This is a genomic window from Actinomadura sp. 1N219 (assembly GCF_044326405.1).
In the GTDB taxonomy this organism is placed as follows: domain Bacteria; phylum Actinomycetota; class Actinomycetes; order Streptosporangiales; family Streptosporangiaceae; genus Spirillospora.
In genome coordinates, this window is the sequence record NZ_JBIRAY010000001.1 from 1702516 (window position 1) to 1760186 (window position 57671).

Here is a 57671-nt window from a genome sequence, read left to right on the forward strand (position 1 = left end):
CATCTTCCGCGCGGAGTTCCTGACCGCGTTCCTGAGCGGCGAGCACGCCGACCTGTTCCGGCATCCGTTCACGGTCACGGCGCTCGACCGGGCCGCGCTGCGGACGGTGATCCGGGAGCCGGCCGAGCGGGTCGGCGTCACGTTCGAGCCGCCTGAGCTGGTCGCGCAGATGGCCGACGACACCGGCGACGGGACGGCCCTGCCGCTGCTCGCCTACCTGCTGCACGAGCTGTACCTGCACGTCGGCCGGAACGGCACGATCACCCTGGAGGACTACCGCAGGACCGGCGGCGTCGACGGGGCCCTGACCCGGCGCGCCGACCGGCTGATGGCGGAGCTGGAGGCGATGGAACCGGCGCCGCCCGTCCTGCAGACCCTGCTGAAGTTCGTCAAGTTCACCGACGGGCGGCCCACGCGGCGGCGCGTGCCGGGCAGCGAGCTGGACGAGCCGGGACGCCTGGTCGTGGACGCGTTCGTCCGGGAGCGCCTGTGCACCAGCGGCCGGGACGGCGAGGACGCGGTGTTCGAGGTGTCGCACGAGGCGCTGTTCTCGGCGTGGGCTCCGCTGCGGCAGACGATCGCGCTGCACGCCGAGGTGCTGCGCCGCATCGCCGACCTGGAGCAGTGGGCCGCGGAGTGGGACCGCTACGACCGCCAGGAGGCGTACCTGCTGCGCGGCGACCGGCTGGCCGGGGCCCGCAAGTGGATCGCCGAGGCGGACGGCCTGGCGACGATCGAGCCGCTCGCCGCCGAGTTCGTCGAGATCTCGCACCGCTCGGACGGCGTCGCGATGCGGCGGCTCGCCGACTCGATCGCCCGGCAGGCGCTCACCGCCTTCCAGACCGACCCGGAGCACAGCCTGCTGCTCGCCCTGGCCGCGCACGAGGAGTGCGCGCCGACCCCGCTGGCGCGGCGGGCGCTGTCGGCCGGGTTCGCGGTCTCCCGGATGCGCGGCGTCCTGCGCGGCCACGACGACAGGGTCTGGTCGGCGGCCTGGTCGCCCGACGGTTCCCTGCTGGCTACCGCGTCGTCGGACCGGACCGTCCGGGTCTGGGACGCCGCGTCCGGCGCGGAGGTCGCCGTCCTGCGGGGCCACGAGGGCACGGTCGCGTCGGCGGCGTGGTCGCCGGACGGCGCGCGGCTGGCGTCCGCGTCCTATGACGGCACGGTGCGGATCTGGGACGTCGCGTCCCGCACCCGCGCGGCCGTGCTGCGCGGGCACGGCGACATGGTGTGGGCGGCGGCCTGGTCGCCGGACGGCTCCCGCGTCGCGTCCGCGTCCCGCGACGGCGACATCAGGATCTGGGACGCGGCGGACGGGACGACCGTGTCGACGCTGAGCGGCCACGAGGGATGGGTCAGGGACGTGGCGTGGTCGCCCGACGGCGCCCGGCTCGCCAGCGCCTCCGACGATCGGACGATCCGGATCTGGGACGCGGCGGCCGGCGGCGAACTGGCGGTCTGGCGCGGGCATGAGGACACCGTCCGGATGGTCGCGTGGTCGCCGGACGGCGCCCGCGTGGCGAGCTGCTCCTACGACCGGACGGCGCGCGTGTGGGACGCCGCGGCGGGCACGTCGCACACGACGCTGCGCGGGCACGCCGACCTGGTGTGGTCCGTCGCCTGGTCGCCGGACGGCGATCGCCTGGTCACCGCGTCCCACGACCGGACGATCCGGCTCTGGTCGGGCCGGGACTGCGTCGAGCTGGCGGTGCTCCGCGGGCACGGCGAGAACGTCCGCGGGGTGGCGTTCTCGCCGGACGGCACGCGGCTGGCCAGCGCCGCCGACGACCGGACCGTCCGGTTCTGGGACACCGACCGCGCCGCCGAGATCACCGTGCTGCGCGGGCACGCCGGCGCGGTCGCGGCGGTCGGCTGGTCCGCCGGCGACCGGCTCGCCTCCGCGTCCTACGACGGCACGGCGCGGATCTGGGTCGACGGCGGGTCGCTGGTGCTGCGCGGGCACGCCGACGAGGTCTGGGACGTGGCCTGGTCGCCGGACGGGGAGCATGTGGCCACCGCGTCCCGGGACCGCACCGCGCGGATCTGGCGCGCCGCGGACGGCGCCGAGGAGGCCGTGCTGGACGATCACGGCGACTGGGTGCGGGCCGTCGCGTGGTCGCCCGGCGGCGACCGGCTCGCGACCGCGTCCGACGACCGCACCGTCCGGATCCACGAGTGGCGCGGCGACGCCGAGCCGCTCGTCCTGCGCGGGCACGAGGACACCGTGCGGGCCGTCGCGTGGTCGCCGGACGGGGAACGGGTCGCGGCCGCGTCCCACGACGGGACGGTCCGGATCTGGGAGAGCCGCACCGGTCTGCAGGTCATGCTGCTGACCGTGCCGCAGAGCGCGGTGCGGGCGATGGCGTGGTCGCCGGACGGCGGGCACATCGCGGCCCTGTCCAGGGACCGGGACGTGCAGATCTGGGACGTCGCGCAGGGAGTCGAGGCAGCGCTGCTGTCCGGGCATGAGGGCTGGGTGTGGTCGATGGCGTGGTCGCCGGACGGCCGCACCCTGGCGACGGCGTCCACGGACCGGACCGTGCGCCTCTGGGACCCCCTGGCCGGACGGGAGCTGTGCGTCGCGGGCGTCCACGCCGACGAGGTGTGGGACGTGACCTGGTCGCCGGACGGGACACGGGTCGCGACCGCGTCGTCCGACCGGACGGTGCGGGTGTGGGAGGCCGTGACGGACGGGGAGGCGCTCGTCGCGCGGGCGCGCAGCCGCGTGTTCCGGCGGCTCACGCAGGACGAGCGCCACACCCTGATGATCCCCGCCCCCCGGACCGCGCCGGAGGGCGACCGCTCACCGGCCTGAGCGGGCGTTGTTCACCGGCCCGAGCGGGCGTTGTTCAGCCGCCTGAGCGGGCGTTGTTCAGCGGCCCGAGCGGGCGTTGTAAGCGGCCCGAGCCGGCGTCGGTCAGCGGCCCGAGCGGGCGTACAGGCGGAACGCGGAGGTGCCGAGGCCGGCGGGTTCGGGGACGCCCGGCGGCTGCGCCCGCTCGTCGTAGCGGTCGCATTCCCGGTGCCATTTGAGGATTCCGGCCATCCAGTCGCGGAGTTCGCCGAGATAGGCGTCGAGCGCGGCGCGGGCGGTGTCGTCGAGGTCCATTTCGTCGGCCAGGGCCGGGAGCTCGTGCTCGGCGAGGTATTCGAACTGGCGGCGGCGGGAACCGATGAGGTCGTTCACGATGGGCAGCGCCTCGTCGCGCCCGCAGCCGAAGAAGTTCTGCACGGCGAGGACGCCGTTGTTGAGCTCGCCCTCGTACTCGATCTCCTTCTGGTAGGAGAAGCAGTCGTTCATGAGGCAGGCGACGTCCATCACGGAGGCGTCGATCTCGCGGAGGGTGCGGGTCTTGAAGACCTCGGCGGGGATCTCGTGGGCGTGCTCGATCCGGGAGAGGCTCATCGTCATTTCGGAGCCGAAGGTGTGGCGGCGCATCTCGATGTAGTCGACGGGGTCGGGGATGCGCGACTGGACGTGGTTGTTCAGTTCCCAGACCCAGCTTTCGACCATGTGCTCGACGGCGGCGCGGAATTCGCGGCGTCCGGCCTCGTTCATGGGCGTGGCGGTCCGTCGCCACAGGTCGGCCAGCCCGGCTTCGAAGGGGTTCTCGGGTTCGGGGGTGTCGCCGCAGTCGAGCGGCATGAACGCGGGGACGCGCGCGTTGAAGTGCTTCGCCCCGGCCATGTCGCGGTCGCGGTTGAAGACGGCGGGGAAGTAGTCGTCGCCGTAGGTGCCGCAGGCCAGCCACTGGGTCGCGAGGTCGAGGGCCTCCGGGCCCGCGTCCGGGTCGAGGGACGCGGCGCAGATCTCCAGCGCCATTCCGGTGAGCAGTTCCTCGTTCCAGATCGGGTCGGGAAGGCGCGGTTGCGGGTCGAACATTCCCAGGTCGCGGCACCAGGCGATGGTGTTCGCCCCGGCGCTCGCGCGGTGCGGGTTGACGCGCGCCTGATAGGGGATGTCGAAGTCGGGCAGCGGCGTCGGCCCCACCTTCTGGTACGGGACGTGCGGAATGCTGATCCGCGCCGACCGGAGCAGGGCGGGAATGCGGGCCGCGGACATGCCCAGCGACTTCTTGTTCATGTAGCGGCCGGAGCGCGTGTGCCATTCGTGGCAGCCGGACTGCCAATCCTGGAGCGCCTTCACGTACACCGAGACGTTCGCCCGCTCGACCGGGTCGAGGGCGTAGTCCTCGAAGAGCTGCGGCAATTCGGTGAGGGTCGTGTTCTCGAACTGGCGGAGCCGGGACGTCAGCAGGTCGTTGACGGTGTCGGCGGCGACCTGCGGGGCGACGCCCAGGAACCGCTCCATCACCAGGACGGAATTGTTGATCTCGCCTTCGGACTCGGTTTCGCGCTGGTAGGAGAAGATGTCGTTCCGCAGATGGACGGCGTCCGAGAACGTGTCCTTGAGGACGCGCAGCGGCCGCGTCCGCACCACGCGCCAGGGGACCTCGACGCCCGCCGCGTGCTCCGCCAGGTCGGCCGACCACGGCGCGCCGCCGACCTTGCGGCGCATCTCGACGTACTCGACCGGGTTCGGGACGCGTCCGGTGCTGATGTTGGACAGCTCCCACAGCGATTCGCGGAGCAGGTTCAGGGTGCTCTCGGAGAACCGGCGGCGCCACGCGTCCGACTTCGCCGGGACGGTCCGCGCCCACAGGTCGGCGAGCCCGCGCTCGACGGCGTTCGTCGGCTCCGGCGGGTCGAGCGACATGAACAGGGGAAGCCGGTCGAGGTACGCCTTCGCGCCCGGCTGGTCCTGCGTCTTCTTGAAGACCTCAAGGAAATGGTCGTCGAAGTAGAACACCCAGACGTACCAGTCGGTGATGAGGTCGAGTTCGGGGCCGTCGCAGTCGGGGTGGGTGTAGGCGCACAGCAGCGGGTAGTCGGCGGATCGGAGTTTGGCCTCGTCCCAGATGTCGGGGGTGCCGGGGTCGCGGTGGTCGTCCAGCATCCGCATCTCGCGCGCCCACGCCATCGTGTGCGTCCGCGCGCCCTCCAGGTGCGGGTTGAGCCGGGCCGGGTACGGGACGTAGAAGTCGGGCAGCTCGAACGGTTGCATCGGCCGGCCTCTCTCTCGCGGCGTCCGGGACGGGCCCAGAAGGACCCGGTCGGCAACCTACAGCACCCGCAAAGTTACCGACGGTGACATATTGCTCTCCCGGTTCTCCCGCACGCTCACGGGTAAGGCGGGGTCATGACGGAGTCGTACGAGCCCGCGGAGGTCGGCGACGACTCGCTGGAGCAGAACCTCTTGCTCGTCCGGCGGGTGGTCGACGCCGCGCAGGAGGAGATGCTGGAGAAGGCGAGGCAGCGCGTGCCCGCGCTGCGGCTCGGCGCCGTCGCGGGGGCTTTCGGTGTGCTGGCGACTGCCGCCACCTACCGGATGAACGTGCTGCTGCTGGAGAGGAAGCTGCCGCCGGAGCTGGCGTCGTTCGTCGCGGCGGCCGTGTACGGGGGCGGGGCGGGTGCGGCGGCTATGGCGGCGTCCCGCAGGTGGAAGGGCCTGCCGTCCCCGCTGCCGACCGAGACGGCCCGGCAGGTCGTGGAGATCATCACCGACTCCGACCGTCAGGCCGCGCCTGACCGGCAGGCGTGATCGACAGCCCATGACGGACGTCAGCGGACGCGGCGGCGTGCGCATCAGCGAACTCGGTGACGTGCGGGCCGCGCGCCCCGAGGCGATCGCGGAGGCCGCGGCGGCGCGCGGGCGCCGGACGGGGCCGCCCGGCGCGTCCGGCCGGCTGATGATCATCGCGGCGGACCAGCCGGCGCGGGGCGCGCTCGGCGTCGGCGGCGACCTGACGGCGGCGGCCGACCGGCGCGAGCTGCTCGACCGGCTCTGCGCCGCGCTCGACCGCCCCGGCGTGGACGGCGTCGTCGGCACCCCCGACGTCCTCGAAGACCTCCTGCTGCTCGGCGCCCTGGACGGACGGCTCGCGATCGGGTCGATGAACCGGGGCGGCCTCGCCGGGACGGCGTTCGAGATCGACGACCGGTTCACCGCCTACGACGCCGAGGCGATCGCCGCGTCCCGGCTGGACGGCGGCAAGCTGCGGTTCCGCATCGACGACTCCGACCCGGCGACCGTCCGGACGCTGGAGGCGTGCGCGGGCGCGGTTTCGGCGCTCGCGCGGCGCGGGCTGATGGCGCTGGTGGAGCCGCTCGTCGCGCACCGCGTGGAGGGGCGCGTCCGGGACCTGGTGACGCCGGAGGCGATGATCCGGGCGGTGTCGGTCGCGGCGGGGCTCGGCGTCACGTCGGCGTACACGTGGCTGAAGGCGCCGGTCGTCCCGGAGATGGAGCGGGTGGTGGCGGCGACGACGCTGCCGGTCCTGGCGCTGGGCGCCGATGCCGGCGGCGATCCCCGTGAGGCGCTGGACGGCTGGCGGCGCGCGCTGCGGATCCCGGGCGTCAGGGGCCTCGTCGCCGGGCGGTCCCTGCTGTACCCGCCGGACGGCGACGTCAAAGCCGCCGTGGACGCCGCCGCCGCACTCCTGTGAACAGCCGTCGATCGAGGGTAGGCCCGGAATCATGGACAGCGAATCCACCCCGGTACACGCCGACATCACCCTTGTCGTGAACGGACGTGAGCACCGGCTAAGCGTCGATACCCGCGCGTCCCTCCTGGACGTGCTGCGCGAGAACCTCGGGTTGACGGGCTCGAAGAAGGGCTGCGACCACGGGCAGTGCGGCGCGTGCACCATCCTCATAGGCGGACGCCGCGCGAACGGGTGCCTCGCGCTAGCCGTCGCGCACGACGGAGCGGACATCGTCACGGTCGAAGGGCTCGCACAGGACGGGCAGCTCAGTCCCGTCCAGGAGGCGTTCATCGAGCAGGACGCGTTCCAGTGCGGGTACTGCACTCCCGGTCAGCTCTGCTCTGCGACAGGGATGCTGGACGAGGCCGGGCAAGGCTGGCCCAGTGCCGTTACCAGTGACCTTGGTTCCGACCCCGTCCTGGACGACGACGAGATACGCGAGCGGATGAGCGGCAACCTGTGCCGGTGCGGCGCCTACGTCGGCATCGTCGCGGCGCTGAGGGACGTGGCGCGCCGCAAGAAGGCGGCGAAGGAGGCGGCGGAGGCATGAGGCCCTTCACCTACGAGCGCGCTACCAGCGCCGAAGACGCCCTAACGCGACACGACGGCGAGACCCACTACCTCGGCGGCGGAACCAACCTCGTGGACCTGATGCGGCTCGGCGTGGAAACACCGGCCAGGCTCGTGGACGTCGCGCACCTCCCGTACGACGAGATCCAGCTGACTCCGGACGGCGGGCTCCTCATCGGTGCGGCCGTGAGCAACAGCGCGCTGGCCGCAGACCGGACGGTGCGTGCAGGGCATCCCATGCTGGCGCAGGCCGTCCTGGCGGGGGCGTCCGGGCAGATACGCAACCTGGCGACCGTCGGCGGCAACCTTCTGCAACGCACACGCTGCTCCTACTTCCAGGACGCCGCCAAGCCGTGCAACAAGCGGAACCCTGGCAGCGGGTGCCCGGCACGCGAGGGCGAGCACCACAACCTGGCGATCCTGGGTCATTCGGAGGCGTGCGTGGCGACGCACCCGTCCGACATGGCGGTGGCGCTGTCGGCGCTGGACGCGTCAGTGCACGTCCTAGGGCGCGCCGGGGAGAGGACCATCCCGATTGACGAGTTCCACCGGTTGCCCGACAACGAGCCGGAGCGTGACACCGTCCTGGAACCGGGCGACCTTGTCACGGCGGTCGAGGTTCCACCGCTCGGCATGCCGTCCCGCTACCGCAAGGTCAGGGAACGGGCGTCGTTCGCGTTCGCGCTGGTGTCGATAGCGGCGGCCCTGGAAGTGGACAGGGACGTGGACAGGGACGTGGACAGGGACGTGGACAGGGACGTGGACGGCGGCTCCGTGCGGGACGTCCGGCTGGCGCTGGGCGGTGTGGCGCACAAGCCGTGGCGGGCCTGGTTCGCCGAAGAGGCGCTGCGCGGGCGGCCCGCGACGCGGGAGTCGTTCCTGCGCGCCGCCGAGGCCGAACTGGACGCAGCCGAACCGCTGCGCGACAACGCCTACAAGGTGCCGCTCGCGCGCAACCTGATCGTCCGGACGCTGACCGAGCTGGCCGGAGGGGCCGGAGAGGACGAGCTGGGACGGGGGAGGACGTCATGACCGAACGGCTGGAGAGCCGTGAGAAGGTCACGGGAGCGGCGCGTTACGCGTTCGAGTACCCGGCCGAGAACGTCGCGTACGCGGCGGCCGTCCAGGCGAGCGTCGGACGCGGTGAGATCATCGCCGTCGACACCGAGGCGGCGATGGCGCTTCCCGGTGTGCTCGCCGTCCTGTCGTGCGAGAACGCGCCGAAGCTCAGCGATCCGCCGGACGGCGAACTGGCCTTGTTCCAGTCCCGGACGGTCTCCTACCGCGGCCAGTTCGTCGCGGCCGTGGTCGGCGAGACGCTCGAAACCGCTCGGGAAGCGGCCCGTCTCGTCCGTGTCGAGTACGCGTCGGAGGCGCCGGACGTGCGGCTGCGCACCGACCATCCCGGCCTCTACCAGCCCGGCAAGGTGAATCCGGTCTTTCCCGCTGACACCGAGCAGGGCGAGCCAGAGGAAGTGTTCAACAATTCAGCAGTTCGCGTGGACGTCACCTACACGACGCCCGCCGAGCACAACAATCCGATGGAGCCGCACGCCACTCTCGCCCTCTGGGACGAGCACGGACACCTCACGCTCTACGACTCCACCCAGGGTGCGTCGACCGTCCAAAGCATGCTCGCTAAGACATTCGGTCTGGAGCCGTCGCATGTGCGGGTCATGGCCCCGCACGTCGGCGGTGGGTTCGGCTCCAAGGGAATCCCTAAGCCGAACGTCGTCCTGGCTGCGATGGCCGCAGGCGCCGTGGGACGTCCCGTCAAGTTCGCCGTCCCGCGCCAGCAGATGTACGCGACGACCGGCTACCGGACGCCGACGATCCAGCGTTTCAGGCTCGGCGCGGACACCGACGGACGCCTGAACGCGATCCTCCACGAAGTGGTGGAGCAGACGTCCACCGTCAAGGAGTTCGCCGAGCAGACCGCTACGCCGACCCGCGTCATGTACCAGGCGCCCCACCGGAAGACGTCGCACCGTCTGGTCGCCCTGGACGTCCCCACACCGTCCTGGATGCGCGCCCCAGGCGAGACGCCCGGCATGTACGCGCTCGAATCCGTCATGGACGAGTTGGCCGTCGCCACCGGCATCGACCCGATAGAGCTGCGCATCCGCAACGACACCGACCGGGAGCCGGAGAGCGGCCTGCCGTTCAGCTCCCGCAACCTCGTCGCGTGCCTGAAGGAGGGCGCCGACCGCTTCGGCTGGGCCGGACGCGACCCCGCGACAGGCGTCCGCTGGGAGGGCCGCAAGCTCATCGGCACGGGCGTCGCCGCGTCCACCTATCCCGCCTACATGAGCCCCAACCGCGCGACCGCCCGCGCCGAGCCGGACGGGACGTTCACCGTCCGGATCGCCGCCGCCGACATCGGCACAGGCGCTCGCACTGCCCTCACCCTGATCGCGGCCGAGACGCTGAAGGCGAACCTCGGCGACGTGACGGTCGAGCTGGGCGACAGCGCGTTCCCCAGGGCGTCCGTCGCGGGCGGCTCGTCCGGGACGGCGGGCTGGGGGACGGCCGTCGTCCGCGCCTGCGAAGCCCTGCGCGGGAAACTGAACGGCGCCGTCCCGCCGGAGGGACTGGAGGCCGAAGCCGACACCACGGCGGAGCTCAAGGCGCGCGAGGAGTACGCCCGGCACGCGTTCGGCGCGCAGTTCGCCGAGGTGGAGGTGGACGCCGACACCGGCGAGGTCCGCGTCCGCCGGATGCTCGGCGTCTTCGCCGCCGGGCGGATCATCAACCCGACGACGGCCCGCTCCCAGTTCATCGGCGGCATGACGATGGGCGTCGGGATGGCGCTGCTGGAGGAGAGCGTCATGGACGAGGAGTTCGGCGACTTCCTCAACCGGGACCTCGCGCAGTACCACGTCCCGGCGTGCGCCGACGTCCGCGACATCGACGCGGCGTGGGTGGAGGAGTCCGACCCGCACCTGAACCCGATGGGCTCCAAGGGCATCGGCGAGATCGGCATCGTCGGCGCGGCCGCGGCGATCGGCAACGCCGTCCACCACGCGACCGGGATCCGCGTCCGCCGCCTGCCCATCACCCCGGCCAGGCTCCTCCAGGACCTCTGACCCCCGTGTACCGGCAGGTCCTCGATCCCGTCGCCGGCTCGCTCGGCTGGAGCTCACTCGTCGCCGCGCTGCCGCTGGCGGTGCTGTTCGTCCTGCTCGGGGGCGTCCGCATGCGCGCCTGGACGGCCTCCCTCATCGCGCTTGCCGTCTCCCTTGCCGTCGCGATCTGGGCGTACGGCATGCCCGCCGATCAGGCGTTCCTGGCCGGGACGGAAGGCGCGGCCTTCGGCTTCTTCCCGATCCTGTGGATCGTCATCAACGCCCTGTGGCTCTACAACATCACCGTCACCACCGGCCATTTCGACGTGCTACGCCGCACGTTCGCGCAGGTCAGCGACGATCAGAGGCTGCAGGCCGTGCTGATCGCGTTCTCGTTCGGCGCGCTGCTGGAAGCGCTCGCCGGGTTCGGGACGCCGGTCGCGGTCACGTCCGTGATGCTGATCGCGCTCGGCTTCCAGCCGCTGAAGGCCGCCGTCCTCGCGCTCACCGCCAACACCGCGCCGGTCGCGTTCGGCGCGATGGCGACGCCGATCCTCACGCTCGGCAAGGTCACCGGCGAGTCCAGCGACACGCTCGGCGCGATGGTGGGGCGGCAGACCCCGATCCTCGCGGTGTTCGTCCCGCTCGTCCTCGTCGCCATCGTGGACGGGCGGCGCGGCCTCCGCGAGACGTGGCCGGTCGCGCTGCTGTGCGGCGCCTCGTTCGGGGCCGCGCAGTACGTGACCGCGAACTTCGTCTCGGTGCCGCTCGCGGACGTGGTCGCGTCGCTGGTGTCGGCCGCCGCGGTCGTCCTCGCCGTCCGGCTGCGCCCGGAAGCGCCTCCCGTCCCCGCCCCGGTCGCGGGCGGCGCCGCCGACGAGCCCACCCCCGAGTTCGCCGCCCGCGTCGAGGGCGGCCGTGTCGAGAGCGGCAGCGTCGAGGGCGGTCGTGTCGAGGGGGACCGGCGGGTCGCCCCGGTCACGGACTCGCGCGCCGAGATCGTCCGGGCCTACGCCCCGTACGCGATCATCATCGCGGTCTTCGTCGGCTGCCAGCTCGGCCCGGTCAAGGACGTCCTCGACAAGGCCACGGCGACGTTCTCCTGGCCCGGCCTGGACCTCGCCGGCCCGGACGGCGAAGCGCTGTCCCTGCCCACGTTCACCCTCAACTACCTGACCACGCCGGGCACGCAGATGCTGGTCGCCGGGCTGCTCACGATGGCCGCGCTCCGCGCCGGCCCCGGCCGGGCCGTGCGCGCGTACTGGACGACCCTCGTCCAGCTCCGGTGGGCGATCATCACGGTGATGGCGGTGCTGGGGCTGGCGTTCGTGATGAACGCGTCCGGCCAGACGGTCACGCTCGGCACGTGGATGGCCGGGGCGGGCGGGGCGTTCGCGCTGCTGTCCCCGATCCTCGGCTGGCTCGGCACCGCCGTCACCGGCTCGGACACGTCGTCGAACTCGCTGTTCGGCGCGCTGCAGGTGACCGCGGCCGGGAAGGCCGACCTGTCGCCGGTGCTGATGGCGGCGACGAACAGCTCCGGCGGCGTCCTCGGGAAGATGGTGTCCCCGCAGAACCTCGCGATCGCGGCGGCCGCCGTCGGCCTGGACGGGCGCGAGGGCGACGTCTTCCGCCGCGTCATCCTGTGGAGCCTCCTATTCCTCACCGGGATGTGCGTTCTGTCCGGGTTGCAATCGACCGGCGTCCTCGGCTGGATGGTGCCGTGACGGACGTCCCGCCAAGGAAATCGTTCCCGATCGTTGTTTTCCCGCCCTGTTGGGGCCAGAAGGCGCCGACAGATGAGAGCCTGGGATATACGGGACCGCACACGAAGCGGCGCCCCCGGTCCTAAGGCGAGGAGCGGATGACGGTCTGGCGGATCACCGACGGTGAGGACGGCGTCGAGTCGGGCGAGCGGGCGTCCCCCGGCTCCGGTTCCGAGCCCGGCTCCGGGACCGGCCCCGGAGGCGGTTCCAGAGGCGGCTCGCGGGGCGACCCCCGGGGCGGCTCCGGGAGCGGCGACGGCATCGTCGAGCTCGACACCGCGCTGCTGCACATCACCGCCTCGACGGCGGCGGCGCGGCTCGTGCTGAGCGGCGAGATCGACGTGTCGAACGCCGGGGACCTGACGCGCGCGCTCGAGGCCGCGGGCGGCCGCTCGCCCGGTGACGTCCACGTCGACCTGACCGATGTCGACTTCGTCGACGTCGCGGGGCTGCGCGCCTTCAACCTCGCCGCGCGCGACCTGGACGAGAACGGGCGGATGCTCGTCCTGCACGCGGTCTCCCCGCATATCGACAAGCTGTTCCAGACGATCGGGTGGAGCACGACCCCCGGCCTGCAGATCCACTGCCGCCCCCGCGCCTGAGCACTTCGGGAACTCGCGGTCGTTAATCAACGCGCCATGTCCGCCCCCGCGCGCGGCAAACGACCCCGGCAATACCCGAGATGTCAGTGAGTATCCGTTCTGGGGCAGTTTGACCCTCAAAACCACGGTTAGGGGCCCTTTATAGCTCTCTCCTATTCCAGAGGGGGATCTCATGGCAAGGCGTAGAGAGCGTGCGGAAGCGCCCATGGCCGACGAGCGCGCCGAAGCGGCGGCGCCGGCACAGGGCGCCGCGGCGGCGGCCCCGGGCAGGGGCGCCGACATCCCCGGCGAGCACGCGCTGTGGGAGGACCGGACCCGCATTTCCCTCCAGCCCGTCGCGGCCCCGTCCATCCTCGGGCTGTTCGCGTTCGCCGGCGCGGCCGGGATGTTCGGGGCCTGGCAGGTCGGCTGGTACGGCGACGCCGGCACCCCGCTGGTGATGTGGCCGCTCCTGCTGACGTTCGGCGGCATCGCCCAGCTCCTGGCGGGCATGTGGGCCTACCGGGCGCGCGACGGCCTGGCCACCGCGATGCACGGCATGTGGGGCGCGTTCTGGATCGGCTTCGGCCTGCTGTTCATGCTGGTCGGCATGGGCGCGTACCCGGTGGAGCAGGCGCCGGTCCTGGGCGCCGCCAGCGAGGGCTTCGCGTTCTGGTGGATCATCCTGGCGGTGGTCACCGCGCTGGGCGCGCTCGCCGCGCTCGGCGCGAACCTCGTCATGGCGCTGCTGCTGGCGGTCGCCGCCGCGGGCGCCGGGTTCACCGCGGCCGGCTTCTGGACGCCGTCCGGCTGGGCGCTGGACGTCGGCGGCTGGCTGCTGGTCGCGGCCGCGGTCATCGCCCTGTACGCGGCGGCCGCGATGATGTTCGAGAACACCTTCGGCCGGACGATCCTGCCCACCTTCAAGATGCGCGCCCGGAGCGCCAACGTGGCCGGACGCCGCGGGACCCGGCCGCTGGAGTACCGGCACGGCGAGCCCGGAGTGAAGATCGGCCAGTGAGCGCGCGAGTTCGCTGATCTCCGGCGTTTCGCCTTGACATTCCCGTTGCCTTATCCTGGGCCGATCCAGAACGACCCGGCTCGGAGGGGAGCGGGAATGTCAACGGCCGTCCGGCGGACGTGGCGGCGCCTCGTCCAGACCTACCACCTGCTCTGCGCGCGCGACGACGCCGCGGCGCACGGCTACAGCGTGCCCAGCGGCGTGTGGGCCTGCGTGCGCTGCCACCAGCCCCACCTCGAACTCTCGGCCCTCCACCACCACCTCCGCACCGAACACCTCTGAGGCGTCTGCCGCGTTCCAGACGTACGCGTTCCAGACGTGATTGCCACGTTCCAGACGTATAGGGGCGCATCGTAGGCTCGGGAGCCGACGGAGGGCTGACATGAACGAGCCGATGCGCACCAACACCGCCGCCTACGAGCAGACGATCCGGTCCACGCTCGCGCTCGCCGCGACGCTCGCCGACGCCGACTGGCGGCTGCCGACCGAATGCCCCGGCTGGACGGTCAAGGACCAGGTCTCCCATCTCGTCGGCGTCGAGCTCGGCCTGCTGGGCGAGCCGGAGCCCGAGATCGAGGTCCCCGAGTTCGAGCACGTCCGCAACGACTTCGGCCGGTGGCTGGAGGCCGCGATCCACGTGCGCCGCCCGGTGCCGGGCCCGGTCGTCGCCGCGCAGCTCGCGGACGCGCTGGAGCGCCGCCTGGCCCAGCTCCCCGGCCTCGACCCCGACCGCGTCGTGATGTGCCCGGACGGACGCGAAGGCTCCTACAGCCGCCTGATGAAGTTCCGCGCGATGGACTGCTGGACGCACGAGCAGGACATCCGCCGCGCGGTCGGCCGTCCCGGCAACCTCGACGCGCCGGCCGCGCGCTGCTTCTGGGAGCTGCTGAGCGTCGCCCTGCGCCGCATCGTCGCCCGGCCGGGGAAGGCGGAGCCGGGCCAGTCCGTCGCGTTCGCGATCTCCGGCCCGCCCGACTTCCGCGTGGCCGTCCGCGTGGACGGGGACCGGCGCGGCCAGTGGGCCGAGCCGGACGACCCGACCGCCGAGCTCGCCATGGACCTGGAGACCTACGTGCGCCTCACCGCCGGACGCTGCACCCCCGACGACGCCGCCGTTCAGATCGACGGGGACAAGGAGCTGGCCGGGAGGGTCCTCGCCAACATGGCGATCATGCCCTAGCCCGCGCGCGGCGGACGATGCCGCACGGCCCCCGGGAAGTGGGCGGCCAGGAGCTCGGGGGACTCGTCGCGGCCGTCCAGGACGCGGCTCGTCCGGTTCGTGACGCTCCACCCGGACGGGGTGCGCCGGAGCCGCCAGCGGTTCGCCGTGGCGCGCCGCAGCGCGAACCCGTCCGGACCGTTGATGATCATGAGGGTGTAGCCGAGCGCGGTGGCCTCGTCGCCGGAGGCGGCGACGGTGACGTGCGGCGGCCCGACGAAATGCGCGCAGCCGCCGCCGATCCAGCCCTGATGCCCGGCGGAGCGGACCATCGCGTCGATCTCCGCCCGTCCGGACATCAGGATCTCGTCGACGTCGTAGACGCCGTCCTCGTCCCAGAGCGCGGCGACGTCGCCGGCGCAGCCGCTGTCGACCAGCGGCCCGTACGACAGGATCAGCCGGGTGATCGCCCGCTCGTCCTCCAGGAGGCGCAGCCGCTCCTCCAGCGCGTTCACGCGGGTTTCGAGATCGGTCACCGCTTCTCCTCAAAGGTCAGCTCGTAAGGCCCGGCGAGTTCGCGGAGGGCGGCGAGTTGCTCGCGGTAGTGCGCGGGCGACGAGGACACGAGCCGCACGCCCGCGATCGTCGCGCCCGCTTCGCGCAGCCGGGCCAGGGCGGCCCCGGCGGCGTCCGGGTCGCCGCCCGGGTCCAGCGGGCGGGACGGCCCCAGCACCACGTCGAACCCGGCCGGAAGGTCGCAGGACGCGAGCATCTCGGCGAGCGTCCCGAGCGGCAGGCCGAACGGGACCCAGCCGTCGGCGGTCAGCGCGCGGCGCAGCGAGCGGCCCGTCCGGCCGCCGATCCACAGCGGGACCCGCGCCTGGACGGCATGCGGCTCCACCACCAGCCCGGAGAAGTCGTAGTGCGCGCCGTGGTACTCGGGCATCCGCCGCGACAGGGACGCGCGGAGCGCCGCGACGGCGTCGTCGGCCCGCTCGCCACGCCCGCCGAACGGGGCGCCGAGCAGGTCGAACTCCTCCTCCAGGCTGCCGACGCCGAGCCCGAGCGTGAGCCGCCCGCCGCTGACGCGGTCGAGCGTCCCGTACCGCTTGGCGATCGCGAGCGGATGGTGGTAGCCGAGCACCAGGACCTGGGTGGCGAGCCGGATGCGGGACGTCCGCGCGGCGAGGTAGCCGAACGTGGCGAGCGGGTCCCAGTACACGCCGCCGCGCTGCTCGGCCGCCCCGGCGGGGACGGCGACGTGCTCGCTGCAGGTGAGGTGGTGGTAGCCGAGCCGGTCGGCGGTCTCGGCGATCCGGGCGACGTCCTCGATCTCCGCGTCCCGCTCCCACGCGGCGGCGCCGGGCGGCGGCTGCGCCACCACCGGCGTGACGATGCCGACACGCATCGATGCTCCCCTCGTCGTAGAAAAACGTTCTATCACGCCTTCGGAGGCTGTCCAGGGGCCGGGCGATGCCGCGCAGACTCGGCTGACCTTGCCTTACTCGCCCCCTTCCCAAGGGACCAAGCGGTTGCTAGATTCCAGATAACAAGAATTCATTTCAGTCGGGCTCCGGGAGGTGCGATGACCGAGGTCATGACGGTGGAGGCGGCGGATCCGGCGGCGTCGGCGCGGCGGGAGTCGCCGCCGTCCATGATCGAGCGGATGACCCTGATCCTGGACGCCTTCAACGGCCCGTCCGCCCGGCTGACCCTGGAGGACGTGGCGCGCCGCACCGGGCTGCCGCGCTCCACCGCGCACCGGATCCTGGACCAGCTCGTCCGGCAGCGCTGGCTCGCGCACCACTCGTTCGGCTACGGCCTCGGCCGGCGCGCCCTCGGCCTCGGCGGCCGGGACGGCGGCCACGGCAAGATCCGCGAGGCCGCCGCGCCGCTGCTGCACGAGCTGCAGGTCACCACCGGGCTCGTCGCGCACCTCGCCGTCCTGGACGGCCCCGAGATCTACTACCTGGACAAGCTCGGCGGGCGGCTCGCCGCGTCCGTGCCGTCCCGGGTCGGCGGGCGCGCCCCCGCGCACTGCACCGCGCTCGGCAAGGCGATGCTGGCGTGGCTGGAGCCCGAGCAGGTGGACGCGCTGCTCGGCCACGAGATCACCCGGTTCACCAACCGGACCATCGGCGAGCTCGGCACCCTCCACCAGGAGCTGCACCGCGTCCGGCAGCGCCGCGGCCTGGCGTTCGAGCGCGGCGAGTCCTACCCGGGCATCGCGTGCGTCGCGGCCGCGATCCGCGGCGCCGAGGGGCCCGTCGCCGGGATCTCCCTGGTCGGCGACATCCGCGCGCCGCTGGAGAACGTCGCGCCGCTGGTCGTCACCGCGGCCCGCGAGGCGTCGCAGACCCTGTTCCCCGGCTCGGCGCCCGGAACCCGCGGCGGCGGGCGGGCGCCCGCCCGCGCCCGCCGGAGCGGGACCGCCGGGACGGCCCGGGAGTCGACCTGGTCGCCGGAGACGATGAACCGCCTCCTCGCCGTGGACGGGCGAGGCGACTGGATGTGAGGCGCCGGCCGGGCACGGCGGCCGGACCCGGCCCCGGCCACGTCCGGCCCCGTTGTCAGCCCCAGCCCCACCGGTCGCCGATGCCCCACGGGTCGGGGGCGATCGGCGCGTCGGGCTCGTTGATGCCGAACCGGCTGCGGAAGAACACCATGGGACGCCGCCAGGCGCCGTCCCGGACGTCGTGCCGCTCGATGCCGAGCACCCGCCCGACCACGATCTCGTGGTCGCCGGCCTCGTGCACGTCGTGGACGGCGGCGTGCACGCAGAGCAGGACGTCCCGCAGAGCGGGAGTGCCCCAGGGCGACACGTCCCACTCCAGGCCCTCGAACTTCGCGCCCCGGCTCGACCCGAACCGCTCGCACAGGTCCCGCTGCTCCTCGGCCAGCACGTTCACGCAGAACCGTCCGGTCGCCCTGATCCGCGGCCACGAACGGCCGCGGCGGTCCGCGCAGAACAGGATCAGCGGGGGCTCCAGCGACACCGACGCGAACGACTGGCAGGCGAAGCCGACGGGCTCGCCGCCGTCGAGGGCCGTGACCACGGTGACGCCGGTGGCGAACTCCGCCATGGCCGTCCGGAACTCCGCCGGGTCCGGGGCGGTCCCGGGCCCGGCTCCGGAGTCTTCGGTGAGCGCTGGCTCGGCTGGCATCTGTTCACCTCGGGGGCTCATAGCGGCATCCTCTTCTTTTCTAACAAGGGATGCTGAAGCGGCATCGGTCAAGGGGCGCCCAGCGATCCCGATGAGTGGAAGCGGGCGCGGACCGGGCTCCACCGGGCCGCCGCCGGACGGACGTCCCGCTGATCGGGATGGGCGGGACGACCTTGCGTCCGGGCCGATTACGTTCCGGGCAAGCCACCCCTCGGAGGACTGAGAGATCATGCCCACGGAGTTGACCTACGAGTCGACACTGCGCGAGCTCGCCACCGACCAGGGCGTCCTGCGCTACCACGAGGCCGGCGAGGGCCCGCCGCTGCTGATGCTGCACGGCTCGGGTCCGGGCGTCACCGGGTGGCGCAACTTCCGCGGCAACCTCGCGCGGTTCGCCGAGCACTTCCGGTGCTTGGTCCTGGAGTTCCCCGGCTTCGGCGTCAGCGACCCGACCGACGAGCATCCGATGACGGCCGCCGGGGGCGCCGCCGTCCGGTTCCTGGACGGCCTGAACCTCGGCCAGGCCGACGTGATCGGCAACTCGATGGGCGGGATCGTCGGCACGCAGGTCGCGCTGGCGCACCCGGACCGCGTCCGCCGCCTGGTCACGATCGGCGGCATCGGGCGGAACGTCTTCAGCCCCGGTCCCGGCGAGGGCATCAAGCTGCTGATGGAGTTCACCGACGACCCGACCCGCGAGCGCCTGATCCGGTGGCTGCACTCGATGGTGTACGACCCGAGGCTCGTCACCGAGGAGCTGATCGAGGAGCGCTGGCGGCAGGCCACCGACCCCGACACGCTCGCCAGCGCTCGCCGCATGTACGGGTCGAAGGCGATGGCGGCCCGCGCGAAGGCGATGGCCAGGTCGGACGAGCCGCCCTACTGGGCGATGCTCCACAAGCTCAAGGCCAAGACCCTGATCACGTGGGGACGGGACGACCGCGTCAGCCCCGTCGACATGGCCCTCGTCCCGATGCGGACGATCCCCGACGTCCAGGTCAGCATCTTCCCGAACTGCGGGCACTGGGTGATGATCGAGCAGAAGTCCGCCTGGGAGAGCGCCGTTCTCGCGTTCTTGACCATGAAGGACGACTGACCTATGGCCGCATGGGACCACGAGTACGACCTGGTCGTCGTGGGCAGCGGAGGCGGCGGGATGACGGCCGCGCTGACCGCCCACGACGCCGGGATGAGCGTGCTGGTCGTGGAGAAGGGCTCGAAGTTCGGCGGCTCCACCGGCATCTCGGGCGGCGGCATCTGGATCCCGAACAACCCGGTGCTGAAGGCGCGCGGCCACGACGACACCCGCGAGTCGATCCGCCGCTACCTGGACCTGCTCACCGAGGGACGCGTCCCGGCCGCCCGGCTCGACGCGTTCGTCGACAACGGGCCCGCCGCGATGGAGCTGATCTGCAAGAGCAGGTGGATGCGGTTCTTCTGGACGAAGGGGTACGCCGACTACCACCCCGAGCTGGACGGCGGCCGTCCGCAGGGCCGGTCCATCGAGGCCGAGCCGTTCGACACCCGAGAGCTCGGCGAGGACGAGAAGCATCAGCGGCCGAACAGCATGAAGGGCCCGCTCGGCCTCTGGATCACCAGCAAGGACTACCACGACCTCGCGATGGCCAAGCGCACGTGGGCGGGGCGGCGGGCGTCGCTGGTGGCGGCGTGGCGCGTGTCGTCCAACGTGGTCCGGCGCCGTCACATGGCGACCGGCGGGCGGGCGCTCGTCGCCCGGATGCGGATGGCGCTCAAGGACGCCGATATCCCGCTCTGGCTCAAGACGAGCATGACCGAAATCGTCACCGACGAGGCGACAGGCCGTGTCACCGGAATCGTCGCCGCGAAACGCGATGGCACGACGGTGCGCATCCGCGGCCGGAAGGGCGTCCTCCTCGCGACGGGCGGCTTCGACCACAACCAGGAGATGCGCGACAGGTACCTCCCCAAGGGCGGCCAGGAGGACTTCGCGATGGGCGCCCGCGAGAACACCGGCGACGGCATCCGCGCAGGTGAGAGCCTCGGCGCGGCGCTGGACCTGATGGACGACGCCTGGTGGATGCCCGCCGTCCGGCACCCGGCCGGGGCGACGATCCCGCTGGTGTCCGAGCGCGCCATCCCCCGGCAGGTCATCGTGTCGCAGGACGGGACGCGCTTCACCAACGAGGCGGCCCCGTACGTCAACTTCGTCCACGACCAGCTCGCGGGCGGTCACGTCCCGGCCTGGTTCGTGATGGACGCCAAGGCCCGCGCCCGCTACCCGTTCGCGCAGATCCTGCCCGGCGCCCCGATCCCGAAGGAGTTCTACGACGCGGGCATCGCCGTCAAGGCGGGCACGCTCGCGGACCTCGCGGGGAAGATCGGCGTCCCGGCGGCCGCGCTGGTCGAGACCGTCCGGACGTTCAACGGGCACGCCCGCGCGGGCAAGGACCCCGACTTCGGCCGCGGCGACTCCGCCTACGACCGCTACTACGGCGACCCGAACCTGAAGAACCCGAACCTGGACGTCCTCGACACCGCGCCGTACTACGCGTTCCGGCTGGAGGTCGGCGACCTCGGCACCAAGGGCGGGCTCGTGTCGGACGAGCACGCCCGCGTCCTGCGCGAGGACGGGACGGTCATCGACGGCCTGTACGTGACGGGCAACGCGTCCGCGTCGGTGATGGGCAACGAGTACGCGGGGCCCGGCGCGACGATCGGCCCGTCCATCGTGTTCGGCTACATCGCGGCGCGCCACGCGGCCGCAGCGATGGAGCGGCCATGACGACTTTGAAGGCGCGGGTGGTCGACGTCGTCCGCGAGACGGCGGACGCGCACTCGCTCGTCCTCGAACCCGCCGAGGGCGACCGGGACCGGTTCTCCTACCGTCCCGGGCAGTTCCTCACCGTCAGGGTCCCGGCCGAGGACGGCTGGGCGGCGCGCTGCTACTCGCTGTGCAGCTCGCCGCTCACCGACGACCGCCTCAAGGTGACGGTGAAGCGGGTGGACGGCGGTCTCGGATCCAACTGGATCTGCGACAACGTCACGGCGGGCGACGTGCTGGAGGTGCTGCGCCCGGCCGGGACGTTCACGCCGTCGTCGCTGGACGACGACCTGCTGCTCGTCGCGGGCGGCAGCGGCATCACCCCGGTCATGTCGATCCTCAAGTCGTGCCTGGCGGGCGGGACGGGCAGGGTCGCCCTCCTCTACGCCAACCGGGACGAACGATCGGTGATCTTCGCCGAAGAACTCCGCGCCCTGACGGAGGCGCACCCCGACCGCCTGACGGTCGTCCACCTCTTGGAGTCGGTGCAGGGGCTGCCGACGCCCGCCACCGTCCGCTCGCTCGCCCACCCCTACACGGGACGGCAGGCGTTCGTCTGCGGCCCCGAAATCTTCATGGACCTCGTCACCGACACGTTCACCGATCTCGGGATGCGGGTGCACGTCGAGCGCTTCTTCTCCCTGGAGAACGACCCGTTCGAGGAACCCGAAGCCCCCGACGATCTCGCCGCCGGCGGGGAGGTCGGCGAGATCGAGGTCGAGATGGACGGCGAGACGCGGACGGTGCCCTGGCCCAAGTCCGAACGGCTCCTCGACGCCCTGCTGCGCGCCGGGGTGGACGCCCCGTTCTCCTGCCGGGAGGGGAACTGCTCGGCCTGCGCCTGCGTGGCGCTGGAGGGCGAGGTGACCCTGGACGCCAACGCGGTCCTCGACGGGCAGGACCTCGCCGAGGGCCTCATCCTCGCCTGTCAGGCGAGGCCGGTCACCGACCGGCTGAAGATCACCTACGACGGCTGACGACACACCACGGGAGACAGGCGATGACATCACGGGCGCTGGATTCGATCATGGAACGGGCGGAGCAGATCCGCGAGCTCGGCCCCGTCAACGAGACCCTCGGCAAGCTGGACGACAAGGCCGCGCAGGCGCTCCGCGAGGCGGGCGTGATCCGGCTGCTGCAGCCGCGGGCGCACGGCGGCCTCGAGGTGCACCCGCGCGAGTTCGCCGAGACCGTGATGGGCATCTCCGCGCTGGACGGCTCCACCGGCTGGGTCGCCGGGATCGTCGGCGTCCACCCGTGGGAGATGGCGTACGCCGACCCGAAGGTCCGCGCGGAGGTCTGGGCCGACGACCCGGACGTGTGGATCGCCTCCCCGTACGCGCCGATGGGCGTGGCCCGCCCGGTGGACGGCGGCTACGTGTTCAACGGCCGCTGGCAGTTCTCGTCCGGCACCGACCACTGCGACTGGATCTTCCTCGGCGGGATGCTCGGCGACGCGGACGGCAAGGTCGCGCAACCGCCCCGCTCCCTCCACCTGATCCTGCCGCGCTCCGACTACGAGATCGTCGAGGACTCGTGGGACGTCGCCGGGCTGAAGGGCACCGGCAGCAAGGACGTCATCGTCAGGGACGCGTTCGTCCCCGCCTACCGGACGCTCGAATACACCAAGGTCGTGGACGGTTCCGCGGCCCGCGAGGCGGGGCTGACGAACCCGTCCTACCTGATGCCGTTCTCCTGCGTGTTCCCGCTCGGCATCACCTCCGCCGTCATCGGCATCGCGGAGGGCGCGCTGCACCACCACATGGCCTACCAGCGCAACCGCGTCCAGATCACCGGCACGAAGATCAAGGACGACCCGTACGTGCTGTACGCGATCAGCGAGGCGGCGGAGGAGATCAAGGCGTCCAGGACCGCGCTGCTGGACAACTGCTCGCGCGTCTACGACCAGGTCTCCGCCGGTCACGAGCCGACGTTCGCCGAGCGCGCCGCGGGCCGCCGCACGCAGGTGCGCGCGGCGTGGCGGGCGGTGCAGGCGATGAACGAGATCGTCGTCCGGTCGGGCGGGAACGCGATGCGCAGCGACAACCCGATCCAGCGGTTCTGGCGGGACGCGCACGTCGGCCTCGCCCACGCGATCCACGTCCCCGGGGCGGTCTACCACGTCTCCGCCCTCACCGACCTGGACATCGAGCCGCCGCAGGGCCCCATGCGCTCGATGATCTGACCCGAACGAGGAAGAAGGGACCGAGGACTATGACGCAGATCCGAGGGCTGGGGTATCTGAAGGTCCAGACCCGCCACGTCGAGCGCTGGCGCGAGTTCGCCCTCGACGGGCTCGGCTTCGCCGAGGGCGGCGGGCCCGACCCGGACGGCCTGTACCTGCGCATGGACGAGCGCCGGTCGCGCCTCGCGGTGCTGCCCGGCGACAGCGACAAGGTGCTGGCGGTGGGCTGGGAGGTCCGCGACCAGTACGCGCTCGCCGCCGTCCGCGAGGCCGTCGAGAAGGCCGGGACGGCGGTCACGGCGCTGACGCCGGACGAGGCGGCGGAGCGCGACGCCGAAGAGGTCATCGCGTTCACCGACCCGGGCGGCACCCCGGTCGAGGTGTTCTTCGGACCGGTCCTCGACCACAGCCCGCTGCGCACCGGCTTCGCGCAGAAGTTCGTCACCGGCGCGATGGGCATGGGCCACGTCGTGCTGCCCACCCCGAACTTCGCCGAGACCGTGACCTTCTACAACGAGGTCCTCGGGTTCCTGCCGCGCGGCGCGATGAAGGTCGGCGGCGGCAAGGTCCGGATCCGGTTCATGGGCGTCAACCAGCGGCACCACAGCCTCGCGATCTGCCCGGCCCCGCACGACGGCGACCCGGGGCTCGTCCACCTGATGGTGGAGGTCGACTCGCTGGACGCGGTCGGCGTCGCGCTCGACGCCGTCACGGCGAAGGGCTTCTCGATCTCCTCGACGCTCGGCCGCCACACCAACGACAAGATGGTCTCGTTCTACGTCCGGGCGCCCGGCGGCTGGGACGTCGAGTACGGCTGCGAGGGCATGCTCGTGGACGAGACGCACTACACCGCCGAAGAGATCACCAAGGACAGCTACTGGGGCCACGACTGGTCGGGCTCGGAGCCGCTGGCCGCCTTCGTCCCGCCCGGGAAGTGACGTGAGCGACCGTTCCGTCGAGCCTTTCGCGGCACGCGACATCGGCGGTTTCGACCACGAGTGCGACGTGCTGGTCGTCGGGTTCGGGTGCGCGGGCGCGGCGGCGGCGTTCGAGGCGGCGCGGGCGGGCGCGGACGTCGTCGTCCTGGAGCGGGCGAGCGGTCCCGGCGGCTCGTCGGCGCAGTCCGGCGGCGAGCTGTATCTGGGCGGCGGCACCGAGATCCAGAAGGCGTGCGGCTTCGACGACGACCCGGACGCCATGTACGCCTACCTGGAGGCGGCGCTCGGCCCGAACGCCGACACCGCGAAGCTGCGGCTGTACTGCGACGGGAGCGTCGAGCACTTCGAGTGGTTCCGGGACCGCGGCGTGCCGTTCAACCCGACCTTCTACGACGCGCCGACGTGGATGCCCATGTCCGAGGACGGGCTGATGTGGCTGGGGGAGAACTCCTGGCCGTACAACACGATCGCCAAGCCCGTCCCGCGCGGGCACCGTCCGGCGGCGGGCGGGTTCGGCGGCGGCGTCCTGATGGAGAAGCTGTCGGCCGCCGCGACTGAGGCGGGAGCCGTCACGCACACCGACACCGTGGCGACGAACCTCGTCCTGGACGACGGGGGACGCGTCGCCGGAGTCGTCGCCCGCAAGTACGGCGAGACGGTCACCTACCGCGCCCGCACGGCGGTGATCCTCACGACCGGCGGGTTCGTCGACAACGAGAAGATGCTCGCCGACCACGCGCCGGTGCTGCTCGGGCACGGCAAGGTCAGCGACGGGCTCGACGACGGCTCCGGCATCCGGATGGCGACCGCGATCGGCGCCGCCACCCGGCGGATGTCGGTCGTGGAGATCGCGCTCACCGCGCTGCCCGCGATGGTGTGCCGCGGCATGCTCGTGGACGGTCTCGGCCGCCGCTTCCTCAACGAGGACGTGTACCCGGGCCACTGGAGCGTCCACGCCGTGAGGCACCAGCCCGGCCCCTACTGGACGATCATCGACGAGGAGGGGTTCGAGGACGTCCCCGAGGCGGACCGCTGGGGCCTGCGCCCCAGGCACGTCACCGAGACGCTCGCCGAACTGGAGGAATCGCTCGGCATGCCCGCCGGTTCCCTGGAGGCGACGGTCGAGACCTACAACCGGCACGCCGCCAAGGGCGAGGACCCGTACTTCCACAAAGACCCGAAATGGTTGCGGCCCTTGAAATCGCCGTTCGCGGCGATCGACCCGCGCGCCGGGTTCTTCGGCGGCACCGGTGCGGGCACGGGGACCGGCGCGGCCGGGTTCACGCTCGGCGGGCTGCACACGACCGTGGACGGCGAAGTCCTGAACAACTCGGGCGTCCCGGTGCCCGGCCTGTACGCGGCGGGGCGGGCCGCGTCCGGCATGCACGGCGACGGCTACGTCAGCGGGACGTCCCTGGGCGACGGCACGTTCTTCGGCCGCCGCGCCGGGCGCGCCGCCGCCTCCCAGAAAGGAACCAGATGAAGTACGCCGTCCTGCTGCCCGTGGCCGCGGGCGTCACCGCCGATCCCGCGTGGATCGGCGCGTTCGTCCAGCACGCCGAGGACTGCGGTTTCGAGTCGGTCAGCGCGGTGGAGCACACGGTGGTGGCGAGCGGCTATTCGAGCGTCTACCCCTACGACAGGTCGGGGCGGATGGAGCTGGCCGACGACACCGACATCCCCGACCCCCTCGACCTGCTGGCGTTCCTCGCGGGCCGGACGACCCGGATCGGCCTCGCCACCGGCGTGCTCGTCCTGCCCAACCACCATCCCGTGGTGCTCGCCAAGCGGCTCGCGACCGTCGACGCCCTCTCCGGCGGACGGCTGCGCCTGGTCGTCGGCATGGGCTGGATGCGGGAGGAGGTCGAGACGTGCGGCGCGGACTTCGACTCGCGCGGCCGCCGCGGCGACGAGCAGCTCCGGGTCCTGCGGAAGCTGTGGGCCGGCACCGCGCCGGAGGGCGCCTCACACGACGGCGAGTTCTTCCAGTTCAAGGGTGCGATGAGCTACCCGAAGCCCGTCCAGGAGGGCGGCGTCCCCGTGCACGTCGGCGGCCACACGAAGGCCGCCGCGCGCCGCGCGGGCCGCTACGGCGACGGCCTCCAGCCGCTGGGCGTAGCCGGGGACGAGCTCCGCGGCCTGGTCGCGCTGATGCGCGAGGAGGCCGAGAGGAACGGGCGCGACCCGTCCGTCCTCGAACTCACCCTCGGGCACTCGCTGCAGGCGGTCACGCCCGAGAGGGCGGAGAAGCTGGCGGCGCTGGGCGCGGGGCGTCTCGTCCTGGGCGGGAACGTGAGCAAGGACCTGAACGAGGCGCGCGACGAACTCTCCGCCTGCGCCGAGCGTCTGGGGCTCTCATGACGCTCGGCGTCGTCGACCGGCTCGCCCTCGCCGACCTGGTCGCCCGGTACGCCCTCCACGCCGACCGTCGCGAGATCGACGCGATGGCGGCCCTGTTCACCGGCGACGCCGTGCTCATGCTGCCCGACGCGCCGAGGCGTCTCGACCCGGTCCGCACCTTCACCGGACGCGAGGAGATCGCCGCCTCGTTCGCCGCGCTGGACGGCGCCCCCGTCACGTTCCACGCCCTGGCGGGCCAGGTGTTCGACGCGGGCCCCGAGCCCGGCACCGCCACCGGCCAGGTCGCCTGCGTCGCCCACCACGTCAGCGAGCGCGAGCCCGGCAAGGCGGCCGACCTCGTCTGGCACACCCGCTACACCGACTCCTACCGGCTGGACGGCGGCGCCTGGCGCATCGCCCGCCGCGAACTCCGGATCGACACGGTCGAGACCCGGCCCGTCCGGAGGTGGCGGGATGCGGGCTGACGCGGCCCGGGTCAGCGTGGTCACCGGCGGGGCGCTCGGCATCGGCGGCGCGATCTCCCGCCGCCTGGCCGCGGCGGGCGACCTCGTGATCCTCAACGACCTCGACGCGGACGCCGCCGCCCGCGCCCGCCGCGGCATCGAGGCGGCGGGCGGCCGGTGCGCCACGGTGATCGGCGACATCGTCGAGGACGGCACCGTCGAAGCCGTGCGGGCCGCGGCCCTGGAACACGGCCGGGTGGACGTCCTGGTCAACAACGTCGGAGACTTCCGTCCGGCCGCGCCGTCGTTCCAGGACAGCACGCCCGAGCAGTGGCAGCGCCTCTACGAGCTGAACCTCCTGCACGTCTTCAAGCTCACCCACGCCCTGCTCCCGACGATGATCGAGCAGCGCGCGGGCTGCGTCGTGAACAACTCGACGGTCGAGGCGTTCCGCGGCATCCCGCAGCATCCGGTGTACTCGGCGTTCAACGCGGGCGTGTCCGCGTTCACCCGCAGCCTCGCCGTCGCCGTCGGACGGCACGGCGTCCGCGTCAACGCCATCGCCCCCGACCTCGCGAACACCGAGCAGACCCCGGCCGAGTGGATGCGGCGCGGCTACGACGACGGCCTGGAGCACACCTGGGCGCCGCTCGCCCGGTTCGGCGAACCCGACGACTACGCGGCGGTCGTGGCGTTCCTCGCGTCCGACGACGCCCGTTTCGTCACCGGCCACACGATCCCGGTGGACGGCGGCACCCTCGCCGCGTCCGGCTGGTTCGTCCGCGCCGACGACCAGGGCTGGACGAACCGCCCCCACCGCGCCTAGCGCGTCACGCCTCGTGGCAGGCGACGTGGTGGTCGCCGGCGAGCCGCCGCAGCTTCGGCTCCTCCGCCGCGCAGCGCTCCGTCGCGAGGGGGCAGCGGGTGCGGAAGCGGCAGCCGCTCGGCGGGTTCAGCGGCGACGGAGGCTCGGAGATCTCCCCGGCGCGGAAGGCGCCGTCCTGGCCGGCGGTCCTGTCCGGGCGCGCCTCCGGCACCGACTCCAGCAGGAGCCGCGTGTAGGGGTGGCGCGCCGCGCCCGCCAGTTCCCCGGACGGGACGACCTCGCACACCTTCCCGAGATACATCACCATGATCCGGTCGCTGATGTTCTTCACCACCGCCAGGTCGTGCGCGATGAAGATCATGCTGAGGCCGAGCCGCTCCCGGGTGGCCTCCAGCAGGTTCAGGATCTGCGCCTGCACCGACACGTCCAGGCTGGACACCGGCTCGTCGCAGATCAGCACGCGCGGGTCGAGCATCAGCGCGCGGGCGATGCAGACGCGCTGGCACTGCCCGCCGGACAGCTCGTGCGGCCGCCGGTCCCAGACGGTCGCCGGGTCGAGCCCGACCGCCGCCAGCGCCGCCTCGATCGTCGCGCGCGGCGGCCGGTCGCCCCACACCGAGGGGCCCTCCGCGACGAGATCGGCGACCTTGCGGCGCGGGTTCAGCGCGGCGACCGGGTTCTGCAGGATCATCTGCATCCGCTTCCGCTCGGCGCGCAGCGCGGCGGGCGCGAGGCCGGTCAGCTCCGTGCCCGCCAGCCGGACCGAGCCGGCCGTCGGCGGCGGGAGCTGCATCACCGCGCGTCCCGCGCTCGACTTCCCGCAGCCCGACTCGCCGAGGATGCCGAGCGTCTCGCCGTCCAGCAGGTCGAAGCCGATCCCGGAGACCGCGTGCACCTTCCGGCCCCGTCCCGCCGGGAACTCGACGACGAGGTCCTCGACGGCGAGCAGGCGGTCGCCGGACCGCAGATGCGTGGTGCCGGTGCCGGCCATCAGACGCCTCCCTGGACGGGGTGGTGGCAGGCGACCGCGCGGCCGTCCGCCATGACGAGCGGCGGCGCCGCCGTCGCGCACTCGGCCGTCGCGTACCGGCAGCGGGGCGCGTAGCGGCAGCCCGGCGGGGGCGCGGCCATGTCCGGCGGCGCGCCGTCGATCGCCTGGAGCGGCGAGTGCGGCGGGTCGCCCAGCCGCGGGACGGACGCGAGCAGCGCCTCGGTGTACGGGTGCCGCGGCCCGGCGAACAGGACGGACGCCGGGGCCAGCTCCGCGAGCCGTCCCGCGTACATCACCGCGACCCGGTCGGCCCGTCCCGCCACGACCGCGAGGTTGTGGCTGATCAGGACGATGGCCGTGCCCAGCTCCGACTGGAGCCCGCCGAGCAGGTCGAGGATCTGCTTCTGCACGGTGACGTCCAGCGCCGTCGTCGGCTCGTCCGCGATGAGCAGCGACGGCTCCCCGGCGAGCGCGACGGCGATCACCACCCGCTGCCGCATGCCGCCGGACAGCTCGTGCGGGTACTGGCGCAGGCGGCGGCGCGGCTCCGGGATGCCGACCAGGCGGAGCAGCTCCTCGGCGCGGTCGCGGGCGGCGGCGCGGGACAGGCCGCGCAGGCCCTCGGTCAGATGGCGGCCGATCCGCTTCACCGGGTTGAGCGCGGTCGCCGGGTCCTGGAACACCATGCCGACGTCCGTCCGCCACAGCGCGCGGCGCCCGGCGGCGGTCAGCCCGTGGACGTCCTTGCCGTTCAGGACGACCCGCCCCGACACGGTCATCGACGGCCCGGACGTGTACAGGCCCATCACCGTCCGGCCGAGCACCGACTTGCCCGAGCCGGACTCGCCGACGATGCCGAACATCTCGCCGGGGCCGACGGTGAACGACACCCCGTCGACGGCCTTGAGCGGCCCGCGGCCGGTGCGGATCTCGGTGTGCAGGTCCTCGACGGCGAGGAGGGTCTCGGTCATGTCTGCTCCCTGGGGCCTAGAGCTTCGCCTGCCGGGGGTCCCACCGCTTGCGGGCCTTCTCGCCGATGAGGTTGAACGCGAACACGGTCAGGAAGAGGGTGACGCCGGGCACGAGCACGATGTGCGGGTGCTGGGCGAACGCGTCGTTCTCCTCGCCCTCGGCGATCATGTTGCCCCAGGACGGCGCGGGCGGCTGGACGCCGAGGCCGAGGAAGCTCAGCGACGCCTCCGCGACGATCAGCACCGACACCATCACCATCCCGTAGGACGCGAGCGGCAGCACGACGTTCGGCAGCAGCTCCCGGGTCATGATCCGCCACCTGGACGCGCCCATCGCCTCCGCCGCCACCACGAACTCGCGCCGCGCGAACGCCAGCGTGCTCGCCCGCGCCATCCGGATCATGCCGGGGATCGCGAGCAGCGACAGCGCCACCGCGATGTTGCGCAGGGTCGGCTCCAGCACGGTGCCGAGCGCGATCAGCAGGATCAGCGGCGGGACGGCCAGCAGCGCGTTCGTCAGCACGCCGACCGCGGCGTCGGCGCCGCGCCGCAGGTAGCCGGCGACGATGCCGATCGTCCCGCCGACGGCCATCCCGATCGCGACCGCGCCGAGCGACACCACGAGCGACGACCGGGCCCCGTGGACGACGCGCGACAGCAGGTCCAGCCCGAAGTTGTTGGTGCCGAGCGGATGCGAGGTCGACAGGTCGGGGACGGCCATCCCCGGATCGCCGATCGTCGCGACGATGTCCTGGTGCTCGCCGAGCGGCAGCACCGGCGCCGCGACTGCCGCGCCGACCAGCGCGACGAGCCAGCCGGCGCAGAGCCAGAACATCAGGTCGAAGGAGTCGCCGGACAGGGCGCGTCCGGTCGCGTTCAGGCCGAGGTAGGCGGCGGCGAGGCCGGCGGCGAGCGCGGCGGCCTGCGTCCAGCCGTTCCCGTTGGCGAGGACGGTCACCGACAGCCCGGTCACGGCGAGCCCTGCGGCGGCGAGCCCCGGCCCCCACCAGCGCGCATCGGGCGGGGACAGGGCCGAGGGGAGGGAGAGGTCAGACATGGGCCCGCCTGATCCGCGGGTCGAGACGGCCGTAGGACAGGTCGATCACCGCGTTCACCAGCACGTAGATCAGCGCGATCACCAGCACCGCGCCCTGCACCGTCGGCACGTCGCCCTGGTCCGCCGCGCCGATGATCAGCGTGCCCATGCCGGGCAGCGCGAACAGGTACTCCACGATCACCGTGCTGCCGATGAGCCGGCCCAGGCTGATCCCCATCAGCGTGATCAGGGAGAAGGACGACGGGCGCAGCGCGTCCCGCAGCAGCACGTGCACCGGGGTCATGCCCTTCGCCTTCGCCGCCAGGATGAAGTCCTCCTGCAGCGTGGTGATCAGGTCGCTGCGCAGCACCCGGGTGAACGTCGCCGTCTCCATCAGCGCGATCGTCAGCGCCGGGAGGAACGCGTGGTAGAGGTTGCCGCCGAGCCCGTCGCCGAGCCGCGCCCACTCCAGCCGCGGGAACCAGCCGAGCCGCTCGGCGAACAGCGCGATGAGCAGCATGCCCGCGAGGAAGCTCGGCACCGACAGCACGCCGAACGTCGCGGCGCTCACGACCCGGTCGACCAGCCCGCCGGACCGGTACGCCGACCACATCGCCAGCGGCGCCGCCGCCGCCAGCGCCATGATCATCGCGAGCACGGCCAGCTCCGCGCTGACCGGCAGCGCCGCCGCGACCCGTCCGGCCACGTCCCCGTACGGCGGGACGAACGACTCGCCGAGATCGCCGGTCAGCGCGTCCGCCACCCAGTTCCCGTACCGGACGGGCAGCGCGTCGGTCAGGCCCATCGCCTCGCGCTTCGCCGCGTACTCCGCGGGCGCGTGCCCCTCGCCGAGCACGACCACCGCCGGGTCGCCCGGCATCAGGTCCACCAGCGCGAACGTGCCCATGCTGACGATCAGCAGGACGAGCGCCAGCTCGACCAGCCGCCGCACCAGATCACGCGCCATGCCGTCCTCTCACTTTCCGGGGGCCGTCTCACTTTCCGGGGGCCGTCCACGCGTCGTCGAGCAGGACGATGCTGTTGACAGTCCCGACGACGCCGTGCACGGTGTCCCGCCAGGCGGCCAGTTCGGGCTGCGGTCCGAACACCAGCGCGGGGACGTCCTCGTTCCACTGCCGCTGGACGCGTCCCATCACCGCGCGCTGCCGCTCCGCCGTCCCGGCGCCGCGCAGCTCCTCGATCAGCGCGGACATCCGCGGCGTCGTCGCCATCGCGACCGTCAGGTCGCCCTTGGCGTGCAGCGTCGCGTACATGCGGCCGAACGGCCCGGCCTCGCGCCAGCTGATGCCCCAGCCCGCCACGTCGTAACTCTTGCGGACCGACACCTTCGTGATCTGGTCGGCGATCGAGCGGACGAGGTCCAGCTCGACGTCGAAGCCGACGTTCTCCAGCATCGCCTTGTCGGCGAGCGCGGTCGTCCGGGACGCGGGGTCCTGCGCGTCCAGCCAGGTGACCTTGCCGTCGTAGCCGTCCGCCTTCGCCTGCCTGAGCAGCTCGCGGGCCTTGCCCGGGTCGTAGGGGAGCGGTTCGACGCCGGTGTGCCATTGAGAGAACTCGGGGAACAGGGCGTTGCTCGCGAGGCCCGTCCCCGGATAGGCGCGCTGGTAGACCACCTCGGGCTGGATCGCGTGGTGCATCGCCTTGCGGACCCGCGGGTCCGCGCCCGGATGCCCCGGCCGGGCGTTGATCGCCGCGACGTTGCCGAGCGCGACCATGTTCAGGTAGCCGCTGTGCCCCGCCTTCAGCGCCTTCTGGACGACGACCGGGTCGCGGAGGAACGCCGCCTGGATCCGCCTGCTGTTCAGCGTGTCCAGCGCCGCGTTCGGGTCGTCGACGTAGACCAGCCGGATGCGGTCCAGGTGCGGCTTCCCGCCCCAGTACCCGGCGCGGGCCGTCAGGACGGTCTCCTCCTTCGGCCGGTAGCGCTCGAAGGCGAACGCGCCCGCGCCGACCGGCCTGAACTTCCCGCCCATGTCGGACGACTTCGCGACGATCATCCCGGGCCCGGTGGCGAGCAGGTACGGGAACGTCGGCCACGTGTGCGCGAGCCGGAACACGACGGTCCGCGCGGACGGCGTCTCGACGGCCGTGACGTTGTCCTTCCAGAGCGCCGCCTCGTCCGCGCCCTTCCGCACGTAGCGTTCGATGCTCCACTTCACGGCCTGCGCGTCGAGCGGCGTGCCGTCGCTGAACGTCACGCCGTCTCGGAGCGTGAGCGTGAAGGCGGTGGAGTCGGCGTTCGCCTTCAGGTCCTTCGCGAGCTGCGGACGCAGGCCGCCTGTCGTCCCGTCCCAGCGCATGAGGACGTCGTAGACGGCGGCCATCTCCACGCCGCCGGTCGAGCCCGCGACGATCGTCTCGGCGGGGTCGAGCAGCGCGGCCTCGGCGAACATCGCGAACGTCAGCGTGCCGCCCTTGACCGGGGCGCCGCCCCCGTTCGCGCCGCCGACCATGCCGACCTTGTACTCGGCGGGCGGCCCCGCGGGCGGCCCGGCGGACGCGCCCGCGCCGCCGTTCTCGCTCTGCCACGCGCACGCCGCCGTCATCGCCGCGACGGCGACGACCGCGCCGACCCGGCGGAGGCTCCCGGAAACCTGCACGACCCTCCCTGTGCCGGTGCTGCTTGTGACTCAGGCCGGAACGAGGCAAACAGCACGGGCCGGATCGGGCGGGGGCCGGTCTCGGTGAGTGGGATGCGGCGGATGCGCGCCGCGCCGGTGGCGCGACGTTGTCTCCGGGAGGGATGCATGCGAGACGACAAGACCGCCGTGCTGGACGACGACCGCCCGGCCCGCGACGCCGCGTTCGCCGAACTGGTCGCCGCCCGCGCCGGCGACGACCGGACCGGCCTCTGCTTCGAGGACCGCTCCTGGACGTGGCGCGAGGTCGTCGCCGAGGCACGGCGGCGCGCCGGACTGGTCCGGGACCTCCCCGGGCACGTCGGCCTGTTCCTGGAGAACGGCTCCGAGCACCTGTTCTGGATCCTCGGCGCGGCGCTCGCGGGCGTCCCGCTCGTCGAGCTGAACCCGACGCGGCGCGGCGCCGAACTGGCGCGCGACATCGCCCACACCGACTGCGCGCTCCTGGTGACGGAGACGTCGCGTGCGCCGCTGCTGGACGGGCTGACGGACGTCCCGTCCCTGACCGTCGACACGCCCGCCTACGCCGGACGCCTTGCCGCCGCCCGCCCGCTGCCCCCGGTCCCCGTCGCCCCGGAGGCGATCTTCTCGCTGGTGTTCACGTCGGGCACGACGTCCGCGCCGAAGGCGGTGATCTGCACGCAGGGCAGGCTGGGCCGGATCGCCGTCCAGCAGCGCGACCGGCGCGGCCTCACCCGCGACGACGTGTTCTACGTCGTCATGCCGATGTTCCACTCGAACGCGCTGATGGCCGGGATCGCCCCCGCCGTCGCGACCGGCGGCCGACTGGTGCTGCGGCGCGGGTTCTCCGCGTCCGGGTTCCTGCCGGACGTCCGCCGCCACGGCGTGACGTTCTTCAACTACGTCGGCAAGCCGCTGAACTACATCCTCGCCGTCCCCGAGAAGCCGGACGATGCCGACAACCCGCTGCGCATCGCGTTCGGCAACGAGGGCGCCGACCGCGACATCGAGGCGTTCGCCCGCCGCTTCGGCTGCACCGTCATCGACTCCTACGGGTCGAGCGAGGGCGAGATCCGGATCGTCCGCGTCCCCGGCACGCCGCCCGGCTCCCTCGGCCTCGCCGACGAGGGCGCGGCGGTCGTCGACCCGGAGACCCTCCGGGAATGCCCGCGCGCCGAGTTCGACGAGCACGGCCGCCTGCTCAACGCCGACGACGCCATCGGCGAGATCGTCGACAGGCTCGGCGCCGCGAAGTTCGAGGGCTACTACAACAATCCCGAGGCGACGGCGAAGCGCGTCCGCAACGGCTGGGTCTGGTCCGGGGACCTCGCCTACCGCGACGCGGACGGCTACTGGTACTTCGCGGGCCGCGACGACGACTGGCTGCGCGTCGACGGCGAGAACTTCGCGGCGGTCCCCGTCGAACGCCTCCTCGCCCGCTTCGACGCCTTCGCCGAGGTCGCCGTCTACGCCGTCCCGGACGAGCACGTCGGCGACCAGGTGATGGCGGCCGCCGCGCTCGCCCCGGGCCGCGCGTTCGACCCGTCCGCCTTCACCGCCTTCCTCGCCGCCCAACCCGACCTCGGCACCAAATGGACGCCGAAGTACGTCCGCATCGTCCGGGAACTGCCCCGCACCCCGACCAACAAGGTCATCAAGCGCACCCTCCGCGGCGAGGCCTGCAACACCCCGGACCCCGTCTACGAACACCGCGCCGGCACCTACACGCTCACCTGACCCTCAGCACAGACGTCTCATCAGCAGCGATGGACGACGGGCTCCCCCTTCGCCCGCTCGAGCCGCCGAAGGCCTTGCTCCAGCCGCTCCGCGCCCCTCCGGTACTCCATGTCCCGGCGCAGGGCCAGGGCGTGCCGGTAGTGGTTCATGGCCTCCAGGGGCCGTTCCGAGTTCAGGAAGACGTCTCCCATCAGACCTATGAGCCTGCCCTCCATCAGCCGGTATCCGGCCGATCGTGCGAGGCTCAGCGCCCGCCGGCACTGGTCGAGGGCCTCCCGGCACCGGCCGTCCTTCATCAGCACCGACGCGAGCCCGGCCCGCGCGAAGCACTCCCCCCGGCGGAACCCCACCATCATGGAGATGGTGAGGGCGCGGTCGAAGCAGGAGCGGGCGTCGTCCAGGCGGTCGAGGGAGACGAAGGTCTCGGCGATGGTGTTGAGGCACTCGGCGGCGATCCGGCGGTCTCCCGACTCGCTGATCAGCGTCCGCGCCTCGCAGGCGGTCTCCAGCGCCTTGGAATCCTCCCCCGCGTCGGCGTAGGCGCCGCTGAGCCCCGACAGGGCCAGCGCCACCCCGGGGACGAACCCGGCCTGCCTGCTGGACGTCATCGCCTCCACGAGGTGCTCCATCGCGTCGTCGGGGCGTCCGAGGTCCCGGTAGCCGACGCTGAGGTGGTTGAGGATCAGCGCCTGGGGGAAGACCGAGCGGGCGTCCCGCACGACGTTCAGGGCCTTGTTCCAGACGTCGATCGAGACCTGGAGCCTGCCGCGGTCGTGTTCGAGCCGGCCGATCCCCAGGTAGACCATCGCCACGCCGTAATCGTCGCCCGCGCGCCGCCGGACGGCGAGGGCCTCGGCGAAGTCGCGGTTCGCCGCGGCGAGCCGCCCGGCGGTCCAGTGCAGCAGCCCGCGGCCGTAGAGCGCCGCGGCCTCGTGCTCGTCGTCCCCGCTGGACGCGGCGGCCGCGATGGCGGCGCCGTAGTGGTCGCGGGCCTCCGCGTCGTGGCCGAGGCCCGCGTGGGCGTCGGCGACGCAAAGGTTCATCGCCGTCTGCGCCTTGTCGCCGCTGTGGCCCTTCGCGGCGCGGAGACCGATCAGGGACGCCTCCAGCCATTCGAAGCCCTCGGGACGGAGCCAGCAGAATCCGCGGACCGCGTCGGCGAGATTCCAGGCGGCGCTCGGCGGATCGCAATGCGCGGCCGACTGGATCGCGGCGAACAGATTGGCGCGTTCTCCTTCGAACCAGGCGAATGCATCGGCTTGGTCCACGAAATGCGGACCGTTCCGGGACGGGTCGGAAGGCGCCTCCCCGCGGCCGACCTGCTCGGAATCCGCGGACTCCTGCGCGGCGACGGGGAAGCGGTGAACCCGTGCCGCCGCCAAAGCCGAACGCGTATGGGACTCGAACAAACGCCCCAAGGCGGCCCGGTGTTCTTCCGGACGATCCTCCTTATTGGCCCGGTCGGCGGCATAGGCGCGAAGGAGATCATGCAGGAAATAGCGGCGCGGCCCTTTCCAGTTCACCAGGTGCGCCGCCGTGAGTTCGTCCATCGCCAGTTCCGTGACGGCCTCCGTCCGTTCGATGAGCGCGGATACGGTCGCCGCCGAGAAATCGGCTCCCGGGGCTATCCCGAGAAGCCGGAAGACGCGCTTGGCCTCCGCCGAGAGATTTCGATAGGAAAGGTCGATGGTGGCCTTGACCGCGGCCTGCTCGTCGCCGGATACCGAGAGGGCGGCGAGACGGCCGTTGCCGGCCAGCTCCTGGGCGAGCGTCGACAGCGTGGTCGTCGGGTGGTGGTCGGCGTTGGCCGCGACGATGCACAGGGCCAGCGGGAGCCGCGCGCACCTCCGCGCCAGTTCCTTCGCGGCCAGCGGCTCGGCCGACACGCGGTCCGGGCCGACGAGCTTGCGGAGCAGGGCGAGTGAGTCGTCCTCGGACAGCACGTCCAGCGCGAGCCGCTCCGCGCCGTACCGGACCGACAGCCCGGCCAGCCTGTTCCTGCTGGTCACCAGGGCGAGGCAGTCGCGGCCGCCGGGTAGCAGCGGCTGGATCTGCTCCGCCGAGCTCGCGTCGTCCAGGACGATGAGCATCCGCTGCCCGGCGAGCAGCGACCGGAACAGGCCGACCTGGAGGTCGATGTCGGAGGGGATCTCCTGCGGCGCCACCCCGAGGACCCGCAGGAACCGGGAGAGCACCTCGGCCGTGTCCACGGGCTCCCGGTGCCGGTCGTGGGCGCGGAGGTTCACGTAGAGCTGGCCGTCCGGGAAGCGGCCGACCAGGCTGTGCGCCCAGCGGACGGCGAGCGCGCTCTTGCCCACGCCGGGCGGCCCGCTGATCACGCAGATCGGCATGCCGCCGGTCCGCCGGTCGACGCCGGCCGTCATCGCGTCGAGCCGGTCCAGCTCGGCCGTCCGCCCGACGAAGCTCGGGATGTCGCCGGGGAGCTGGGCGGGGGTGACGCGCGCCATCGCGGGCGGTGCGGGCGGCGGCGCGGGCGGGGCCAGCGACGCGTCGCGCCGCAGTATGTGCTGGTGGAGTTCCTGCAGCCCGGGGCTCGGATCCACGCCGAGTTCCGCGGCGAGGAGGCGGTGCGTGTCGCGGTAGACGGCCAGGGCCTCCGCCTGGCGGCCCGACCGGTAGAGGGCGAGCATGTGGGCGGCGCGCAGCCGTTCCCGCAGCGGATGCTGGGCGACGAGGGCCTTCAGATCCGCGAGGAGCGCGGCGTGTTCGCCCAGGTCGAGCCGCACCTCCAGGTAGTCCTCCAAGGCGACGAGCCGGCGCTCGCCGAGCAGTTCGCGCTGACCGTCCAGCAACGGGCTCGTCAACCCCATGCAGAACGGCCCCCGGTACAGGTCCAGGGCCTTCTTCAGGGCGACCGCTGCCTTGCGCGACTCGCCGGCGGCGCGGGCCTTGCCGGCGGTCGTCAGAAAATTCTCGAATATGGTGAGATCAAGATGATCGTGTGGTACGCGCAGGATGTATCCGGCGGTGGTCGTCTCCAACGCGGCGGCGGACAACGATTTGCGAAGTCCCGAGATGTATTTCTGGATGAGGTTTCCGGCATAGGTGGGCGTGCTCTCTCCCCAGGTCCAGTCGATGAGCTCAGAGCTCGCCACCGGCTGATTCGCCCTGAGTAACAGCGCCGCGAGAACGGTGCGCTGCCGAGCGGGTCCCAGATCGAGCTGATGTGCTCCCCGCCGCGCGGTCAGCGGCCCGAGCACGGCAAACCCCACCCCGTTTGATTCGATCATGATAGGCAAGTCCCATCTGCGGGGTGTAGTGCGCGAAGCGGGACCAGGATAAGGCATGAGGATTTGCCGCCAACTGGATTACAAACTCACGGCCCGCTGGCTGGTGCCTTCTCGCGGAATGTAGCCGAACATGATCAGTCGGTCACCGCCGCGCCTCGTCCTCGTGCACGATTCGCTCTCCGTTCGGCATCTGAACTCCCACTATGACATTCGGTGCGCCGAACAGTTCGGTCTGCCTGATCAGGGATTTCACGGTTACTTCAGTGATGCTTCCAGCGGTTCTTCAGTGCCCCCGACGAAGGTGTCTACGCGGCGAGTCGCAGTGACTCGGAGCACTGGTGACACAGGGGGCGTACACAATGGAATTTCCACTGATCCGAACAGCCGAGAGCCTCGGCCTGCCATCGGCGGCGACCGGCCGGGGACCGGGGGACGGGGAACCCGCGGAGGGGCGGACGCCGGCCGCGGCGAGCGACCTCAAGGCGAGCGACCTCGGGAAGGAGCTCGCCGGGGGCGAGCCGCCCGAGCTGCGATACGAGGAGACGATCCCGCGGACGCTGGTGCACCGGGCCTCGGTCACCGAGGTCTTCCTCACCGACACCGCCGTCGTCGCCGACGACGTGTTCGCCGTGGCCGCGCAGCTGCCCCGCGGCCACATGATCGGGGAGCGCGGGGAGTTCTACGACTTCGCGCTGATCGTCGAGGTGCTGCGCCAGACGGGGATCGTCATCGCCCACCGGCATCTCGACGTGCCGCTCGACATGGCGTTCATCTTCCGCTACATGACGATCAGGGTCGTCGATCTCGACGCGCTCCGGATCGGCCCCACGCCGGGGCAGGCCGTCGTCACGGTGCGGGTCCAGGTGGAGCGGACCAGGGGCGGACGCGTCCGCGCCCTCAACTTCGAGGCCGCCCTCGACATCGACGGGCGCCCGGCGCTCGAGGTGACCGGTTCCCTCACCTTCGTCACCCGCGGGGCGTTCAAGGCGATGCGGTCCAGGCAGCGGGCGGCCCGCGACCTGGACCGTCCGATCACGCCGCTTCTCGCCGGGGCGACCCCGGACATGGTCGGACGCCGGCAGGAGCGCAACGTCGTCATCACCGAGCCCGTCGTCCTCGACGACAGCCGCGCGGCGGCCAAGCTCGTCGTCGACCTGGCGCATCCGCACCTGTTCGACCATCCGCTCGACCACGTCCCGGGGAACCTCCAGATCGAGGCGGCGCGGCAGATCGCCACGTCGGCCGTCGCCCGCGTCGGCGGGCCGGCGCCGGACACGCTGGACGTCATCGCCATGAACGCCGAGTTCACCGGCTTCATCGAGCACGACCTCGAGACCCGGGTGGAGGCGCAGATCCGGCGGTTCCGCAACGACGACCGGCTCGGCGTGCTCGCGGTCCCGGTGTCGGTGCAGTTGACGCAGCAGGGCGAGACGGGCGCCCGCATCGAGCTGGAGGTGGCGCAGTGCCGCTGAACCCTCCGCCGCTGCGCCCGCCGCCGCTGATCGAGGCGGTGATCTGCGACTACGGCGGCGTGCTGACGAATCCGCTCGCCGAGACGCTGCAGATCTTCGCCGACACCGTGGGGCTGGAGCCCGAGGTCCTCACGTCCGCGCTCGCCGCCGCGGCCCACCGGTACGGGATCAGCCCGATGGCCGCGATGGAGACCGGCGCGATCACCGAGGAGGAGTTCGTGGAGTGGGTCTTCTCCCGGCTGCCCGGCGAGAACGCCGGCGACCTGCTCGGCGGCAAGACGTTCGGCGAGCTCTGGTTCGCCGGGCGCCGGGCCAACGCGCCGTTCGTCGAGTTCCTGCGCGGCCTGCGCCGGGACGGGCACCGGCTCGCGCTGCTCACCAACAACGTCAAGGAGTGGGAGCCGCTGTGGCGGGCCACCCTGCCGGTGGAGGAGCTGTTCGAGTTGGTGGTCAACTCCGCCGACGAGGGGGTGCGCAAGCCCGACCCGGAGATCTACGAGCGCACGGTCGAGCGGCTCGGCGTCGCCGCCGACCGCTGCCTGCTCATCGACGATCTCGAGGTGAACTGCGCGGCGGCGGAGCGGCTCGGCATGTTCACGGTGCGGTTCGCCGACGCCGGGCAGGCCGCGGCCGAGGTACGGGAGTGGCTGTCGTGAGCGCGGCGCCGTCCGTGCTGATCGTCGGCGCGGGGCCGACCGGGCTCGTCGCCGCCTGCACGCTGCTGCGGCACGGCGTCGACTGCCGGGTGGTGGACGTCCGCGGCGGCCCCGCCCGGGAGCCGAAGGCGCTGATCCTGTGGGCCGGGGCGCTGGAGGCGCTGCGGCGGACCGGGGTCAGCGACGAGATCGAGGAGGCGGCGCTGCCCCTCGAACGCGCCTCGTACTGGTCGCGGGGGCGGCGGCTCGGCATGGTCCGCTTCGCCGGTCTCGCCGGGACGGCGTTTCCACAACCGCTGTGCGCGCCGCAGCCGGTGACCGAGCACGCCCTGTACCGGCGCCTGCTGGACCTGGGGGGAACGGTGGAATGGGGCGTGGAGGCGACCTCCTGCGTCGCGACGTCCGAACACGCCACCGTGGTGCTCGAACACGGGACGACCCGGAACGGCGAGCGCGGCCGGCGCGAGGAGGTCACGGTTCCGTGGCTGATCGCCGCCGACGGGGCCCGCAGCGCCGTGCGCGGCGTGCTCGGCATCCCGTTCGAGGGCGGGGCCTACGACCGCGACTTCCTCCTCGGCGACGTCACCCTCGACGGTCCGGCGCCCGTCGGCGAGGCGCAGTACCACTTCACGCCCCAGGGGGTGCTGGTCGTCGTCCCGCTGCCGGGCGGCGGGCATCGGATCTTCTTCGACGAGGAGCCCGGCGCGGGGACCGGCGTCCCCGACCGGGACCTCCTGCAGCGCCTGCTGGACGAGCGCGGCCCGGGACGCCTGACGATCGGGACGATCGCGTGGCAGAGTCGGTTCCACGTCCAGACGCGGATGGCGGGACGGTTCCGGCACGGCCGGGCGTTCCTCGCCGGGGACGCCGCGCACTGCCACAGCCCGGCCGGCGGGCAGGGCCTCAACACCGGCGTCCAGGACGGGTTCGACCTGGGCTGGAAGCTCGCCGCCGTCCTGCGCGGAGCGGACGATGCGCTGCTGGACGGCTACGAGGCCGAACGCCGTCCGGCGTCGGCGACGGCCGTCCGGAACGCCGAGCGGCAGACGCGGCTGTGGCTCGTCCGGTCCTCGATCCTGCGGGCCGGGCGGGACGTGCTGCTGCGGGGGCTCTCCAGGTCCGGGGCGCTGGAGCGCAAGCTCGTCCCGCAGCTGGCCCAGCTGCACCTCGACCTCTCCGCGAGCCCCGCCATCGCGTCCGCGGGGGTGCCCGCGGGCGTGCCCGGCACGGTGCGGCCCGGCAGGCGCATGCCGGACGCCGCGCTCTCCCCGGTGCGGGGCACGGCGGCGGCGACGCTGCACGACTACCTCGCCCAGGGCCGCCACACCCTCGTCATCGCCGGTGACAGGGGCGACGGTGACGCGGAGAGGCTGGCGGCGGAGTGCCGGGAGGCGATCCTGACGGCCGGGGCGGACGACCTCGCAGATGTGCTGCTGATCCTGCGCTCCGCCGGAACGGCGCCGCCGCCGGACGTGCCCTACGAGCCGCCGGGCGTGCCCTACGACGTGGTGCGCGACGTCGGCGGTGCGCTGACCTCCGCGGCGGCGCCGTGGGCGGCCTACGTCCGCCCCGACGGCGTGGTCGGCTCGTGCCTCGATGCCAGGACGGCCCTGGAGTCCGGGGCCTCCCCGCTGCCGTTCCCCTTCGACCGGGTCTCCGCTCCCCGATAGCCGGAAGGCGATTCATGTTCCATGTGCTGGCGAGGCTGACGGCGGCGCGACCGCGAACGATCGTGCTCGTGACGGTCGCCTTCATCATCGGATCCGTTCTGCTGAGCGGGGGAGTCGCCGACCGGCTGCGCAACGGCGGGACGCAGGACCCGGGCTCGGCGTCCGCGCGGGCGGCCGCCGTCCTGGACGCCGAGTTCCCGTCCAGCCGCCCCAACCTGGTCCTGCTCGTCCGCACGCCCCGGAGCGTGGACGACCCGGGCGTCTCGCGGCAGGCGTCGGCGCTCGCCGACCGGCTGGCCCGCGAACCCTCGATCGGCGGCGTCGTCTCGTACTGGCGGACCTCGCTGCCGACGCTGCGGTCCAGGGACGGGCGGCAGGCCGTCGTGGCCGCGCGCATCGCGGGGGACGAGACCGCCGCGTCCCGGGTGATCAAGGACGTGGCGCCGCGATACGGCGGCGTCCGCGGGGACCTGGACGTGCGGATCGGCGGATCGGCGGCGGTGCTCGACGACGCGCAGAAGACCATCGCGGAGGACCTCGTCCGCGCGGAGCTGATCGCGGTGCCGATCACCCTGCTCGTCCTGAGCTTCGTGTTCGGCAGCGTCGTCGCGGCCCTGCTCCCGGTCGGGGTGGGGATCATGGCGATCGTCGGGGCGAACGCCCTGCTGCGGGTCCTCACCGAGTTCACCGATGTGTCGATCTTCGCCCAGAACCTGACGACGGTGCTGGGACTCGGCCTGGCCGTGGACTACGCCTTGCTGATCGTGCGCCGGTTCCGGGAGGAGACGCGGCGGGGCGAGCCGCCCCCGGCCGCCGTGGCGGCCACGCTGCGCACCGCCGGACGGACCGTGGCGTTCTCCGCGTTCATCGTGGCGGCCTCGCTGGCGTCCATGCTGGTGTTCCCGCTGTACTTCCTCCGCTCGTTCGCGTACGCGGGCATCGCGGTGGTGGTGCTCGCCGCATTCGCGACGCTCGTCCCGCTGCCCGCGCTCCTGGTGCTCCTCGGCCGCCGCGTCGACGCGCTCGACATCCGGCGCCTGGCGCGCCTGCCCTGGCGGGGACGCGGGGCCGGGCAGGCGCGCCGGGCCCTGGGCTGGGAACCGCTGGCCCGGCTGGTGCTGCGGCGTGCGCCGGTCTTCGCGATCGCCGCGGGCGGGGTGCTCGTGCTGCTCGGGCTCCCCATCGCCGGCGTCGAGTTCGGGATGGCCGACGACCGGCAGCTTCCCGCGTCGGCCGAGTCACGGGTCGTCAGCCATGATTTGCGCGAACGGTTCGACGGCGGCGCAGGCGGCGTGATCCAGGTGGTCGCGCCCCGGACCGGGGCGCGGCAGGTCCCGTCCGGCTTCGCCGACTACGCCCGCCGCGTCTCCGTGCTGCCCGGCGTGCTGCGCGTCGACGCGCCCACGGGACGCTACGTCAACGGCCACCAGACCGGCGATCTCGTCCCGGCCGCCGCGCAGTCGACCGCCAGGGTCAGCTATCTGAGCGTCGTCCCGTCGGGCGAGGGGATGACGCCGCGGAGCCTGGACCTGGTCCGGGAGATCCGCGCCATGGACGCCCCGGCGCCCGTGCTCGTGGGCGGGCTGCCCGCCGAGGCGGTCGACTCCCAGCGGGCGATCGCCGACCGGCTCGGCTGGGCCGTGGCGATGATCGTCGGCGTGACGCTGGTCCTGGTGTTCCTCATGACCGGGAGCGTCGTCCTCACGCTCCAGTGCCTGGTGCTCAACGCGCTGAGCCTGGCGGCGATGTTCGGCGCCGTCGTCTGGGTCTTCCAGGACGGCAACCTCGCCGGCGTCCTCGGATTCACCCCGACGGGGTACGTCGACAACGCCCTTCCGGTGCTGATGTTCTGCCTGGCCTTCGGCCTGTCGATGGACTACGGCGTGTTCCTCCTCTCCCGGATCAAGGAGGAGCGCGACCGGGGCGCGGACGACCGCGCGGCGATCGTGGCGGGGATCCGGCGGACGGGCGGCGTCATCACCGCGGCGGCGCTGGTCCTGGCGGTCGTGCTGGTGGCGATCGGCACGTCGCGGGTGACCAACACCAAGATGCTCGGCTTCGGCGTGACCCTCGGGATCCTCATCGACGCCTCGGTGGTGCGCTGCCTGCTCCTCCCCGCGGTGATGCGGCTGACGGGACCCCTCACGTGGTGGGCGCCGGGCCCGCTGCGGACGCTTCGGGAACGGCTCGGATTCGGTGGCGGCGCGTCCGGCGGCGCGTCCGGTGGCGCGGCTGGGAAGCGAGCGCCCTCACCGGCGGTGGCGGCTCCGGCGGGAGGTGAGCCCGCGGAACCCGAGAACGTCTCTTGAAGTCACGAGCCGATCCCAAGGGAGATCTTCATGCTGGGCTTGCAGCTGACCGGCTTCACCCGTCAGGGGCCCTCGCCGGGTTCCGTGTTCGACCAGGTCGCCGCGACCGCGGTGGCCGCCGAGACCGCCGGGTTCGACTTCTTCTCGGTCATGGACCATCTGATGCAGGTCCCGCTGGAGGGACCGCCGGACGACCCGATGTCGGAGCCGTACGTGCTCCTCGGCGCGGTGGCGGCCAGGACGAGCCGCATCAGGCTCGGCACGCTCGTCACCGGCGTGACCTACCACCGGCCTGGGCGGTTGGCGAAGGCGGTCACGACCCTCGACGTCGTGTCGAACGGCCGCGCGGTGCTGGGAATCGGGGCCGGGTGGTTCGAGGAGGAGCACGCCGCCTACGGCTACGAGTTCCCCTCCGTCCGTGAGCGTTTCGAGCGTCTGGACGAGACGCTCCAGATCTGCCGGGCGATGTTCCGCGAGCCGCGGACGACGTTCCAGGGCAAGCACTACTCGGTCACCGGCGCCTTCAACGTGCCGCGGCCGGTGCAGCCGTCCGGGCCGCCCGTCCTGATCGGCGGCGCGGGGGAACGGCGGACCATTCCGCTGACGGTCCGCTACGCGGACGCCTGCAACTGGAACTGCGGTTTCAGCGAGCTTCCCCGCAAGCTCGACGTGCTGGCCGCCCGGTGCGCCGAGGCGGGCCGGGACCCGGCGGACATCGTCAAGACCGCGCACGCCATCGTCGTGCCCGGCCGCAGCCACGAGGAGGCGAAGGCGGCGCGCGACCGCGTCCTGGCCTCGCGCGGCCTGAGCTGGGAGGACCTCGACCGTGTCATGCGGAACGTGGTCTCCGACCGGATGATCGTCGGGGACGCCGACGAGGTGGGGGAGCGGATCCGGCACCTGTTCGACCTCGGGATGGACGGCGTCATCGTCAACCTCCCGGCGCACGCCCAGATACCGGACGACCTCGCCTTCGCCGGTGAGGTCCTCACGTCGGCGCTGCCGCAGAGGAAGGAGACGGATGATGCCGCGTAAGCGTCAGTGGGCCGCGGCCCTGATCGCCGTGTGCACGGCCGGCGCGATGCTCGCCGCGCCAGCCCGGGCGGACACGGCCGACACGATCGTGGACCTGCCCGTGCAGTTCACCGTCCGCAACGAGAACCGCACACCGGTCCGATGCCAGGCGGACGGCAAGACCTACACGATCCGCGGGCACCTGACCGCGCCCGCCTCCGCCCTGCGGGACGACGGCGCCGTCACGCTGTACTTCCACGGCATCGCCGAAGGCGAGTGGTACTGGCGGCTCGGCGTCCCCGGGTACGACCACTCCCGGGAGATGGCCGAGCGGGGCCACGCGTCCGTCACCATCGACCGGCTCGGCTACGACAGCAGCGACAAGCCGAACGGCTTCGACAGCTGCATCGGCGCCCAGGGGGACATCGCGCACCAGATCGTCCAGCAGCTGCGCCGCGGCTCCTACAAGGCGACCGGCCGCGATGACGCGCCCCGGTTCGAGCGGGTCGCCGTCGCGGGCCATTCCAACGGCGGGCAGGTCGCCCAGATCGCGGCCTACACCTTCGGCGACGTCGACGGCGTGGTCCTCATGGGCTGGACGGACCTCGGGCTCACGCAGCAGGCGATGCAGCGGTTCCTCACGTCCAGCCAGAAGTGCGCGCAGGGCGGGGAGCCGGCGGAACGCGGCGGCGATCCCCCCGGCTACGTCCACTACGACGTGGGCGAGGCGGAGTTCGTGCTCGGCAACTTCCACGACACCGACAGGCGCGTCATCGACGCCGCGGTCCCGCTGCAGAACCGGCATCCGTGCGGTGACATGGGGTCGCAGATCAGCGGCCTGTTCGCGGACGGCACCCGGCTGGACGAGATCAAGGCGCCCGTGCTCCTCGTCTACGGCGCGGAGGACTCGCGGGTCCAGGGCGGCGCCGCTCATGCCGGGCGGCTGACGGCGGCGGAGAGCGTCGAGGTCCTGAACGTGCCGGACGCGGGCCACTTCATGAACGTCGAACGCAACGCCCCCATGGTCCACGACCGCCTGGCCGCCTGGCTGAACCGCCATGAGCTGGGTTAGGGAGGCGTCGAGACGCCGGTCATCGGCGTGGCGCGACGCCGATGACCGGTTCGAGGTACCGGTGCAGGGCCTGCTTCAGCTCGGCGCGGAGCGTCGCGCGTTCGGCGCCCTCGGCGGCGAGCACGAGCGGCAGGAGCGCCTTGAACATGTGGACGCTGATCTGCGCGGTGCGGGCGCACCGGTCGGCCGGGAGGTCCGGGGCCCGGGCGGCGATGATCGCCTCGACGCGGCCGGAGACCGCCGCGTGCAGCGGACGCGTCGCGGCCGTCATCGCCGCCGGCATGTCGGAGCGAGCGAACAGGGCCTTGAAGCCGGGATGGGCGATGTTGAAGTCGATCAGCGGGTCGACGACCCGGTCGATCAGCCCCTCGAGCGGGAGTTTCGCGACGTCGGGGGCGAGCGCCTGCCGCTGGGCCGCGCCGAGTCCTTCGGCGTAGCGGGCCGCCAGGGCCTCCGCCACGGCGTCCTTGTTGCCGAAGAACTGGTAGAGCGAGCCGGGGGACACCCCGGCGCGGGCGGCGATGGCGTTGGTCGTGGCCGCCTCGTATCCGGCTTCGCCGAACACCTGGGCGGCGGCGTCCAGGATCTGGTCCATGCGTCGCCGGCCCCGGGCCTGGCGGCGCGGCGGCCGTGGCGCGTCGTTCACAGCGTCCCCTGCGGAAGTAGACAAACACGAGCTTTCGCTCGTATGTTTATTTCACGAGTAGAAGCTCGCGTTTCGCAGCCTACCGTCGAGGAGAGCCCCTTCCATGCCCACTGACGCTCCCGCCGCGCCGCTCATGCGCCGTCTCGGGCTGTTCGCGGTCCGGCGACGACGGTGGGTGCTCAGCCTGGGCCTGCTCGCCCTCATCGTCGCCGGCGTGCTCGGCTCGGGCGCCATGAGCGCGCTCACGCTGGCCCGCTTCGAATCGCCCGGCTCGGAGTCGGTGCGCGCCGGCACCGCGCTCCAGGAGCGCCTCAAGACCGGCCATCTCAACATGCTCCTGCTGGTCACGGCCAAGCAAGGCACCGTCGACTCGGCCGGGACGGCCGCGGCCGGGACGGCCGTCGCTCAGGATCTGGCGGCCCAGCCCGGCGTCACCCAGGTCTCCTCCTACTGGACGCGCGGCAAGTCGCCGACCCTGCGCAGCGAGGACTCCCGCTCGGCGCTGGTGGTCGCGCACGTCGCCGGCGACGCCACGGCGGCGCGCGAGCGGCTCGGCGAGCTGTCCCCCCGCTTCACCCGCGACGACGCCCGGGTCCAGGTCCGCGTCGGCGGCCAGGAGGAGGTCTTCCGGCAGGTCGGCGACCAGGCGCGGCAGGACTTCGCCCGCGCCGAGCTCCTCATGCTCCCCGTCGTGTTCGTGCTGCTGGTGTTCGCCTTCCGCGGGCTCCTGGCGGCGCTGCTGCCCCTCGGCGTCGGGATCTTCGCGATGCTCGGCACGCTCGCGGCGCTGCGCGGCGTCACCGCCTTCACCGACGTCTCCACGTTCGCGGCGAACCTCACGCTCGTGATGGGGCTGGGGCTCGGCATCGACTACAGCCTCTTCATCGTCTCCCGGTTCCGGGAGGAACTCGCGGACGGCGCGCATCCGCACGAGGCCGCCGTACGGGCCGTCGAGCGTGCCGGACGGACCGTCCTGTTCAGCGGCCTCACCGTCGCCGTCTCCCTGCTCGGCCTGTTCGCCTTCCCGTTCCCCTTCCTGCGCTCGTTCGCCTACGCGGGCTTCTTCGTGGTGCTGTTCGGCGTCATCGGGGCCGTGCTGCTGCTGCCCGCCGCCCTCGCCGCCGTGGGCCCGCGCCTCGCGCGGGCGAAGCTGGCCGCGCGTTACCGTCCCGCCGCGGACACGGGGCTGTGGCACGGCGTCGCGGTCCGCGTGATGCGGCGGCCCGCCCTGATCGGCGCGGCGGTCGTGGTCCTGCTGCTGGCGCTCGGCTCCCCGCTGCTGGGCCTGAAGGCCGGATTCCCCGACGACCGGGTGCTGCCCGAGTCGGCGTCCGGCCGCCAGGTGCAGCAGGAGATCAGGGACGGCTTCGCCGCCGAGGAGACCGACGCGCTCCGCGTCGTCGTCCCGGGCGGCACCGGCCGGGCGGAGCTCGAACGCTACTCCGGCGCGCTGGCACAGGTCCCGGGCGTCGCCCAGGTCGACTCGCCGGCCGGCTCGTTCGCCGGCGGCCGCCGGATCGCGCCCCCGGACGCCGCCCGCTTCTCCGCCGGACCCTGGCTGTCGGTCGTGCCCGCGCAGGACACGCTGGAGAGCGACCCGTTCGGCCTGGTCGGCGACGTGCGCGCCGTCCCCGCCCCGGACGGGACGATGGTCGGCGGCTACCCGGCCGACCTCGCCGACTTCCGCACCGCGCTGGTCGACCGGCTGCCGCTCGTGGTCGCGCTGATCCTCGCGGTGAGCTGCCTGCTGATCTTCCTGATGACGGGGAGCGTCCTCGTCCCGCTCAAGGCGGCGGTGCTGAACGTGCTCAGCCTGTCGGTGATGTTCGGCGCGCTAGTCTGGGTCTTCCAGGACGGGAACCTCTCCGGGACGCTCGGCTTCACCGCCACCGGAAGCCTGGAGCCCAGCATCCCGATCCTGATGTTCTGCATCGCCTTCGGGCTGTCCATGGACTACGAGATCTTCATGGTGTCGAGGATCAAGGAGGAGTACGACCGGACCGGCGACAACGCCCGCTCGGTCGCCGCCGGGCTCCAGCGCAGCGCCCCGCTGATCACCACCGCCGCCGCCGTCCTCGCGGTCTCGTTCGCCTCGTACGCGACGTCGGGCGTGGTGTTCCTCAAGATGCTGGGCATCGGCATGGCCCTGGCGGTCCTGCTCGACGCCACGCTGATCCGGGCGCTGCTCGTCCCGGCCGCGATGCGGCTCGCCGGGCGGGCGAACTGGTGGGCGCCCGGGCCGCTGCGCCGCGTCCAGGCACGGCTGGCGCTCACCGAGTCCGCGTCCCCGGCGCCGCCCCCCGCCCCTCCGGCCAGGGAGCGGACACCCACGGCGGCGGATTAGCCGGGATTGTGGACCGCCAGGACGACCTTGCCGCGGCCGTGGCCGGTGGCGACCTCGCGGTGCGCGTCCGCCGCCCGCTCCAGCGGGAAGACGCCGCGGACGTGGATCTTCAGCCGTCCCTCGTCGTAGAAGCGCGCCGCCTCGGCGAGCCGGGACGCCGACCGCTTGTCGGGCGTGATCCGGACGCCGAGCTCCGCGGCCCGCCCGTGCTCGACGAGCGTGATGATGCGGCCCTTGTCCTTGACGAGGTTGAGCGAGACGTCCAGGGCGTCGCCGCCGGCCCCGTCGAGGGCGGCGTCGACCCCGTCCGGCGCGGCGGCCCTGACCCGCTCCTCCAGCCCGTCCCCGTAGGCGACCGGGATCGCGCCGATCGACCGCAGATACTCGTGGTTGCGTTCGCTCGCCGTCCCGATCACGGTGGCCCCGGCGATGCGGCCGAGCTGGACGGCGACCGCCCCGACCGCGCCCGCCGCGGCGTGCACCAGCAGCGTGTCGCCCTGCCCGACCGCCATCTCCTCAAGCGCGATGTGCGGGGTCATCACCGCGGCCGGGAAACCGCCCGCCACGTCCCACGGCATGCTCGCGGGCTTGGCCGCCAGCACCTTCGCCGGGACGACGACGTACTCGGCGTACCCGTTGAGACGGCCGTTGCCGATCACCTCGTCGCCCGGCCGGACGGCGGTGACGCCGTCACCGACCTGGTCGACCACGCCCGCGAACTCGTTGCCCGGCACGCGCGGGAAGCCCGCAGGCGTCCCCGGCGGCGACCAGCCCTCCCGGACGGCCAGGTCGTACGGCTGCACCCCGGCCGTCCGCACCCGGACCCGCACCTCGCCCGGCCCGGCCTCCGGCGTGGGCACCTCCAAGATCGTCAGCACGTCCGGCCCGCCCGCCTCGGTGAACCCCGCAACCCGCATGATCGTCCTCCCTCGTCGCGTTATTGATCGGTCGAGAGGGACGCTATGACCTCAACCAAAGCTGAGGTCAACCCGCCGGTCCCGTCCGCCCGTCAGGACGGCTTCGGGAGCATGCGCCGCATGGCCTCGTGCGCTCCGGCGACGAGGCGGTCGCGCGGGTAGCCGTTGCGCTTCTTCGCCGTCTCGTAGTTGCCGCCCGCGACCCAGACCGGGCCGTCCTTAAGGTGCGCCAGGCCCTCGCGGGCGACGTCGTCGGGCTCGGCGATGACCAGCCCCGGGATGTCCATGTTGAGGCCGGCGCGCTCCATCGCGGGCGTGCGCGTCACGCCGAGGACGAGCTCCAGGACGTCCACGCCGTGCTCGCGGAGCTCCAGCCAGAGGCCCTCCGCGAAGATCCGCCCGAACGCCTTCACGGCGGAGTAGATGCTGATCTGCGCCTGCCCCATGTAACCGGCCAGCGACCCGACCAGCAGGACGCCGCCCCGCCCGCGAGCCTTCATCAGCCCGCCGAAGTGGTGCGCGACGGCGAGCTGCGCGGTGATGTTCAGGTCGATGACGCCCTGGAAGCGGTCCAGGTCGCCGGTGACGAACTCGTGCCCGTAGCTGTTCGCGCCCGCGTTGAAGACGAGCAGGCCGACGTCCAGGCCGTCGGTGACCTCCCGGATCGCCGTCAGCGGATCGGGCGCGACCAGGTCGAGCTCCAGCGTCCGGACCTCCACGCCCTTCGCCCGGACGGCGTCGGCGGTCTCCGCCAGCGGCCCCGGCTTGCGCGCGATCAGCACCAGGTTCAGGCCCGCGTCCGCGAGCCGGTGCGCGAACGCGGCCCCGACGCCCTCGGAACCACCGGCGATCACGGCCCACGGGCCGTACTGGTCGATCATCGTCCTCCGTCCAGGTCCGGGGTCCAGGCGACGCCGTTGATGTGCGAGCCGCCGTCCGCGAACAGGGTGTTGCCGGTCAGGTAGCGGGCGTCCTCGGACGCGAGGAACAGCGCCACGGGGGCGATGTCGGTCTCCGGGTCGCCGAGGCGGCCCATCGGGTTGGCGCCGTCGGCGGCGGCCTCGATCTCCGGATGCGCGGACGCCATCCGCCGGAACGCCGCGCTCTTCGCGCCGGGGCAGATCGCGTTGACGACGACGCCGGTCGCCGCCCACTCGCGGGCGGCGGTGCGGGTCAGCGTCCGCAGCGCCTCCTTCGCCGAGTTGTACTCCAGCGTGCCCATGTGCGCGTTGACGCCGTTGAGCGAGCACATGTTGACGACGCGTCCGTACCGCCGCGCCTTCATGTGCGGGAACGCGGCCTGCATCGCCCACAGCGGGCCGTAGTAGCCCATCGCGAAACCGCTCGCGAGCTGCTCGTCGGTCTTGGTCTCGACGCGGCTGACCGTCCCGGCGCCCCAGGCGTTGTTGACGAGGACGTCCACGCGGCCCCACGTCTCCACGGCCGCCGCGATCATCGCGTGCACCTGCGCCTTGTCGGTCACGTCGGTGCGGACGAACCGGGCGCCCGGCCCGAGCTCCGCGGCCACCCGGGCGCCGGTCTCCGCGTTCAGCTCCGCGACCAGCACGTTCGCGCCCTCGGCGGCGAAGCGGCGGGCGACGCCGCGGCCGATGCCGTCGCCCGCGCCCGTCACCACCGCGACCCGCCCGGCCAGCCGCCCCGCCGTCCGCTCTGCCTGCTCCGTTCGCTCGGGCCGCCCGGCGGGGTCGGTCATTCGACCACCTTGATCGCGCCGGTCAGCGCCGCCTCCTGGATCGCCGACCGCAGCGCCGGGCAGGTGCCGAACGGATCGTCCGGCAGGCTCGTGCACGAGGCCCGCGCGCCCGCGTTCCACTGGATGCTCGTCTGCTCCCAGCTCGCCTTGCGCGCCAGCACCTCCGCGGCGCAGCGCCGGCAGCGGACGGGCATGAGCGGCCCGTCCAGCAGCCGCTCGTCCTGCCGTGCCGTCACGCTGAGGCCCCTTCGCGGCGCGCGAGGTTCTCGTCGACCTCCTTCTGCCACGACTCGACGGGACGGGTCGTGTCGATCTCGAACTCGAACCGGTCCGTCATCTCGGGCCGGACGTCGGCGACGTCCACGTAGAACTGCTCGTACCAGCGGCGCAGCTGGTAGACGGGCCCGTCCTCCTCGCACAGCAGCGGGTTGTCGATGCGGGTCTTGTTCCGCCAGATCTCGATGTCCTGCTCGAACCCGGCCAGGATGAAGTCCGACAGCTTCTGCGCGGTCGCCTCGGCCGCCTCGGCCGACAGGGCGTCGCTGTGCTGCACGACGATCCCCGAATGCAGCGAGAACGAGTTCTGGTCGATCGGGTAGTGGCAGTTGATCAGGACGGACTTCACGTCGTACCCCTCGTAGTGGTACGTCAGCTCGTCGATCATGAATGAGGGGCCGTGGTAGGACGCCACGGACGTGTTGCCGAGCATCCGCGGCCCGCTGCCGTCCCGCTGCTGGCGGGCGTCGTCCCGCGCCACGCCCTTCATGATCTGCGTCGCGACGTGCCCCTCGAAGATGTTCTTGAAGTACGTCGGGAACGACTTGTGGATGTAGAAGAAGTGCGCCATGTCCACGACGTTGTCGATGACCTCGCGGGCGTTGGTGTGGACGACCGTCTCCGTCCAGCGCCAGTCGGTCCAGTCGTCGCGGGTGGCGCCCTCGATCACCGGGATCGTCACGTCCGCGGGCGGCTTGTTCCCCTCCGGGTCGTTCCACACGAACAGCAGCTCGTCCTGCACCATCGTCGGCCACGCCGCGGTCCGCGCCCGCAGCGGCACCCGCCGCGAGTACGGGATCTTCTTGCAGCGGCCGTCGCCGCCCCACCGCCAGTCGTGGAACGGGCACGCGATCTCGTCGCCCTTGACCGTGCCCTGGGACAGGTCGCCGCCCATGTGCCGGCAGTAGCCGTCCAGGACGTTGGTCCTGCCGTCCGCGCCGGTGAAGACCACGAGCTTCTGACCGAAGGCGTTGACCGTGTGGGGCTTGCCGTCCCTGAACGTCTCGGCCAGCCCGAGGCAGTGCCATCCCCGGGCGAAACGGGAGGAGATCGCCTCCGCCTCGATGGCGCGGACGGCGTCCGACTCGGTTGCGGTCACGTGGATCATCCCTTCGGCGATGGACGGGGTGATTGGAACAGTAGGTCGCGGGCCGCCGCCCGGTCCGGCGAGTCTCGCTGGCCGGGACGTTCCCGCCCCGGCGGCAAGCTGACATGGTGTCCTTCATGGCCTTAGCGGGAAGACGAGGAGCGGGGATGAGCGGTAGCGAACCGGGGGGTGTGGGGGGTCGCCCCCCACGAGGAACAGGGATGAAGAACGAGGTCCTGGGGTCCGTGCGCGGGCTGCTGCCCGGCATCGCCGAGCGGGCCAGGTCGGTGGACGAGAAGGGGCGCATCCCCGCCGAGACCGTCCGCGACCTGACCGCCGCCGGCGTGTTCCGGATGCTCCAGCCCACCCGCTACGGCGGCGCCGAGGACGACCCCGTCGCGTTCTACGAGGTCATCCGGGCGATCTCCGGCGCCTGCGGCTCCACCGGCTGGGTCGCCGCGGTCCTCGGCGTCCACTCCTGGCATCTCGGCCTGTTCGCGGACGAGGCGCAGCAGGAGGTCTGGGGCGCCGACCCTGACACGCTCATCGCCTCGTCCTACGCCCCCATCGGACGGCTCACCCCCGTCGACGGCGGCTTCGAGGTGTCCGGCCGCTGGTCGTTCTCGTCCGGCTGCGAGTTCGCGGACTGGGCCCTGATCGGCGCGCTGGTCGTCGGCGCGGAGGGGCGTCCCGTCGACTTCATGACCGTCCTGATCCCGCGGACGGACTACGAGATCCGCGAGGTCTGGGATTCGATGGGCCTGCGCGGCACCGCCAGCGACGACATCGTCGTGGAGCGCGCGTTCATCCCGGCCCACCGCGCCATGCGCAATTTCGAGCAGGCCCAGCTCCGCAACCCGGGCCGCAAGGTCAACCCCGGCCCCCTCTACCGGATGCCGTTCGGCACCATCTTCACCAGCACGGTCGCCGCGAGCGTGATCGGCATGGCCGCGGGCTGCCACGATCTGTACGTCGCGAAGATGCAGGACCGGATCCGGCTGAGTCTCGGCGGCGGCCGCTTCGTCGAGGACCAGTTCGCGCAGGTGGCCGTTGCCCGCGCCGCGTCCGAGATCGACGCCGCCATTCTCCAGACCGACCGGAATGTCCGCGAGATCCACGAATACGCCGTCCGCAATGAGAAGATCCCGATGGAACTGCGCCTCCGGGCCCGCCGCGACCAGGTCCGCGGCACCGAACGCGCCATCCAGGCGATCGACATCCTGTTCAAGACGGCCGGCGGCAACTCCCTGCACCGCGGCAACGTCATCGAGCGCGCCTGGCGCGACGCCCACGCAGGCAGCGTCCACGTCGCCAACGACGTCGAACACGCCCTCTCCATGTACGGCCGCGGCGTCTTCGGCCTGAAGGTCGAAGACAACCTCGTCTGATTCACGTCCCGTCGATCACCTTCCGTGCGGGAAAGGGACTCGATCTGTGGCAGCGCCATTGGTGTCCGGCGACCCCCGTCAACTCGGCGCGTACTGGCTGGCGGGACGGGTCGGCGAAGGCTCGTACGGGGTGGTGTTCGAGGGGTACGACCCGTCCGGCGCCCGCGTCGCGGTCAAGATGCTCAAGGGCGACGCCACCGCGGAGGCGCTGCGCGAGCTGCGGATGCTCATCCGGGTGGACCAGTCCTGCACCGCCCGGGTGATCGCGGCGGACTTCGACCATTCACCGGCGTACGTCGTCAGCGAGTTCATCGCCGGGCCCGACCTGAAGTCCTGGATCCAGCGGAACGGCCCGTACGAGCCGGCCGCGGTGCGGCGGCTCGCGCTCGACCTGGTCAGGGCGCTGGCGCCCATCCACAAGGTGGGGATCACGCACCGGGACCTGAAACCCGCGAACATCCTGCTTGAGCCGGACGGGCCGAAGGTCATCGACTTCGGCCTGGCGCGCGCCCATGACATGACGCTGAGCGCCAACCAGGTCAAGGGGACGCCGCTGTACATGGCGCCCGAGGTCTGGCAGAACGCCCCCGCGACCCCCGCCGCGGATGTGTGGGCGTGGGGCGCGGTCGTCCTGTTCGCGGCGACGGGCAGCGACGCCTTCCGCGGCGGGAGCGTCTACGCCGTCCGCCACCGGGTCATCAGCGCCGACCCGTCGTTCGAGGCGCTCGCGGAGCCGCTGCGCTCGCTCGTCGCGCAGGCGCTGTCGAAGGACCCGGACCAGCGGCCGACCGCGGCCGAGCTGCTCGACGCCTTGACCGAAGACGCGCCGCGCGCCGGGACGCCCGAGCCCGAGCTGCTGCCGCCCGAGGCGGTCGTCCAGTCGGCGGCGCAGCGGGCCGAGTCGGCCTACGCCGGGCTGAGCGACGATGAGCAGGCCGTCGTTCCGCGCATCCTCCTGCGGATGGTCACCGGCTCCACCGACCCCGACAAAGCGCTCCGCACAGCACGGTTCGAGGAGTTCCGGGACGGGGCCGTCCAGGACGATGACGCCGACGTCCAGGCGATCCAGCGGGTGCTGGATCGATTGCGCGACGTCGGGGCGGTGGTCAAGGACGGTGACGGATACACGCTCTCGTCCCCGGCGCTGCTGCGGGGTTGGAGCCGCCTGGGCGCTTGGGTGGAAGAGGACCGTGCCGTCCTCGGCCTTCACCGCGACCTGGCCGTCGCGGCCCGGAACTGGGACGAGCACGGCCGGAAGAGGAGTGACCTGCTCCGAGGCAGCCCGCTGGACCTCGCCGTTCAGCAGGCCGTGGCCGTTCAGCACCACCTCAAGCTCAATCCCCTCGAACAGGACTTCTACGTCCGCTCGGTCGCCGCCGTCCACCGCCGCGGCCGGGTCCGGGCCGCGGTGACCATGACACTGATGATCCTGCTGGTGAGCACGATCACGGCCCTGGTAATCGTGATCGTCCAGAGCGGAAAAGTCGCCGAGCAGCGCGACCAGGCGGTCAGTTCCCGGGTCGCGCTCCTGGCCGACAGCCTGCGCCGCGACGACCCCGGCACGGCCAAACAGCTCGCCATCGCCGCCGGGGCCCTCGCACCCGGCGGACAGGAGGCCCGCAACACGCTGGCCACCGTCTACAACCAGTGGGAGCAGTACAACTACACGCCCCCGGGCGCGGACGGGACGAACTCGCGGGCCGACAGCGACAGGACGGGCCATCTCGTCGCCTATTCGAGCGGCGACAAGGTCAACATCGTCGATGTGGACGCCCGGCGGGTGAGGCGGTCGATCACCGTTGGCGGCCCACCGCTGGGAACGGGCGGGTCCGTGGTGCTGTCGGGTAACGGCAGAACCCTGATGCTCGGCCGTAAGGACGGCACCGTCAGCATCGTCGACACTGACACGGGCCGCCAACGGCCGGTGACGATCCGCCCCGAGGTGACCTACGGGCTCGAACTCAGTCCCACGGGGGCGTGGCTGCTGGACGCGCGCCAGGAGCGGGCGATCGTCTGGGACACCCGGTCCGGACGACGCGTCCTCAGCGTCAAGCGGACCACCGATAATTCCAACTTCAGAACCGCGGCGTTCACCTCGGACGAGAAACGCCTGATCACGGCGCAGGGGTCCGCGCTGGAGTTCTGGGATCTGGGCACGGGCCGGAAGGTTTCGCGCCATGAGCGTTTCCTGGAGAAGGGGCTGGCCGATCCGAAGGAGATCAAGGCGGCGGCCACCACCCAGATCTCCGATGTCGGGGTGAGCCCGGACGGCAGGTTCCTTTCGTTGCGCCAATCCGACCGGCTGTGGATCGTCGAGGCGGCCGGGGTCGACCGGCCCCATGTCCAGCGCTGGCGGAAGATCCCGGCCCACGAGGTGACCGAGGCGCAATTCAGCCTTGACGGGGAGCGGGTCTCGATCGGGGCCACGGTCTGGCAGACGGAGGGCCCGGAGCCGGAACCGATACTCACCCACTCCAACGAGTGCCTCAGATACAACCCCGTCGGCCAAGACGAACGGACCTTGCGCTGCATCGACACAGGGGGCGCCGTGAACGTCCTGTCGCTCGGCGCGCTCACCGATCCGATCAAGCTCGGTGAGTACATCACCGACGAGGCGCTCAGCGCCGACGGATCGACCCTGGCGTTCGTCCACATCGTCGCCGGAGCGAGCGTGCAGATCTGGGATCCGGTCAAGCGGACGAAGAAATCGGCTTTGCCGATCACGGATATCGCCGCCTCCGCCCGCATCATTCTCAGCGACGACGGCCGCCTTCTGGCGAACGTCCGCCGGACCGGCGAGATCGAGGTCTGGAACGTGACCGACCGCCGTCGGAAAGCCGTCCTGACGACGAAGACGGAACTGGGGCACGACACCCCTGTCGCCTTCTCTCCCGACGGCAGGACATTGGCCGTCTGGAAGGCCCGGGACCTGAACACGACCATTATCGAACTGTGGGACGTGCCGACCGGAAAGCTGCGGGCCGCCTCCCCCGGGCGGACCCGGCCCGCCCTAGAGCCGGTCCACTCCTACATCCCCACCGATGCCGAGATCCTTTTCACCCGCGACAA

47 protein-coding genes (2 of these 47 only partly in view) are annotated in these 57671 nt (G+C 72.5%); 31 read left to right on the top strand and 16 right to left on the bottom strand.

Features of this window, described 5'->3' with window-relative positions; translation table 11 throughout:
• On the top strand, window positions 1-2818 hold the 3' portion of the coding sequence (locus tag ACH35V_RS07940) for an AAA family ATPase (protein ID WP_395970949.1). It extends 578 nt beyond the left edge of the window; 2818 of the gene's 3396 nt are visible here — the last part of the coding sequence; the start codon falls outside the window, past its left edge; the stop codon is at window positions 2816-2818.
• 102 nt (window positions 2819-2920) lie between these two features.
• Here the strand turns inward: ACH35V_RS07940 and ACH35V_RS07945 are convergent, their stop codons facing one another.
• The gene (locus ACH35V_RS07945) at window positions 2921-5068 is read right to left on the bottom strand and encodes a germacradienol/geosmin synthase (RefSeq protein ID WP_395970950.1); all 2148 of its coding nucleotides are present in this window, start codon (window positions 5066-5068) and stop codon (window positions 2921-2923) included.
• A gap of 135 nt (window positions 5069-5203) precedes the next feature.
• Between ACH35V_RS07945 and ACH35V_RS07950 the strand changes: the two genes are divergently transcribed.
• The 10 genes from ACH35V_RS07950 (at window position 5204) to ACH35V_RS07995 (ending at window position 14731) form a co-directional block, all read left to right on the top strand.
• Window positions 5204-5605, top strand: coding sequence for a phage holin family protein (locus ACH35V_RS07950; RefSeq protein WP_395970951.1), 402 nt, complete (start codon window positions 5204-5206; stop codon window positions 5603-5605).
• Between the two features lie 10 nt (window positions 5606-5615).
• Window positions 5616-6509, top strand: coding sequence for an aldolase (locus tag ACH35V_RS07955; RefSeq protein WP_395970952.1), 894 nt, complete (start codon window positions 5616-5618; stop codon window positions 6507-6509).
• A gap of 31 nt (window positions 6510-6540) precedes the next feature.
• Complete coding sequence (locus ACH35V_RS07960) at window positions 6541-7098, top strand: 2Fe-2S iron-sulfur cluster-binding protein (RefSeq protein ID WP_395970953.1); 558 nt, start codon at window positions 6541-6543, stop codon at window positions 7096-7098.
• Window positions 7095-8150 (top strand): FAD binding domain-containing protein, encoded by a 1056-nt coding sequence (locus ACH35V_RS07965; RefSeq protein ID WP_395970954.1) that lies wholly within the window; start codon window positions 7095-7097, stop codon window positions 8148-8150. The genes ACH35V_RS07960 and ACH35V_RS07965 overlap by 4 nt, the downstream gene beginning before the upstream one ends.
• The gene (locus tag ACH35V_RS07970; RefSeq protein ID WP_395970955.1) at window positions 8147-10204 is read left to right on the top strand and encodes a xanthine dehydrogenase family protein molybdopterin-binding subunit; all 2058 of its coding nucleotides are present in this window, start codon (window positions 8147-8149) and stop codon (window positions 10202-10204) included. The genes ACH35V_RS07965 and ACH35V_RS07970 overlap by 4 nt, the downstream gene beginning before the upstream one ends.
• 5 nt (window positions 10205-10209) lie before the next feature.
• Window positions 10210-11910, top strand: a complete 1701-nt coding sequence (locus tag ACH35V_RS07975) for an L-lactate permease (protein ID WP_395970956.1) — start codon at window positions 10210-10212, stop codon at window positions 11908-11910.
• Window positions 11911-12047: 137 nt separating this feature from the next.
• Window positions 12048-12551, top strand: a complete 504-nt coding sequence (locus ACH35V_RS07980; RefSeq protein ID WP_395970957.1) for an STAS domain-containing protein — start codon at window positions 12048-12050, stop codon at window positions 12549-12551.
• 205 nt (window positions 12552-12756) lie between these two features.
• On the top strand, window positions 12757-13551 hold the full coding sequence (locus ACH35V_RS07985) for an acetate uptake transporter family protein (RefSeq protein WP_395970958.1): 795 nt from the start codon (window positions 12757-12759) through the stop codon (window positions 13549-13551).
• A 96-nt stretch (window positions 13552-13647) separates the two neighbouring features.
• The gene (locus tag ACH35V_RS07990) at window positions 13648-13833 is read left to right on the top strand and encodes a hypothetical protein (RefSeq protein WP_395970959.1); all 186 of its coding nucleotides are present in this window, start codon (window positions 13648-13650) and stop codon (window positions 13831-13833) included.
• A gap of 100 nt (window positions 13834-13933) precedes the next feature.
• Entirely contained in the window at window positions 13934-14731 is a 798-nt protein-coding gene (locus ACH35V_RS07995) for a maleylpyruvate isomerase family mycothiol-dependent enzyme (RefSeq protein WP_395970960.1), read from the top strand.
• Here ACH35V_RS07995 and ACH35V_RS08000 read toward each other — a convergent pair.
• Entirely contained in the window at window positions 14728-15246 is a 519-nt protein-coding gene (locus ACH35V_RS08000) for a nuclear transport factor 2 family protein (protein ID WP_395970961.1), read from the bottom strand. The genes ACH35V_RS07995 and ACH35V_RS08000 overlap by 4 nt on opposite strands.
• Window positions 15243-16118, bottom strand: coding sequence for a TIGR03619 family F420-dependent LLM class oxidoreductase (locus tag ACH35V_RS08005; protein ID WP_395970962.1), 876 nt, complete (start codon window positions 16116-16118; stop codon window positions 15243-15245). The genes ACH35V_RS08000 and ACH35V_RS08005 overlap by 4 nt, the downstream gene beginning before the upstream one ends.
• 177 nt (window positions 16119-16295) lie before the next feature.
• On the opposite strand from ACH35V_RS08005, the gene ACH35V_RS08010 reads away from it, so the two are divergent.
• A complete protein-coding gene (locus tag ACH35V_RS08010; protein ID WP_395970963.1) occupies window positions 16296-17225 on the top strand; it encodes an IclR family transcriptional regulator in 930 nt (309 codons plus the stop codon).
• 55 nt (window positions 17226-17280) lie between these two features.
• Here the strand turns inward: ACH35V_RS08010 and ACH35V_RS08015 are convergent, their stop codons facing one another.
• Window positions 17281-17874 carry a flavin reductase family protein gene (locus tag ACH35V_RS08015; RefSeq protein WP_395970964.1) on the bottom strand — a complete coding sequence of 198 codons (594 nt, stop codon included), beginning with the start codon at window positions 17872-17874 and terminating at the stop codon, window positions 17281-17283.
• A 229-nt stretch (window positions 17875-18103) separates the two neighbouring features.
• Between ACH35V_RS08015 and ACH35V_RS08020 the strand changes: the two genes are divergently transcribed.
• The 9 genes from ACH35V_RS08020 to ACH35V_RS08060 are packed head-to-tail and all read left to right on the top strand — an operon-like array spanning window position 18104 to window position 27430.
• Window positions 18104-18970: an alpha/beta fold hydrolase gene (locus ACH35V_RS08020; protein WP_395970965.1), complete on the top strand. Its 867-nt coding sequence runs from the start codon at window positions 18104-18106 to the stop codon at window positions 18968-18970.
• Between the two features lie 3 nt (window positions 18971-18973).
• Complete coding sequence (locus ACH35V_RS08025; RefSeq protein ID WP_395970966.1) at window positions 18974-20638, top strand: FAD-binding protein; 1665 nt, start codon at window positions 18974-18976, stop codon at window positions 20636-20638.
• On the top strand, window positions 20635-21654 hold the full coding sequence (locus tag ACH35V_RS08030; RefSeq protein ID WP_395970967.1) for a 2Fe-2S iron-sulfur cluster-binding protein: 1020 nt from the start codon (window positions 20635-20637) through the stop codon (window positions 21652-21654). The genes ACH35V_RS08025 and ACH35V_RS08030 overlap by 4 nt, the downstream gene beginning before the upstream one ends.
• Window positions 21655-21677: 23 nt before the next feature.
• Entirely contained in the window at window positions 21678-22862 is a 1185-nt protein-coding gene (locus tag ACH35V_RS08035) for an acyl-CoA dehydrogenase family protein (protein ID WP_395970968.1), read from the top strand.
• A gap of 29 nt (window positions 22863-22891) precedes the next feature.
• Window positions 22892-23800, top strand: coding sequence for a VOC family protein (locus ACH35V_RS08040; protein WP_395970969.1), 909 nt, complete (start codon window positions 22892-22894; stop codon window positions 23798-23800).
• A gap of 1 nt (window position 23801) precedes the next feature.
• Window positions 23802-25283: an FAD-dependent oxidoreductase gene (locus ACH35V_RS08045; RefSeq protein WP_395970970.1), complete on the top strand. Its 1482-nt coding sequence runs from the start codon at window positions 23802-23804 to the stop codon at window positions 25281-25283.
• On the top strand, window positions 25280-26161 hold the full coding sequence (locus ACH35V_RS08050) for an LLM class F420-dependent oxidoreductase (RefSeq protein WP_395970971.1): 882 nt from the start codon (window positions 25280-25282) through the stop codon (window positions 26159-26161). The genes ACH35V_RS08045 and ACH35V_RS08050 overlap by 4 nt, the downstream gene beginning before the upstream one ends.
• Window positions 26158-26625 (top strand): nuclear transport factor 2 family protein, encoded by a 468-nt coding sequence (locus ACH35V_RS08055; protein ID WP_395970972.1) that lies wholly within the window; start codon window positions 26158-26160, stop codon window positions 26623-26625. The genes ACH35V_RS08050 and ACH35V_RS08055 overlap by 4 nt, the downstream gene beginning before the upstream one ends.
• Window positions 26615-27430: an SDR family NAD(P)-dependent oxidoreductase gene (locus ACH35V_RS08060; RefSeq protein WP_395970973.1), complete on the top strand. Its 816-nt coding sequence runs from the start codon at window positions 26615-26617 to the stop codon at window positions 27428-27430. The genes ACH35V_RS08055 and ACH35V_RS08060 overlap by 11 nt, the downstream gene beginning before the upstream one ends.
• Before the next feature lie 4 nt (window positions 27431-27434).
• On the opposite strand, the gene ACH35V_RS08065 is transcribed toward ACH35V_RS08060, so the two are convergent.
• Genes ACH35V_RS08065 through ACH35V_RS08085 form a run of 5 tightly spaced genes read right to left on the bottom strand, consistent with a single transcriptional unit; the run spans window position 27435 to window position 33049 of the window.
• Window positions 27435-28421, bottom strand: coding sequence for an ABC transporter ATP-binding protein (locus ACH35V_RS08065; RefSeq protein WP_395970974.1), 987 nt, complete (start codon window positions 28419-28421; stop codon window positions 27435-27437).
• Window positions 28421-29392: an ABC transporter ATP-binding protein gene (locus ACH35V_RS08070; RefSeq protein WP_395970975.1), complete on the bottom strand. Its 972-nt coding sequence runs from the start codon at window positions 29390-29392 to the stop codon at window positions 28421-28423. The genes ACH35V_RS08065 and ACH35V_RS08070 overlap by 1 nt, the downstream gene beginning before the upstream one ends.
• A gap of 16 nt (window positions 29393-29408) precedes the next feature.
• A complete protein-coding gene (locus ACH35V_RS08075; RefSeq protein ID WP_395970976.1) occupies window positions 29409-30449 on the bottom strand; it encodes an ABC transporter permease in 1041 nt (346 codons plus the stop codon).
• Entirely contained in the window at window positions 30442-31395 is a 954-nt protein-coding gene (locus ACH35V_RS08080; RefSeq protein ID WP_395970977.1) for an ABC transporter permease, read from the bottom strand. The genes ACH35V_RS08075 and ACH35V_RS08080 overlap by 8 nt, the downstream gene beginning before the upstream one ends.
• A gap of 28 nt (window positions 31396-31423) precedes the next feature.
• A complete protein-coding gene (locus tag ACH35V_RS08085) occupies window positions 31424-33049 on the bottom strand; it encodes an ABC transporter substrate-binding protein (protein WP_395970978.1) in 1626 nt (541 codons plus the stop codon).
• A gap of 147 nt (window positions 33050-33196) precedes the next feature.
• Between ACH35V_RS08085 and ACH35V_RS08090 the strand changes: the two genes are divergently transcribed.
• On the top strand, window positions 33197-34786 hold the full coding sequence (locus tag ACH35V_RS08090; RefSeq protein WP_395970979.1) for an AMP-binding protein: 1590 nt from the start codon (window positions 33197-33199) through the stop codon (window positions 34784-34786).
• 20 nt (window positions 34787-34806) lie between these two features.
• On the opposite strand, the gene ACH35V_RS08095 is transcribed toward ACH35V_RS08090, so the two are convergent.
• On the bottom strand, window positions 34807-37902 hold the full coding sequence (locus ACH35V_RS08095) for a BTAD domain-containing putative transcriptional regulator (RefSeq protein WP_395970980.1): 3096 nt from the start codon (window positions 37900-37902) through the stop codon (window positions 34807-34809).
• A gap of 494 nt (window positions 37903-38396) precedes the next feature.
• On the opposite strand from ACH35V_RS08095, the gene ACH35V_RS08100 reads away from it, so the two are divergent.
• The 6 genes from ACH35V_RS08100 to ACH35V_RS08125 all read left to right on the top strand — a co-directional run bounded on the left by ACH35V_RS08100 (window position 38397) and on the right by ACH35V_RS08125 (window position 46230).
• Window positions 38397-39509 (top strand): ScbA/BarX family gamma-butyrolactone biosynthesis protein, encoded by a 1113-nt coding sequence (locus ACH35V_RS08100; RefSeq protein ID WP_395970981.1) that lies wholly within the window; start codon window positions 38397-38399, stop codon window positions 39507-39509.
• The gene (locus tag ACH35V_RS08105; protein WP_395970982.1) at window positions 39500-40165 is read left to right on the top strand and encodes an HAD family hydrolase; all 666 of its coding nucleotides are present in this window, start codon (window positions 39500-39502) and stop codon (window positions 40163-40165) included. Before ACH35V_RS08100 ends, ACH35V_RS08105 begins: the two co-directional genes overlap by 10 nt.
• Window positions 40153-41835, top strand: a complete 1683-nt coding sequence (locus ACH35V_RS08110) for an FAD-dependent monooxygenase (RefSeq protein WP_395970983.1) — start codon at window positions 40153-40155, stop codon at window positions 41833-41835. The genes ACH35V_RS08105 and ACH35V_RS08110 overlap by 13 nt, the downstream gene beginning before the upstream one ends.
• 68 nt (window positions 41836-41903) lie before the next feature.
• Window positions 41904-44144, top strand: coding sequence for an MMPL family transporter (locus ACH35V_RS08115; protein WP_395970984.1), 2241 nt, complete (start codon window positions 41904-41906; stop codon window positions 44142-44144).
• A gap of 30 nt (window positions 44145-44174) precedes the next feature.
• A complete protein-coding gene (locus ACH35V_RS08120; protein WP_395970985.1) occupies window positions 44175-45179 on the top strand; it encodes an LLM class F420-dependent oxidoreductase in 1005 nt (334 codons plus the stop codon).
• The gene (locus ACH35V_RS08125) at window positions 45169-46230 is read left to right on the top strand and encodes an alpha/beta hydrolase (protein ID WP_395970986.1); all 1062 of its coding nucleotides are present in this window, start codon (window positions 45169-45171) and stop codon (window positions 46228-46230) included. The genes ACH35V_RS08120 and ACH35V_RS08125 overlap by 11 nt, the downstream gene beginning before the upstream one ends.
• Before the next feature lie 19 nt (window positions 46231-46249).
• On the opposite strand, the gene ACH35V_RS08130 is transcribed toward ACH35V_RS08125, so the two are convergent.
• Window positions 46250-46825, bottom strand: coding sequence for a TetR/AcrR family transcriptional regulator (locus ACH35V_RS08130; RefSeq protein ID WP_395970987.1), 576 nt, complete (start codon window positions 46823-46825; stop codon window positions 46250-46252).
• 154 nt (window positions 46826-46979) lie between these two features.
• Between ACH35V_RS08130 and ACH35V_RS08135 the strand changes: the two genes are divergently transcribed.
• Window positions 46980-49220, top strand: a complete 2241-nt coding sequence (locus tag ACH35V_RS08135) for an MMPL family transporter (RefSeq protein WP_395970988.1) — start codon at window positions 46980-46982, stop codon at window positions 49218-49220.
• Here ACH35V_RS08135 and ACH35V_RS08140 read toward each other — a convergent pair.
• The 5 genes from ACH35V_RS08140 to ACH35V_RS08160 all read right to left on the bottom strand — a co-directional run bounded on the left by ACH35V_RS08140 (window position 49217) and on the right by ACH35V_RS08160 (window position 53235).
• The gene (locus ACH35V_RS08140) at window positions 49217-50137 is read right to left on the bottom strand and encodes an NADP-dependent oxidoreductase (RefSeq protein ID WP_395970989.1); all 921 of its coding nucleotides are present in this window, start codon (window positions 50135-50137) and stop codon (window positions 49217-49219) included. The two genes, ACH35V_RS08135 and ACH35V_RS08140, sit on opposite strands and share 4 nt — an antisense overlap.
• Window positions 50138-50229: 92 nt before the next feature.
• Window positions 50230-51018: an SDR family NAD(P)-dependent oxidoreductase gene (locus ACH35V_RS08145; RefSeq protein WP_395970990.1), complete on the bottom strand. Its 789-nt coding sequence runs from the start codon at window positions 51016-51018 to the stop codon at window positions 50230-50232.
• The gene (locus tag ACH35V_RS08150) at window positions 51015-51851 is read right to left on the bottom strand and encodes an SDR family NAD(P)-dependent oxidoreductase (RefSeq protein ID WP_395970991.1); all 837 of its coding nucleotides are present in this window, start codon (window positions 51849-51851) and stop codon (window positions 51015-51017) included. The genes ACH35V_RS08145 and ACH35V_RS08150 overlap by 4 nt, the downstream gene beginning before the upstream one ends.
• Window positions 51848-52087, bottom strand: coding sequence for a ferredoxin (locus ACH35V_RS08155; RefSeq protein WP_395970992.1), 240 nt, complete (start codon window positions 52085-52087; stop codon window positions 51848-51850). The genes ACH35V_RS08150 and ACH35V_RS08155 overlap by 4 nt, the downstream gene beginning before the upstream one ends.
• Complete coding sequence (locus ACH35V_RS08160) at window positions 52084-53235, bottom strand: Rieske 2Fe-2S domain-containing protein (RefSeq protein WP_395970993.1); 1152 nt, start codon at window positions 53233-53235, stop codon at window positions 52084-52086. The genes ACH35V_RS08155 and ACH35V_RS08160 overlap by 4 nt, the downstream gene beginning before the upstream one ends.
• A gap of 200 nt (window positions 53236-53435) precedes the next feature.
• Between ACH35V_RS08160 and hsaA the strand changes: the two genes are divergently transcribed.
• Window positions 53436-54602 (top strand): 3-hydroxy-9,10-secoandrosta-1,3,5(10)-triene-9,17-dione monooxygenase oxygenase subunit, encoded by a 1167-nt coding sequence (gene hsaA, locus ACH35V_RS08165; RefSeq protein WP_395970994.1) that lies wholly within the window; start codon window positions 53436-53438, stop codon window positions 54600-54602.
• 46 nt (window positions 54603-54648) lie between these two features.
• A protein-coding gene (locus ACH35V_RS08170) for a protein kinase (RefSeq protein WP_395970995.1) crosses the window boundary here: on the top strand, window positions 54649-57671 show its 5' portion. It continues 520 nt past the right edge of the window; 3023 of the gene's 3543 nt are visible here — the first part of the coding sequence; it begins with the start codon at window positions 54649-54651; its stop codon lies beyond the right edge, outside the window.

Coding starts and splice junctions, on each gene's coding strand:
- ACH35V_RS07945 (WP_395970950.1), bottom strand. CDS start 5,068: ATGCAACCGTTCGAGCTGCCCGACTTCTACGTCCCGTACCCGGCCCGG.
- ACH35V_RS07950 (WP_395970951.1), top strand. CDS start 5,204: ATGACGGAGTCGTACGAGCCCGCGGAGGTCGGCGACGACTCGCTGGAG.
- ACH35V_RS07955 (WP_395970952.1), top strand. CDS start 5,616: ATGACGGACGTCAGCGGACGCGGCGGCGTGCGCATCAGCGAACTCGGT.
- ACH35V_RS07960 (WP_395970953.1), top strand. CDS start 6,541: ATGGACAGCGAATCCACCCCGGTACACGCCGACATCACCCTTGTCGTG.
- ACH35V_RS07965 (WP_395970954.1), top strand. CDS start 7,095: ATGAGGCCCTTCACCTACGAGCGCGCTACCAGCGCCGAAGACGCCCTA.
- ACH35V_RS07970 (WP_395970955.1), top strand. CDS start 8,147: ATGACCGAACGGCTGGAGAGCCGTGAGAAGGTCACGGGAGCGGCGCGT.
- ACH35V_RS07980 (WP_395970957.1), top strand. CDS start 12,048: ATGACGGTCTGGCGGATCACCGACGGTGAGGACGGCGTCGAGTCGGGC.
- ACH35V_RS07985 (WP_395970958.1), top strand. CDS start 12,757: ATGGCCGACGAGCGCGCCGAAGCGGCGGCGCCGGCACAGGGCGCCGCG.
- ACH35V_RS07990 (WP_395970959.1), top strand. CDS start 13,648: ATGTCAACGGCCGTCCGGCGGACGTGGCGGCGCCTCGTCCAGACCTAC.
- ACH35V_RS07995 (WP_395970960.1), top strand. CDS start 13,934: ATGAACGAGCCGATGCGCACCAACACCGCCGCCTACGAGCAGACGATC.
- ACH35V_RS08005 (WP_395970962.1), bottom strand. CDS start 16,118: ATGCGTGTCGGCATCGTCACGCCGGTGGTGGCGCAGCCGCCGCCCGGC.
- ACH35V_RS08010 (WP_395970963.1), top strand. CDS start 16,296: ATGACCGAGGTCATGACGGTGGAGGCGGCGGATCCGGCGGCGTCGGCG.
- ACH35V_RS08015 (WP_395970964.1), bottom strand. CDS start 17,874: ATGCCAGCCGAGCCAGCGCTCACCGAAGACTCCGGAGCCGGGCCCGGG.
- ACH35V_RS08020 (WP_395970965.1), top strand. CDS start 18,104: ATGCCCACGGAGTTGACCTACGAGTCGACACTGCGCGAGCTCGCCACC.
- ACH35V_RS08025 (WP_395970966.1), top strand. CDS start 18,974: ATGGCCGCATGGGACCACGAGTACGACCTGGTCGTCGTGGGCAGCGGA.
- ACH35V_RS08030 (WP_395970967.1), top strand. CDS start 20,635: ATGACGACTTTGAAGGCGCGGGTGGTCGACGTCGTCCGCGAGACGGCG.
- ACH35V_RS08035 (WP_395970968.1), top strand. CDS start 21,678: ATGACATCACGGGCGCTGGATTCGATCATGGAACGGGCGGAGCAGATC.
- ACH35V_RS08040 (WP_395970969.1), top strand. CDS start 22,892: ATGACGCAGATCCGAGGGCTGGGGTATCTGAAGGTCCAGACCCGCCAC.
- ACH35V_RS08050 (WP_395970971.1), top strand. CDS start 25,280: ATGAAGTACGCCGTCCTGCTGCCCGTGGCCGCGGGCGTCACCGCCGAT.
- ACH35V_RS08055 (WP_395970972.1), top strand. CDS start 26,158: ATGACGCTCGGCGTCGTCGACCGGCTCGCCCTCGCCGACCTGGTCGCC.
- ACH35V_RS08060 (WP_395970973.1), top strand. CDS start 26,615: ATGCGGGCTGACGCGGCCCGGGTCAGCGTGGTCACCGGCGGGGCGCTC.
- ACH35V_RS08065 (WP_395970974.1), bottom strand. CDS start 28,421: ATGGCCGGCACCGGCACCACGCATCTGCGGTCCGGCGACCGCCTGCTC.
- ACH35V_RS08070 (WP_395970975.1), bottom strand. CDS start 29,392: ATGACCGAGACCCTCCTCGCCGTCGAGGACCTGCACACCGAGATCCGC.
- ACH35V_RS08075 (WP_395970976.1), bottom strand. CDS start 30,449: ATGTCTGACCTCTCCCTCCCCTCGGCCCTGTCCCCGCCCGATGCGCGC.
- ACH35V_RS08080 (WP_395970977.1), bottom strand. CDS start 31,395: ATGGCGCGTGATCTGGTGCGGCGGCTGGTCGAGCTGGCGCTCGTCCTG.
- ACH35V_RS08090 (WP_395970979.1), top strand. CDS start 33,197: ATGCGAGACGACAAGACCGCCGTGCTGGACGACGACCGCCCGGCCCGC.
- ACH35V_RS08100 (WP_395970981.1), top strand. CDS start 38,397: ATGGAATTTCCACTGATCCGAACAGCCGAGAGCCTCGGCCTGCCATCG.
- ACH35V_RS08120 (WP_395970985.1), top strand. CDS start 44,175: ATGCTGGGCTTGCAGCTGACCGGCTTCACCCGTCAGGGGCCCTCGCCG.
- ACH35V_RS08125 (WP_395970986.1), top strand. CDS start 45,169: ATGCCGCGTAAGCGTCAGTGGGCCGCGGCCCTGATCGCCGTGTGCACG.
- ACH35V_RS08130 (WP_395970987.1), bottom strand. CDS start 46,825: ATGGACCAGATCCTGGACGCCGCCGCCCAGGTGTTCGGCGAAGCCGGA.
- ACH35V_RS08135 (WP_395970988.1), top strand. CDS start 46,980: ATGCCCACTGACGCTCCCGCCGCGCCGCTCATGCGCCGTCTCGGGCTG.
- ACH35V_RS08140 (WP_395970989.1), bottom strand. CDS start 50,137: ATGCGGGTTGCGGGGTTCACCGAGGCGGGCGGGCCGGACGTGCTGACG.
- ACH35V_RS08145 (WP_395970990.1), bottom strand. CDS start 51,018: ATGATCGACCAGTACGGCCCGTGGGCCGTGATCGCCGGTGGTTCCGAG.
- ACH35V_RS08150 (WP_395970991.1), bottom strand. CDS start 51,851: ATGACCGACCCCGCCGGGCGGCCCGAGCGAACGGAGCAGGCAGAGCGG.
- ACH35V_RS08160 (WP_395970993.1), bottom strand. CDS start 53,235: ATGATCCACGTGACCGCAACCGAGTCGGACGCCGTCCGCGCCATCGAG.
- hsaA (WP_395970994.1), top strand. CDS start 53,436: ATGAAGAACGAGGTCCTGGGGTCCGTGCGCGGGCTGCTGCCCGGCATC.